General features: G+C 73.8%; 39 protein-coding genes and 2 pseudogenes. 13 read left to right on the top strand and 28 right to left on the bottom strand.

The window, feature by feature from the left end; all coding sequences use genetic code 11:
• Window positions 1-223 (top strand): IS30 family transposase (locus B124_RS31715; protein ID WP_496506460.1); only part of this gene is annotated, 223 nt, incomplete at its 5' end.
• Between the two features lie 83 nt (window positions 224-306).
• On the opposite strand, the gene B124_RS31720 is transcribed toward B124_RS31715, so the two are convergent.
• Together B124_RS31720 and yczE are read right to left on the bottom strand one after the other, a co-directional pair.
• A complete protein-coding gene (locus tag B124_RS31720; protein ID WP_026276152.1) occupies window positions 307-681 on the bottom strand; it encodes an RNA polymerase-binding protein RbpA in 375 nt (124 codons plus the stop codon).
• Window positions 682-943: 262 nt separating this feature from the next.
• On the bottom strand, window positions 944-1,603 hold the full coding sequence (gene yczE / locus B124_RS31725) for a membrane protein YczE (protein ID WP_496506461.1): 660 nt from the start codon (window positions 1,601-1,603) through the stop codon (window positions 944-946).
• 100 nt (window positions 1,604-1,703) lie between these two features.
• Here yczE and B124_RS31730 point away from each other — a divergent pair, with 100 nt between their 5' ends.
• On the top strand, window positions 1,704-3,215 hold the full coding sequence (locus tag B124_RS31730) for an SCO1417 family PLP biosynthesis transcription factor (RefSeq protein ID WP_496506462.1): 1,512 nt from the start codon (window positions 1,704-1,706) through the stop codon (window positions 3,213-3,215).
• A gap of 135 nt (window positions 3,216-3,350) precedes the next feature.
• Here B124_RS31730 and B124_RS31735 read toward each other — a convergent pair whose 3' ends face one another.
• The 12 genes and pseudogenes from B124_RS31735 to B124_RS31790 form a co-directional block, all read right to left on the bottom strand.
• Window positions 3,351-4,856: a hypothetical protein gene (locus B124_RS31735; RefSeq protein ID WP_496506463.1), complete on the bottom strand. Its 1,506-nt coding sequence runs from the start codon at window positions 4,854-4,856 to the stop codon at window positions 3,351-3,353.
• Window positions 4,857-4,904: 48 nt separating this feature from the next.
• Entirely contained in the window at window positions 4,905-5,099 is a 195-nt protein-coding gene (locus B124_RS31740) for a hypothetical protein (protein ID WP_326800026.1), read from the bottom strand.
• Between the two features lie 159 nt (window positions 5,100-5,258).
• Window positions 5,259-6,632 carry an ABC transporter ATP-binding protein gene (locus B124_RS31745; RefSeq protein WP_496506464.1) on the bottom strand — a complete coding sequence of 458 codons (1,374 nt, stop codon included), beginning with the start codon at window positions 6,630-6,632 and terminating at the stop codon, window positions 5,259-5,261.
• 136 nt (window positions 6,633-6,768) lie between these two features.
• Window positions 6,769-8,460 (bottom strand): alkaline phosphatase D family protein, encoded by a 1,692-nt coding sequence (locus B124_RS31750; RefSeq protein WP_496506465.1) that lies wholly within the window; start codon window positions 8,458-8,460, stop codon window positions 6,769-6,771.
• Between the two features lie 112 nt (window positions 8,461-8,572).
• The gene (locus B124_RS31755; RefSeq protein WP_496506466.1) at window positions 8,573-9,151 is read right to left on the bottom strand and encodes an ATP-binding protein; all 579 of its coding nucleotides are present in this window, start codon (window positions 9,149-9,151) and stop codon (window positions 8,573-8,575) included.
• 187 nt (window positions 9,152-9,338) lie between these two features.
• Complete coding sequence (locus B124_RS31760; protein ID WP_496506467.1) at window positions 9,339-10,301, bottom strand: serine hydrolase; 963 nt, start codon at window positions 10,299-10,301, stop codon at window positions 9,339-9,341.
• A 119-nt stretch (window positions 10,302-10,420) separates the two neighbouring features.
• Complete coding sequence (locus tag B124_RS31765) at window positions 10,421-11,320, bottom strand: maleylpyruvate isomerase family mycothiol-dependent enzyme (RefSeq protein WP_496506468.1); 900 nt, start codon at window positions 11,318-11,320, stop codon at window positions 10,421-10,423.
• 68 nt (window positions 11,321-11,388) lie between these two features.
• Window positions 11,389-12,414, bottom strand: a pseudogene (locus B124_RS31770) (hydroxyacid dehydrogenase).
• A complete protein-coding gene (locus B124_RS31775) occupies window positions 12,398-13,450 on the bottom strand; it encodes a dihydrodipicolinate synthase family protein (RefSeq protein WP_496506469.1) in 1,053 nt (350 codons plus the stop codon). The pseudogene B124_RS31770 and the gene B124_RS31775 overlap by 17 nt, the downstream one beginning before the upstream one ends.
• Window positions 13,451-13,458: 8 nt before the next feature.
• Window positions 13,459-14,487, bottom strand: a complete 1,029-nt coding sequence (locus tag B124_RS31780; RefSeq protein WP_496506470.1) for an NAD-dependent epimerase/dehydratase family protein — start codon at window positions 14,485-14,487, stop codon at window positions 13,459-13,461.
• Between the two features lie 9 nt (window positions 14,488-14,496).
• A complete protein-coding gene (locus tag B124_RS31785) occupies window positions 14,497-15,411 on the bottom strand; it encodes a carbohydrate ABC transporter permease (RefSeq protein WP_496506471.1) in 915 nt (304 codons plus the stop codon).
• Window positions 15,345-15,680, bottom strand: a pseudogene (locus B124_RS31790) (carbohydrate ABC transporter permease); the annotation flags it as partial. The pseudogene B124_RS31790 and the gene B124_RS31785, both read right to left, overlap by 67 nt.
• Between B124_RS31790 and B124_RS31795 the strand changes: the two are divergent.
• Genes B124_RS31795 through B124_RS31810 form a run of 4 tightly spaced genes read left to right on the top strand, consistent with a single transcriptional unit; the run spans window position 15,658 to window position 18,699 of the window.
• Window positions 15,658-15,798 (top strand): hypothetical protein, encoded by a 141-nt coding sequence (locus B124_RS31795; RefSeq protein ID WP_496506472.1) that lies wholly within the window; start codon window positions 15,658-15,660, stop codon window positions 15,796-15,798. The pseudogene B124_RS31790 and the gene B124_RS31795 sit on opposite strands and share 23 nt — an antisense overlap.
• A complete protein-coding gene (locus tag B124_RS31800; RefSeq protein ID WP_496506473.1) occupies window positions 15,798-16,994 on the top strand; it encodes a mandelate racemase/muconate lactonizing enzyme family protein in 1,197 nt (398 codons plus the stop codon). The genes B124_RS31795 and B124_RS31800 overlap by 1 nt, the downstream gene beginning before the upstream one ends.
• Entirely contained in the window at window positions 16,991-17,833 is an 843-nt protein-coding gene (locus B124_RS31805; RefSeq protein ID WP_496506474.1) for an amidohydrolase family protein, read from the top strand. Before B124_RS31800 ends, B124_RS31805 begins: the two co-directional genes overlap by 4 nt.
• Entirely contained in the window at window positions 17,830-18,699 is an 870-nt protein-coding gene (locus tag B124_RS31810; protein ID WP_496506475.1) for an SDR family NAD(P)-dependent oxidoreductase, read from the top strand. The genes B124_RS31805 and B124_RS31810 overlap by 4 nt, the downstream gene beginning before the upstream one ends.
• A 9-nt stretch (window positions 18,700-18,708) precedes the next feature.
• Here B124_RS31810 and B124_RS31815 read toward each other — a convergent pair whose 3' ends face one another.
• From B124_RS31815 to B124_RS31855, 9 genes are all read right to left on the bottom strand, one after another.
• Entirely contained in the window at window positions 18,709-19,308 is a 600-nt protein-coding gene (locus B124_RS31815) for a GNAT family N-acetyltransferase (protein ID WP_496506476.1), read from the bottom strand.
• Window positions 19,295-21,412: a penicillin acylase family protein gene (locus B124_RS31820; protein ID WP_496506494.1), complete on the bottom strand. Its 2,118-nt coding sequence runs from the start codon at window positions 21,410-21,412 to the stop codon at window positions 19,295-19,297. Before B124_RS31820 ends, B124_RS31815 begins: the two co-directional genes overlap by 14 nt.
• Before the next feature lie 138 nt (window positions 21,413-21,550).
• Window positions 21,551-23,278, bottom strand: coding sequence for a cytochrome bc1 complex cytochrome b subunit (gene qcrB / locus B124_RS31825; RefSeq protein ID WP_496506477.1), 1,728 nt, complete (start codon window positions 23,276-23,278; stop codon window positions 21,551-21,553).
• Window positions 23,279-23,412: 134 nt separating this feature from the next.
• Window positions 23,413-25,599 carry a SpoIIE family protein phosphatase gene (locus B124_RS31830; RefSeq protein ID WP_496506478.1) on the bottom strand — a complete coding sequence of 729 codons (2,187 nt, stop codon included), beginning with the start codon at window positions 25,597-25,599 and terminating at the stop codon, window positions 23,413-23,415.
• A gap of 152 nt (window positions 25,600-25,751) precedes the next feature.
• Window positions 25,752-26,741, bottom strand: coding sequence for a zinc-dependent alcohol dehydrogenase family protein (locus B124_RS31835; protein ID WP_496506479.1), 990 nt, complete (start codon window positions 26,739-26,741; stop codon window positions 25,752-25,754).
• Complete coding sequence (locus B124_RS31840; RefSeq protein WP_496506480.1) at window positions 26,738-27,637, bottom strand: carbohydrate ABC transporter permease; 900 nt, start codon at window positions 27,635-27,637, stop codon at window positions 26,738-26,740. Before B124_RS31840 ends, B124_RS31835 begins: the two co-directional genes overlap by 4 nt.
• Entirely contained in the window at window positions 27,634-28,605 is a 972-nt protein-coding gene (locus tag B124_RS31845; protein ID WP_496506481.1) for a carbohydrate ABC transporter permease, read from the bottom strand. Before B124_RS31845 ends, B124_RS31840 begins: the two co-directional genes overlap by 4 nt.
• Window positions 28,602-29,969 (bottom strand): ABC transporter substrate-binding protein, encoded by a 1,368-nt coding sequence (locus B124_RS31850; RefSeq protein ID WP_496506482.1) that lies wholly within the window; start codon window positions 29,967-29,969, stop codon window positions 28,602-28,604. The genes B124_RS31845 and B124_RS31850 overlap by 4 nt, the downstream gene beginning before the upstream one ends.
• Window positions 29,970-30,129: 160 nt before the next feature.
• Complete coding sequence (locus B124_RS31855; protein ID WP_496506483.1) at window positions 30,130-30,891, bottom strand: DeoR/GlpR family DNA-binding transcription regulator; 762 nt, start codon at window positions 30,889-30,891, stop codon at window positions 30,130-30,132.
• Between the two features lie 584 nt (window positions 30,892-31,475).
• Between B124_RS31855 and B124_RS31860 the strand changes: the two genes are divergently transcribed.
• Window positions 31,476-32,222, top strand: a complete 747-nt coding sequence (locus tag B124_RS31860; RefSeq protein WP_496506495.1) for a glycoside hydrolase family 16 protein — start codon at window positions 31,476-31,478, stop codon at window positions 32,220-32,222.
• 14 nt (window positions 32,223-32,236) lie between these two features.
• Here B124_RS31860 and B124_RS31865 read toward each other — a convergent pair whose 3' ends face one another.
• Window positions 32,237-33,616 (bottom strand): amidohydrolase, encoded by a 1,380-nt coding sequence (locus B124_RS31865; protein WP_496506484.1) that lies wholly within the window; start codon window positions 33,614-33,616, stop codon window positions 32,237-32,239.
• A gap of 172 nt (window positions 33,617-33,788) precedes the next feature.
• Here B124_RS31865 and B124_RS31870 point away from each other — a divergent pair, with 172 nt between their 5' ends.
• On the top strand, window positions 33,789-34,847 hold the full coding sequence (locus B124_RS31870; protein WP_496506485.1) for a glycoside hydrolase family 5 protein: 1,059 nt from the start codon (window positions 33,789-33,791) through the stop codon (window positions 34,845-34,847).
• 60 nt (window positions 34,848-34,907) lie between these two features.
• On the opposite strand, the gene B124_RS31875 is transcribed toward B124_RS31870, so the two are convergent.
• Together B124_RS31875 and B124_RS31880 are read right to left on the bottom strand one after the other, a co-directional pair.
• Window positions 34,908-35,780 (bottom strand): NAD(P)-dependent oxidoreductase, encoded by an 873-nt coding sequence (locus B124_RS31875; protein ID WP_496506486.1) that lies wholly within the window; start codon window positions 35,778-35,780, stop codon window positions 34,908-34,910.
• Between the two features lie 58 nt (window positions 35,781-35,838).
• Complete coding sequence (locus B124_RS31880; protein WP_496506487.1) at window positions 35,839-36,669, bottom strand: aldo/keto reductase; 831 nt, start codon at window positions 36,667-36,669, stop codon at window positions 35,839-35,841.
• Between the two features lie 60 nt (window positions 36,670-36,729).
• Here B124_RS31880 and B124_RS31885 point away from each other — a divergent pair, with 60 nt between their 5' ends.
• From B124_RS31885 to B124_RS31895, 3 genes are all read left to right on the top strand, one after another.
• Entirely contained in the window at window positions 36,730-37,365 is a 636-nt protein-coding gene (locus B124_RS31885) for a TetR/AcrR family transcriptional regulator (protein ID WP_496506488.1), read from the top strand.
• A gap of 302 nt (window positions 37,366-37,667) precedes the next feature.
• Window positions 37,668-38,225, top strand: a complete 558-nt coding sequence (locus B124_RS31890) for an RNA polymerase sigma factor (protein WP_496506489.1) — start codon at window positions 37,668-37,670, stop codon at window positions 38,223-38,225.
• Entirely contained in the window at window positions 38,225-39,283 is a 1,059-nt protein-coding gene (locus B124_RS31895) for a hypothetical protein (RefSeq protein ID WP_496506490.1), read from the top strand. Before B124_RS31890 ends, B124_RS31895 begins: the two co-directional genes overlap by 1 nt.
• A 46-nt stretch (window positions 39,284-39,329) precedes the next feature.
• On the opposite strand, the gene B124_RS31900 is transcribed toward B124_RS31895, so the two are convergent.
• Complete coding sequence (locus tag B124_RS31900) at window positions 39,330-39,620, bottom strand: hypothetical protein (RefSeq protein WP_496506491.1); 291 nt, start codon at window positions 39,618-39,620, stop codon at window positions 39,330-39,332.
• Between the two features lie 74 nt (window positions 39,621-39,694).
• On the opposite strand from B124_RS31900, the gene B124_RS31905 reads away from it, so the two are divergent.
• Entirely contained in the window at window positions 39,695-40,498 is an 804-nt protein-coding gene (locus B124_RS31905; protein ID WP_496506492.1) for a class I SAM-dependent methyltransferase, read from the top strand.
• Window positions 40,499-40,505: 7 nt separating this feature from the next.
• Here B124_RS31905 and B124_RS31910 read toward each other — a convergent pair whose 3' ends face one another.
• Window positions 40,506-41,564, bottom strand: a complete 1,059-nt coding sequence (locus tag B124_RS31910) for a PP2C family protein-serine/threonine phosphatase (protein WP_496506493.1) — start codon at window positions 41,562-41,564, stop codon at window positions 40,506-40,508.
• 444 nt (window positions 41,565-42,008) lie between these two features.
• On the opposite strand from B124_RS31910, the gene B124_RS31915 reads away from it, so the two are divergent.
• On the top strand, window positions 42,009-42,098 hold a 90-nt coding region (locus B124_RS31915), incomplete at its 3' end, for a PHP domain-containing protein (protein ID WP_388887382.1).

The following is a 42,098-nucleotide window of genomic DNA, read 5'->3' on the forward strand; positions in this document are numbered from 1 at the left end:
AGTACCGGTCTACTTCTGTGACCCGCACTCGCCCTGGCAGCGCGGATCGAATGAGAACACCAACGGCCTGCTGCGGCAGTACTTCCCCAAAGGCACCGACCTGTCCGTCCACAGCCCAGAAGACCTCGAACACGTCGCCCAGCAACTCAACGGCCGACCACGCAAAACGCTCGGCTGGAGAACACCAGCCGAGCGCCTGCGTGATCTACTGACGACCACGTAAGCCATCAGGTGTTGCGAGGACCCCGAGAATCTGCCCTGCGGGACGGGCCCTTCCCGATGCCGTACTCCGAAAGCGGTGGCGTCTCAGGCCGACTTGCGGCTGTCGCGCGGATGCACGGCGATGTTCATCGCGCCGGACCGCAGCACCGCGAGCCGCTCGGCCAGGACCTCTTCGAGCTCGTCGCGGGTGCGCCGCTCCATGAGCATGTCCCAGTGCGTCCGGGCGGGCTTGACCTTTTTCTCCTCCGGTCCCTCGCCGTCGACGAGCAGCGCCTGCGCGCCGCACGTCTTGCACTCCCACTCCGGCGGGATCTCTGCCTCGACCGAGAACGGCATCTCGAACCGATGGCCGTTCTGGCATGCGTACTCCACCGCCTGGCGCGGGGCCAGGTCGATGCCGCGGTCCGTCTCGTAGCTGGTCACCACGAGTCGCGTGCCGCGAAGAGCTCGCTCACTCATGAATCGTTGCCTCCCGGGCTTGTCGCCCACAGGACAGGTGTCGCTGTCGTCGTCATCCGGTCAACGTCCGGTCGGCGATGAAGATTCCCGTTCCGGGACATGCGTCGCCCGTCGTGCCGCCCCATTGCTTCTACCCACAGGCGTCCGCTTTGTCACGTGTGACGGAGATGTCACCGACTGATTTCATCTCACTGCATGCTGTAACGGTCCGTCTGCCGAGCCGGAGGCGTACACTACCGCTCCGCGCCAGGCGGCACATAATTCACCTCGCGGGTGTCGCGTCCCGCTCCGCCCCGCCGGCGGGCTCCGGCCGGGCCGGCTCCGGCTCGGGGATCGCGAAGACGCGCATGAAGTACTGGGCCAGCGGGCCTATCGCCAGGGCGTAGACGACCGTGCCGGCGCCGACCGCCCCGCCGAGCACCCAGCCGGAGGCCAGCACGGTGACCTCGATCAGGGTGCGGACCAGCCGGACGGACAGGCCGGTGCGCCGGTGCAGCCCTGTCATCAGCCCGTCGCGGGGGCCGGGGCCGTAGCGGGCGGAGATGTACAGGCCGGTGGCCACGCCGTTGAGTGCGACGCCGGCGAGCATCTGCGGGATCTGCAGGGCCAGGCCGTGCACGTCGGGCAGCACCGCGAGCGAGGCGTCCATGGCGACGCCGATCACCACCACGTTGGAGACGGTGCCGAGCCCCGGGCGCTGCCGGATCGGGATCCACAGCAGCAGCACCGCCGCGCCGACGACGATCGTCGCGACCCCCATCGACCACCCGGTCTGCTTGCCGAGCCCCTGGTGGAAGGTGTCCCACGGGTCCAGCCCGACTCCGGCGCGCACCATCAGTGCGCAGCTCAGTCCGTACAGGGTCAGGCCGACGTACAGGTGCGCGAGCCTGCGGGACGCGCGAGATCCCCTCCAGCGTGACAAGACTGGCTCCCCTCTGGTTCTGGTGGATGGCTGCGTGCCACTATGTGGACTGGAGTTGTGTGGGTGATATGGCCAATCGGGGAAAGGTGGCCTGAGTTCTATGGCGGAATGGACATCGGCCGTCGGCGCGGTTCAGCTCGCCCGGCTGCTGCGGTCGCAGGAGAGCGCGGGCGCCGTGGCCTCGGGCCGGACGGGCCGCCGCGTGCCCGCGTACCGCTCACTGGCCGACGGGGTGCGCCTGCTGGTGCTCGAAGGCCGCATACCGGTGGCCACCCGGCTGCCCGCCGAGCGCGAGCTGGCCGCCGCCCTCGGCGTCAGCCGCACCACCATCGCCGCGGCATACGAGCATCTGCGGGCGGCCGGCTTCCTCGAGTCCCGCCGCGGCGCCGGAAGCTGGACCTCCGTACCGGCCGGGCACCCGCTGCCCACCCGCGGCCTGGAGCCGCTGCCGCCGGACGCCACCGGCTCGATGATCGACCTCGGCTGCGCCGCGCTGCCGGCCCCCGAGCCCTGGCTCACCCGCGCCATGCACGGCGCCCTGGAGCAACTCCCGCTCTACGCCCACACCCACGGCGACTACCCCGCGGGGCTGCCCGGCCTGCGCGCGGCCATCGCCGAGCGGTACGCGGCCCGCGGGGTGCCGACCATGCCCGAGCAGATCATGATCACGACCGGGGCCATGGGCGCGATGATCGCGCTGTGCCGGCTGTTCGCCGGCCGCGGTGAGCGGATCGCCGTGGACTCGCCCAGCTACGCCAACATCCTGCAGCTCATGCGCGAGGACGGCGCCAGGCTCGTCCCCGTGGCCATGGGCGAGGGGCTGACCGGCTGGGACGTCGGGACCTGGCGGCAGACCCTGCGCGACGCCGCGCCGCGGATGGCGTACGTCATCCCCGACTACCACAACCCCACCGGCGCCCTGGCCGACGACGACCAGCGCCGCGCGCTCGTCGACGCGGCCCGGCGCGCCGGCACCGTCGTCGTCGCCGACGAGACGATGAGCGAACTGCGCCTGGACGACACCGGCGAGCGCCCGCGCCCCGTTGCCTCGTACGACCCGGCGGGCTCCACCGTGGTCACCGTCGGCTCGGCCAGCAAGGCGTTCTGGGCGGGCCTGCGCATCGGCTGGGTGCGGGCCGCCCCCGAGGTGATCCGCAGCCTCGTCTCCGCCCGCGCCTACGCCGACCTCGGCTCGCCCGTGGTCGAGCAACTGGCCACCACCTGGCTGCTGGAGGGCGGCGGCTGGGCCGCGGCCACCGGCCTGCGCCGCTCCCAGGCCCGCGCCAACCGCGACGCGATCGTGGCCGCCCTGCGGCGGCACCTGCCCGACTGGGAGTACGCCGTGCCGCGCGGCGGGCTGACGCTGTGGGTGCGTACGGGCGGGCTGTCCGGCTCGCGGATCGCCGAGGCGGGCGAGCGGGTGGGGGTACGGATCCCGTCGGGCCCCCGCTTCGGCGTCGGCGGGGCCTTCGAGGGGTACGTGCGGCTGCCGTTCACCGTCACCGGGGCCGTCGCCGAGGAGGCGGTCGGCCGGCTCGCGGCGGCGGCCCGCGCCGTGGCCGAGGGCGGCGGGACCGTGGCGGCGGAGCCCGCGGGGGCTTTCATCGCCTGACGGGCCTGACGTGCCTGACGTGCCTGACGCGCCTGACGGGCCTGACGCGCCTGACTCGGCGGTGGCCGCGGGCCGTCCGGACGGCGGTCGTGAACGGCTGAGCGGCTGAAGAGCCGGACGGCCGGGGGAGTGCCGTCAGCCGGCCTGTGCCGCGGCGGTGTCCGCCGCGGCCCCGTCCGCCGGCGGCTTCGGCAGCAGTTCAAGCACCGCCTGCCCCAGCGCCTCCGGCGTCTCGCGGTGGTGCGGGTCCGGCGTCGCGGGCACCTGCAGCCGGTGCACCGGGCCCTGGCCGAGGCGTACGTAGCCGCGCCCCGGCGGGACGTCGTACACCGGCGTGGTGTGCGGCGGGGCGCCGAGCACGGAGGCGACCTGCGCCGCCGAGGCGGGGCCCAGCACGACGCGGGCGCGGGTGTGGTCCCGTACCGCCGCCCCCAGCGAGGCGGCGCAGTCGAACTGGTCCGCCACCACCACGGTGACGTTCGCCGCCCGGCCGTGCCGCAGCGGGACCTCCAGCAGCCCCTGCGGGTCCTCCCGCCCGCCCGCGGCGGCCAGATGGCTCAGCGCCGCCGGCCGGTCCACGATGATCCACAGCGGTCGCGGGCCCGCCGCCCCGTCCCCGGCGGCGGCCGGGCGCAGCAGCCGCCGCTCCGTCTCCTGTGCCGCCCAGCGCAGCAGCGCCAGGGCGCCGGCCACCGTGGACTCCACCGCCAGCACCCCCGGCCGCCCGGCCAGGAAGCCGAACCCGCCCGCGGAGCCGCCGTCGACCACCAGCACCTCGCCGTGCGGCAGCGCCTGCACGGCCAGCGACCGCAGCAGCGTCGTCGTGCCCGTACCGGGATGGCCGAGGGCGAGCAGGTGCGGCTCCGTGGAGCGCGGGCCGGTGCGCCACAGCACCGGAGGCTCGTCCCGGCCGCCGCTGTCCGTGCGCACCGGCAGGGTCCGCCGCACGTCCTCGGCGTCGGTGAAGCCGAGCACCGACTCGCCCTGCGCCGTGACGTACCGCTGCGCCCCGATGTCTGTGGGCAGCGGGCCGAGGACGGCGAGGTCGAGGCGGTTGTCGTCCTCGTGCCAGGTGAAGAGGTACTCCCGCCCGCGCCCGCACTTGGCGTACAGCAGTTGCTCGATACGCGCCCGGGCCTCCGGCTCGCCGTCGCGGAAGTACGGCGGGTAGTGCAGCCGCAGGCCGGTCAGCCGGCCGTCGCCGTCGAACTCCGCGTCGGCGAAGACCTGCTCGGGGTCGCCCCCGTGGGCGTAGCGGGGGTGGGGGTCGTCGGGGGAGGAGAAGTACGGCACCAGCGCCTCGTACAGCGCGGTGAGCCGCTCCTGCCGCCGGGCCGCCGCGTCCGGGTCCGGTGCCGGCCGCGGCCCGGCCCGGTCGCGGCCGGCCCACACCGCCGCGGCCAGCAGCGCCCCGCCGGCGGCCAGCGGACCGTACGGCATCAGGTACACCAGCAGCAGGCAGGCGCCGGCCAGGAACGCCGTCGGCCCCCGCCGCTCCGGCGGGGTCGCGCTCCAGCGCCGCCGCGCGGCGACCGCGAGCCGGCCGGCCCCGCGGGTCAGGACCACCACCGGCCGCAGCACGTCCGCGGCACCGGCCGGCGGCCTGCCGCGGCTGTGTATCCGGGCGGACGGTCGTCGCATGCGTCGGGCTCCGAGTCCTAGAGGGGTACGGGACGCCGGCCGGGCGTCCTAGAGCTTGATGCCGCCCAGCAGGCTGGCGAGGCTCTGCCCGCCGGCCTTGATGCTGGGTGCGATCGCGGTGCCCGCCAAGTAGAACCCGAAGAGGGCGCAGATGATGGCATGGGACGGCTTCAGTCCGTCCTTGCGGAAGAACAGGAAGACGATGACTCCCAGGAGGACAACGCCTGAGATCGACAGAATCACGGAAATCTCCAGGGGGCGACGAGCCGTCAGAGGTCGTTTGCCAGCCTGGCAGTCAGATTTACCCAAGAAAAGCGGCAATTGGGTGGTCTGTCCCATGGTCACCCGAGTGGCCGGAGGGCGGTCGCCGCGCGGCCCGTGCTCCGGCTGGCCGCGGCGGCGTCACTCGTCCAGCCTGGGCTGGTGTGCGGGCGCGGGGCAGATGCGGCGGCCCTGCCGGTCGAAGACGTACAGGTGCGCCAGGTCGATCAGCAGCGGCACATGAGTGCCGGGCCGGACCTGGACGTCGGGTCCGGTCCGGATGACGAGGTCGCCGCCGGCGATCGCGGCGCGCTCGGCGCTCGGCGGCGGCGCGGCCGGCATCGGTGGCGACTCCAGGCCCCCCACCGACCCCTGGTCGTCCGGGTCGCGCCGGCCGGTGCCGTGCAGGTGGGCCACTGCCCGGTCGCGCAGCCGCCCCAGGACGGTGCCCTCCTTGTTCTTGCGGTGGCCGCCTGGCGCGGTGTCCGTACGGGGTCCCTCCAGCGCCGGTACGCGGGCCGTGCGCGAGCCGGTGTCCAGATGCAGCAGTGCCTCGTGGCCCAGGTACTCCACGTGCTCGACGATGCCGCTCATCGCGCACTCGCCGGCGCGCGCCAGCGACGGCCGGGCGATGCGCACCGCTTCCGAGCGCAGCCCGGCGATCACCGGCCGGCCCTGCTGGATGCGGAGCATCTGGTGGTCGGGGGAGAGGGGGTCGGGCATCATCAGGCTCTGCCGGCCGAGGTCGATGGTCATCCGGCCGGGCAGCGGGGCGTGCACGACGGCTTCGAGGAGGTTGATCCGCGGGGTGCCGATGAACGCGGCGACGAAGACGTTCTTCGGCAGCGCGTACGCCTCGCGCGGCGAACCCACCTGCTGCAGCACGCCGTCGCGCATCACGGCGATCCGGTCGCCGAGCGACATCGCCTCGGCCTGGTCGTGCGTGACGTAGACCGTGGTGACGGCCAGCTCGCGGTTGAGCCGGGCGACTTCGGCGCGCAGGTGGTTGCGCAGCTTGGCGTCGATGTTGGACAGCGGCTCGTCCATGAGGAACGCGGTGGGCTCCCGGGAGATCGCCCGGCCGATCGCGACGCGCTGCCGCTCGCCGCCGGAGAGCTGCGCGGGATAGCGGTCGAGCAGGTCCTCGATGCCCAGCAGCCGGGCGGTGGCGTCCACGCGCGGGCCGACGTCGCCGCGCGCCTCCAGCTTGAGCGGGAAGCCGATGTTGTCGCGGTTGGTCATCCGCGGGTAGAGGGCGAAGTTCTGGAACACCATCGCCATGCCCCGCTGCCCCGGCGCCAGTTCCGCGGCGTCCTCGCCGTCGAGCAGCAACTGCCCCTCGGTGACGGACTCCAGCCCGGCGATCATGCGCAGCACGGTGGACTTGCCGCAGCCGGAGGGGCCGAGCAGGACGACGAACTCGCCCGGCTCAATGTCGAGTGAGAAGCGGTCGACCGCCCGGATGCCGCGCTCGTAGACCTTGGTGACCCCGTCCAGCGATATCGCACGTGACATGGTGTTTTGTTCCGTATTTCGGTGACAAGGATGCGGTAGGCGTGCACAGTTGGATGACGGGCCACGAAAGATAGCGAAGTTCACCCGGGCTGGGAACGTCTTGCGCAGCCCGGTCCCGAACGCGGCGCGAACCGGCCTACTGCCGGCCCTGCGACGGCTGTTGCAGCAGCTCCCGCTCGTCCGCCCGGACGAGCCGGGCGCCGCCGCCGTCCTCCTCGCGGGCCTGCTCCAGCCGCAGCCGGGCGGTGTCACGGCCGCCCAGGGTGAGCGTCATCAACTGGTTGCCGAACCACGGCCCGCCGGTCTTGCGCCAGCCGATCGGCGGGGCGGCGAGCCGGCCGTGCCGGGCGAGGAGGCGGCCGACGAGCCGGCCGGCGCGGCTCCAGCCGAAGCGGAAGCCGGCCCTGATCGGGGCGGGGACGCTGTTGTGCATCGGCGAGCAGGTGAGCTGCGCGACCACCGGCCGCGGACCCTCCGGCCCCGGACCCGCCGGCTGTGCTGCCTGCGCCGCCTGCGGCCACTGCGGCTCGGCGATGTAGGCGTGGTGGACGTCGCCGGAGAGCACCAGCACCGACGCCGGCGCCTGCTCGCCGCGGCCGGCTTCCGCGATGAGGTCCGCCAGTCCGGCGAAGGACTGCGGGAACGCCGCCCAGTGCTCCAGGTCCGCGCTCCGGCGCAGCTTCTCGCCCAGCCGTGCCCAGCGCGCACCGCGCTCGCCGGCGCACAGCGCGGCGTTCCACCCCTCGGCGTCGTGTACCGCGGGCGGCAGCAGCCACGGCAGCGACGTCCCGATCAGCAGGTGGTCGCAGCCACCCGGATCGTCCAGCGCCTGCCGGCGCACCCAGTCCATCTCGTCCGGGTCGACCAGCGCGCGGCTCTTCTCCTCCAGCACCCGCGCGGCCCGCGAGTCGACCATCAGCAGCCGGGTGCGCCCGAGGTCGCGGCGGTAGCTCCAGCGGACGGCGGCCGGGTCGGCGTCCGCGCGCTCGGCGAACTCCCGCAGCAGCAGCGTGCCGTCGCCGGCCTCGCGGACGGCCGCGTAGAGCGGGTCGGCCGCCAGTTCGTCGGGGGAGAGGTTGCCGAGGTGCTGGTAGACCCAGTACGACATCAGCCCGCCGAGGATCCGCTCGCGCCACCAGGGCTCGGCGCGCATCGACTCCAGCCAGGAGGCGGAGGTGTTCCAGTCGTCGATGACGTCGTGGTCGTCGAAGATCATGCAGGAGGGTACGGAGGCCAGCAGCCGGCGCACCTCGGGGTCGAGCCAGGACTCGTCGTACAGGTGGGTGTACTCCTCGAAGTCCGCTATCTGGTCGCCCGGCGGCACGCCGGGGCCGCGGCGGCCGGCCAGCCATGCGCGGGTCTCGGCGGACGTCTCGTCCGCGTAGACCTGGTCGCCGAGGAGGAGCAGGACGTCGGGGCGTTCGGCGTCCGGGTCGGTCTCCAGCCGGCGGGAGAGGGTGTCGAGGGCGTCGGGTCCCACGGGGTCGTGGCCACCGCCGGGCTTGGCGGCCCAGCGGCAGGAGCCGAAGGCCACGTGCAGCGCGTCGCCGGGGCGGGGGGTGCGGATGGTGCTCGCGGGGGCGCCGGGCAGCGGCCAGACCTCGCGGCCGTCGAGGAGTACGCGGTACGGGGTGGGGGCGCCCGGCGTCAGACCGGTCACGGGGATCAGCGCGTAGTGGTGGCCGCCCACCTGCCAGGTGCGGGCGCTGCCGCCGGCGCCGTCCGCGCAGCGGACCTCGGCCTCGCACGGGCCGCCGGTCTTGACCCAGACCGTGGCGCGGGTGCCGTCGGCGTACCGCAGCAGCGGCCCGAGCCGCAGTTCCGCCATCCTCGCCTCCTGAAGTGGGCGTGCGCCACTGCGGGGGAACGCGCGGAGAGGGCGGGAGGTTCCGCGAGGGCTGGGGCCGGGGCTGAGGGCTGGGGCCGGGTGCCGGGACGGGTCAGGCGACGGCCGGGGCGGGGACGGCGCGCCCGGGCACAAGGGACTCCAGCAGAGCCAGGCAGCGGGCGAAGGACTGCCACTCGCAGTCCCGGTCGCCGTCCCCGTCGGTGTCCACGTCCGCCGGGCCGCCGGTCCCGGCGGGCGCGGTGAACCGGGACCACACGGCCTTGCCGAGGGGCCCCGGGGCACTCCAGCCCCACGCGTCGCTGAGTGTCGCCACTATCTGCAGGCCGCGTCCGGACTCGGCGGCCTCGTCGGCCTCGCACGGCGCCGGCACGCCCTCGCCCGGGTCGAAGACCGCGCAGACGACCTCGCCGCCGCGGCGTATGAGGGTGAGCGTGACCGGCTGCGGCTCGGCGGCGGGCAGCGGCGGGCGGCCGGGCACGCCGTGGCGTACGGCGTTGGTCACCAGCTCGGAGACGACGCACTCGACGCTGTCGGACAGCTCGTCGAGATCCCAGTCACGCAGTGTGGCGCGGACCGTGCGGCGGGCTTCGCCTATTGAACGCGGATGCGCATCGAGGGCACAGGAAGCGAACGCTGATGCCTCGGCCCGCTCCCCGAAGGCTGCCGCCATGCCAAGTCCCCGATCAATGATGTCAGCTTGGAACGCGCTGTTCGTTCAATGGTGAGTGATATAGACCTCTCGATGCAAGTACAGATGCACTTTCATCCGCAAGCGCAGGTGCACGTCCCCCGGTAAGTCGGGCATACGGGCCGAGCCGGGCCCCGCTCGCCAGCATGTGGACGCGTGCGGCGGCCGGTCAGTCACGCAGCGCGTTCGCCGCCGTCGTCGTCACCTTCTCCACGGCGTCGATCCCCGCCTCGTAGGAGGGGTGGCCGTCGGAGAGGACGGCGACGAGGAGCGTGTGGCCGCCGTGCTCGACGCGGCCGATGCTGTTGATGTCCCACAGCCCGGTCGCCGAGCGCGGCAGCCAGCCGTTCTTCAGCGCCGCCGCGCCGTCGTCGTCCGCCGCCGCGGACACCCCCCAGCGCTGCTCGTCGACCACCGTGGCCATCAGCTTCCCGACGTAGTGGCGCGAGTCGCGGCTGAGCGGCGAGTCGCCGTCGCCGTACACCGCTTCGAGGAGCGCTACCTGGTCGGCGGCGGTGGTCTGCGTCAGCCCCCAGGAGCCGCCGTCGCCCGGCTCGGTCCCGTCCAGGCCGAGGCGGCGGTTGGCCTCGGCGAGCCCGCTGCCGCCGCCGATGTCCGACCACAGTGCGTCGGTGGCGTCGTTGTCGCTGCTGCGTATCATCGCCGCGGCCTGTTCCTTCTGCGCGGCGCTCAGTGTCGTGCCCTCGTCCTGGGCCTGGAGCAGCAGGGCGGCGAGGATGTCGACCTTGACGATGCTCGCGGTGTCGAACGTGCCCTTGCCCGAGGCGTACGCGGCCGTGGCGCCGGAGTCGAGATCCGTCAGGGCGATCTCGTACGCCCCCGGCGCCTCCGGCAGCGCCTTCAGCGCCTTCGTCACGGATTCGTCGGCTGAGTCCGACGAGTCCGACGAGTCCGGGGAGTCCGACGGGTCCGGGGAGTGCGAGGCGTCCGGGGAGGGGGCCGGGTCCTCGGCGGTGGCCGGTGCGTAGTGGACGTAGAGCGTGCGGGAGGCGCCCGTCATCTCTGCGGCGTCCCCCGCGGCGGGGGCGGAGGACGACGCGGTGGCGGCGAGCACGGCCAGCGTGGCGGCGCTCACCGCCGCGGACCGCAGCGAGGGGAGTTTTCTCGACACGCTGCCGGAGGCTAGGGGACCGGGATGCGGAAACGGCTGGGAGTCAGATGAACATCAGATGAGAAAACGGGCGAGGGGTCCTTTTTCATGACCCGGTGTGACGCCCCCTGCGGTGTCGGTCAGCGGATGATCGACACGATGCGGCAGGCGGTCTCGGCGAGGGCCCGGTCGCCGGTGACCTCGGCGCGGGCGAGGGCCGCCGCCGGCTCCACGCCCCGTACACACAGCCGCCAGGCGGTCTCCGCGTCCAGCCGCACCAGCGCGTCCGGCTCGCCCTCCCCGGGCGGCGCGGCCAGCGACCAGCGGGTGCCGCCCTCTCCGGTGTCCCCGGTGGCCCCGGTGGCCCCGGTGGCCGTCGCCGTCCAGGCGCCGCCGGCCGGGCCGGTCACCTCCATCCGGACCCGGGTCCCGGGCGGTGCGGCGGCCTCGCGCAGGGTGTGCGGCAGGGCCCGCATGAAGGTGTCCAGCACCGCGGCCAGCGGGCCGGCCGCGGGGTCGGTGGGCTGCCCGGCGGCGTGCCGGATCTGCTGCCGGTGCGTCCAGAACTCGGTGAAGTCCCGCGCCACGTCGAGCCAGCGCGGCGCCGGCTCGGCGCCCGCCCACGACACCCCCAGCGAGGGACCGCGCAGCGCGTCGGCCGCGAAGTGGGCGGCGATCCCGGCGCCGGCAACGTCGAGCGCGCCGGTCAGCGACGCGGGGCTGACGCGGGCGTGGGCGTCGACCCACTCCTGGTTGATGCGGTGGATGAACGCCGCCAGCGGCTCGCCGGGCGCGGGCGCCGGGCCGCCGGTGTGGCCGTCGCGCTCGCGCGCGAGGCGGCCGTAGAAGTCACCGAGCAGGTGCGCGGCCACGTCGTGCACCGTCCAGCCGGGCACCGCCTCGCGCTGCCAGTCGTCCGGCCGCAGGGCGTGCAGCGTGCCCATCAGCGCGCGTTGCGCGGGGACGAACAGCGGACGGGTGTCGAGGGGCGGGCCGAGCCAGGGCAGGTCCGGCTCCGCGGGGATCACCTGCGGTTTCATGGCCGGATCCTGTCATCCCCGGCCGTGGCCCGGCCAGCCGGTTACGGGGCTCCCGCCGGTCGAGCGGATCAGAACAGACGGTTCAGCGCCGTGGCGTCCACCGGGTACAGCGGCTCCTCGCCCGCCAGCAGCCGCAGCACCTCGCCGACCGCGGACGCGCCCAGCCGCTCGCGGCACTCCACCGTGCCGGCCGCCTGGTGCGGCGTCAGCATCACGTTGGGCAACTGCCGGAACGGGTGGCCCGCGGGCAGCGGCTCGGCGTCGAAGACGTCGAGTGCCGCGTCGATGCGGCCCGTGCGCACCTCCGCCAGCAGCGCGTCCTCGTCCACCAGTCAGGAGCGCGCGGTGTTCACCAGCCCCGCCCCGTCGCCCAGCAGCGCCAACTGCCCGGCGCCGAGCATGCGGCGGGTCGCCTCCGTGGCCGGGGCGTGCACCGCCACGACCCGGCTGCTGCGCAGCAGTCCGTCCAGCGGCAGGACCCGTACGCCCAGACGCGCCGCGTCCGCCTCCGACAGGTACGGGTCGGTGACCGCCACCCGGGCGCCCAGCGCGCGCACCATCTCGATATACGCGCGGCCCGTGCGGGAGGCCCCGATGACACCCACCGTGCTCGCGCCCAGCTCGTGCCGCGGCGGCGCCTGCCCCGCGCTCTCCCAGTCGGCGCCGCGGCGCATCGCGTGGTCGAAGCGGTGGATGCGGTGCAGCAGCGCGAGGGTGAAGGCCAGCGCGACCTCGGCGACCGGCCGGGCCATCGCGTCGCCGGCCTGCGTGACCCGTACGCCGCGGGCGAAGGCGTCCTCGGTGACGTACGGGGCGACGGCGGAGCCGGTGTGCGCGAGGAGTTCGAGGCGGTCGGCCACCGCGAGGAGCCCGGCGTCCAACTGCGGCGCGCCCCACGCGGTGACCAGCGCCCGGGCCCCGGGCAGGGCGGCGGCCAGCGCCGCCCGGTCGCGGTGCTCGTCGAGCACGGTCAGCTCGGCCGCGTCCGCGAGCCGCTGCCACACCTCGGCGGTGAAGAACTGGGCGCGCAGCCCGGGCGGTACGCACACCACCACCCGGTCCCGCCCGGCGCCGCGGTCAGCGGAGCCAGTCATCCAGGTGCTCCTTCACGAAGTCGTCGTCGGTCAGCCACGGGTACGCGGCGGACACCCGGGTCAGCTCGTCGGCCTGCCCGGGGGAGAGCACCTCGTCGGCGTCGAGGCACCAGGTGCCCTCCAGCAGCCCCTGCCGCCGCAGCACCTCGTGTACCCCGGCGATGCAGCCGCGGAACCCGCCCCGTACGTCGAAGACCGCGCTGTTGGCGTCCGTCAACTGCGGCCTGCGCGCCAGGCACCGCAGCAGCGCCTCGTGGTCACCGGCGCGGGCGCGCCGCACGTCCGCCAGCAGCCCGGCCGCCGGCCGGGTCCACACCGCCCACTGCCCGAGCAGCCCGCCCGCGAACCAGCGCCGGCCCGCGGCCGTGTCGTACGGGGTGAGCAGGTCGCCGACGATGTCGTCGTCGTTGCCGGTGTAGAGGGCGACCTCGGGGCCGCGGTCGGCGGCGGCGACCGCGCGGACGACGTCCGCCGTGCGGTAGCGGTCGAACGGCGCGGTCTTGATGGCGGCCGTCGAGGGCTGGTCGGCGAGCGCCGCCCAGAACGACGGGGACAGGTACCGCCCGCCGACCGCCTCCTGCAGATAGAAGCCGATGACCGGCAGCACCTCGCCGACGGCGCGGGCCCGCTCCAGCAGCCCTTCCTCGTTGGCGCCCGGGACGGCGGGGCTGAGCAGCACGGCGTCGTAGCCGAGGGACGCGGCCAGCTCGGCCTCGGCGACGGCCTGCGCGGTGTAGCCGCAGGCGCCGGCGATCTTCACCGCCGGCCGGCCGGAGGCGGCGGTGCTCTCCGCCGCGGTCTCCGCGGCGAGTTCGAGCACCGGCCGCAGCAGGCCGACCTGCGGCTCGCGGATGGCGAACTGGGTGGTGTGCACCGCGACGGCGATGCCGCCGGCGCCGGCGTCGAGGTAGTAGCGGGTCAGGGCGCGCTGGCGGCGCTCGTCCAGGCGCCGGTCCGCGGTCAGGGCGAGGGGGTGGGCGGGGATGACGGCGCCCTCGGCGAGGACGTCCAGCGGGGTGGGGCGGTCGGTGGGCATGGGGCGGCTCAGAACCTTCCGTCGCGTACCTGGAACTTGGTGGGCTTGCCGGACAGCGGGAGCCCGCGGCGCAGCCAGTCGGCCTGCCAGCCGACGAGGGTGCGCAGCGGCACGTCCGGGTAGCCGAAGAGAGCGTGGCAGGCCGTCGCGTCGGAGAGCAGTGCCGTGGGCGCCTCGGTTCCCTCGAAGACGGGCTCGGCGGCGAACTCGGCACCGAACCAGTGCGCCAGCCGGCGCACCGCCGCGGTCTCGGGGCCGGTGACGTTGAGGGTGAGCGGCTCCCCGTCGCGGGCGTGCAGCAGCGCGCGCAGGGCGACTTCGTTGGCGTACCCCTGCCAGACGACGTTGACGTGCCCGGTGGTGACGTCCACGGGCTCGCCCGCCTGCACCCGCTGGGCGATGTCGGCGAGGACGCCGTAGCGCAGGTCGACGGCGTAGTTGAGGCGCAGCAGCGCCACCTTCGTGCCGTGGGTGAGCGCCGCGTGGGCGAAGAGCCGTTCGCGGCCCAGGCACGACATGGCGTACTCGCCGACCGGCCCCACCGGGTCAGACTCGGCCGAGCCGCCGGTGCCCACGGACACCAGCGGATAGACGTTGCCGGTGGAGAACGCCGCGACGCGCGCGCCGGCCCAGCGGCGGGCGACCCGCTCCGGCAGCCCGGCGTTCACCGCCCAGGCGTGCGAAGGCGCCCCGGCGGAGCCGAACTTGGCGCCGACCATGAACACGACGTTCCCCGCGTCCGGCAGCGCGGCCAGCGAGGCGTCCGGGTCCATCAGGTCGCAGGCCACGGTGCGTACCCCCGCGGCCTCCAGCCGCTCGGCCGCGGCCGGATCCGACCAGCGGGACACCGCGTGCACCGCCACGTCCGTACGGCCCGCGGCGTCCAGCGCGCGCCGCGCCAGCCGGCACAGGCTCGGCCCCATCTTGCCGCCGGCGCCGAGCACCAGCAGGTCGCCCTCCAGCCGGGCCATGTCCTCGGCGAGCTCCGCCGAGGGGGTGGCCAGGCGCTCTTCGAGCGCCTTCTCGTCAGCGAACACGATCGGTTCTCACCCCTTGATCCCGGACGCCGTGACGCCCTCGGTGAAGTAGCGCTGGCCCACCAGGTAGGCGGCGAAGATGGGCACGAACGCGATGACGGAGCCGGACAGCACGACGTTCAGCGGCACGTTCTGCTGCTGCAGGGACGCGATGCCGACGGTGAGCGTGCGCATGTCCGTGGACTGGCCGATGACCAGCGGCCACAGGAAGTCGTTCCAGTGCCACAGGAAGACGAAGACGCCGAGCGTGGCCAGGATGGGTTTGAGCAGCGGCAGCACGATGCGGCCGAAGATCTGCAGCTCGCTGCAGCCGTCCAGGCGCGCGGCCTCGAACAGCTCGTCCGGCAGCCCCTGGATGAACTGCCGCATGAGGAACACCGCCTGGGCGTTGGCGAGCGTCGGCACGATCAGGCCCCAGTACGTGTCCACGCCGCCGAGCTTCGCGATCATCGCGAACGTCGGGATCATCGTGACGTGGTACGGGACCATCACCATCGACAGGAACGACCAGAACATCGCCTCCCGCCCGGGGAAGCGCTTCTTGGCGAAGGCGTGGCCCGCGAGCGACGACAGCAGCAGCACGCCCACCACCGACGCCAGCGAGTACAGCAGGGTGTTGAAGAGCCAGCGCGGCACGTCCTGGGAGTCCATGACGCTCTGGTACGCCTCGCCGCCCAGCGGCCACGGCACCAGGCTGCCGGGGAACTCCACCGCCGCGGCGGGCTTCAGCGACAGCACGACCATCGCGTAGAAGGGGAAGACGGTCGCTGGAAGACCAGCGTGTAGCTGGAGTTGGCGGGGCCGCCGCCGGTCATCGTGTAGACCGCGTCGAAGACCTGGAACGAGGCCGTCGTCTCGATCACCGCGAGGAAGAGCAGCGCCGGCCGCAACTGCGGCAGCACGATGTGCCGGAACCGCTGCCACGCCCCGGCCCCGTCCGTGAGCGCGGCCTCCTCCAGCTCCCGCGGGATGTCCTGCATCCGGGCCAGCAGGATGAGCATCCCGTAGCCGAGCCGCGACCAGATGCCCACCAGCGCCAGCGCGGGCACCACCAGCGTGTCGTGGGAGAGCCACGACTCCTCAGGCAGCCCGATCCAGCCCATCGCCGTCGACCAGGGGCCGCCGGTGGAGAAGATCCACACGAACACGGTGGCGGCCAGCACCAGCGAGGTGACGACGGGCAGGAAGAACACCGACCGGAAGACCGCGCTCGCCGACGGCGGCGCCCGCGACCTGGAGCACGCCTCCACCATGGGCGGTGCCGCCACCGCCGCCGCCCCGGCGGGGGAGCCGGACGGAGCGGGCCGCTGATGCTCACCGTCGACACCTCCCGGCCCACCGGCCCGGCCGGCCGGATCAGCCGGGTCGAGACCCTGATGCTCGGCACCGCCTGGCGCGATTTCGGCTACGTCCGCGTCCACACCGACGAAGGTCTGTCGGGCGTCGGCGAGATCACCCACCCGTACCGCGGCCGCGAGGTCTGCGCGCTCGCCGAGGCGATGTCCCGCCGCCATCTGCTGGGCGCCGACCCCTTCGACGTCGAGGAGATCTGGCTGCGGCTGCACCAGGGCGACTTCCTGCGCGGCGGCGACGTCGGCGGCATCGTCCTGTCCGGCCTCGACCAGGCGCTCTACGACCTCATGGGCAAGGCGCTCGGCGTGCCCGCCTACCGGCTCACCGGCGGTGCCTGCCGCGAGAGCGTCCCCGTCTACGCCAACGGCTGGTACGACGGCGAGCGCGACCCCGACGTGTTCGCCGCCAAGGCCCGCGCGACCGCCGCCAAGGGCTACGGCGCGCTGAAGTTCGACCCCTTCGGCTCCGGGCTGCACGACCTGAGCCCCGCCGAACTGCGCCGCAGCATCCGCCTCGTCGCCGCGGTGCGCGAGGCGATCGGCCCGGACGTCGAGCTGTACGTCGAGGGCCACGCCCGCTTCGCCATGCCCACCGCGGTGCGGCTGCTGCACGAGCTGGAGCCGTTCGGCATCGGCTGGCTGGAGGAGCCGCTGCCCTGGACGCACCTCGAGCGCTACGCCGAGCTGCGCCAGCGCGCGTCGTTCCCCCTCGCCGGCGGCGAGCACTTCCACGACCGCTACGAGTACAAGCCGTTGTTCGCCACCCACGCCGTCGACATCGTCCAGCCCGACCTGTCCATGGCCGGCGGCCTCACCGAGGTGCGCAAGATCGCCGCCATCGCCGACGCGCACGGCATGCTCGTCGCCCCGCACAACTCCAACTCGCCGCTGTGCACCACCGTCTCCGTACACGCGGCGCTCGGCATCCCCAACCTCAAGGTGCTGGAGACCTTCGACGGGCTGCTGGAGCCCTACGTCTTCGACGCCCTGCGCGGCACGCTGCCCATCGCCGACGGCCGTATCGGCCTGCCCACGGCACCCGGTTTCGGCGTCGAACTCGCCGACGAGGTCTTCGCCGAACATCCGCCCACCGACCGCTTCTGGAACATGTTCAAGGACGGCTGGGAGAAGCGGGACAGGAGCACAACCGCATGATCACCGACGTCCACTCGCACCTCTTCCGGCCCGGCGCGGACTTCGACGGCGCCTTCCGCGCCGAGGCCGCCCGCGCCCACGCCGGCGAGGTGGACCTCACGGTGCGCTGGGAGGACTACGCCGCCTCCGCCCCCGCCGGCACCCGCACCATCGTCGTCGGCGGCAAGGCCCGGCGCAGCGGCCTGTGGGTCGACGACGCCGCGGTGGCCGCGTACACCGCGGCCCACCCCGACCGGCTCACCGGCTACCTCTCCCTCGACCCCACCCAGCCCGGCTGGCAGGACGAACTGCGCCACGGCCACCAGGAGCTGGGCCTGGCCGGCATCAAACTGATGCCGATGTACGCCGGCTTCGACCCCGCCGACATGGCGTACGACGACCTCTTCGGCTACGCCGAGCGCCACGGCCTGCCGCTGCTGGTGCACACCGGCACGACGTTCGTCTCGGCCGCCCCGCTGGAGTATGCGATGCCCCGGCACCTGGACGCCGTCGCCATCCGCCACCCCGGGCTGCGCATGGTCCTGGCCCACCTCGGCCACCGCTTCGAGGGCGAGTGCCTGGCTGTCATCCGCAAGCACCCGCACGTCTACGCGGACGTCAGCGCCCTGCACTACCGGCCGTTCCAGCTCTGGCACAGCCTGCGCCTGGCGCAGGACTACGGGGTCTGGCACAAGCTGCTGTTCGGCAGCGACTACCCCTTCACCACGGTCGACGCCTCGGTCGCCGGGCTCCGCAGGATCGCCCGGATCCCGGGGATCCCCGGGCTGGAGCCGCTGGACGCCGACGAGGTGGAGAAGCTGATCCACCGGCCGGCCCTCGACCTGCTGGGGCTGTCGTGACCGGCGCGGGCGACCGGCACCCGGGCGCGGGGGAGGGGGCCGCCGGCCGGTTCGGCCTCACCGGGCGTACGGCCGTCGTCACCGGCGCCGCCCGCGGCCTCGGCCGCGCCCTCGCCGCCGGGCTCGCCGAGGCGGGCGCCGACCTCGTCCTCGTCGACCTGCCGGACGCCCCCGGTCTCGACGACACGGCGGCGGCGGTACGGGCCCGCGGCCGGCGGGTCTGGACGTACGGCCAGGACCTGGCGCGCACCGGCGAGCTGGCCGGGCTCGCCGACCGGATCCGCCAGGCGGCCGGGCCGCTGCACATCCTGGTCAACAACGCGGGCACCGCCGCCCTGGAGCGCTTCAACGAGATCACCGTGGAGAGCTGGTCGCGCGTCATGCGGGTGAACGCGGACGCCGTGTTCTTCCTCTCCCAGCGGGTCGCCGAGCACATGGCCGCCGACGGGGTGCCCGGCCGGATCATCACCGTCACCTCGAAGAACGCACTCGTCGCCGAGGCAGGGCTGGCTCACTACAACGCGGCCAAGGCCGCCGCCCAACTGCTCACCGAAACCCTGGCGGTGGAGCTGGCGCATCACGGCATCACCGCCAACACGCTGGCGCCCGGCATGGTCGACACGCCCATCGACGGCGAGTTCCCGCTGGAGCGCGAGGGGTTCGAGGCCGCCTACCGCGAACGGATCCCGCTCGGCCGCTACGCCCGGCCCGAGGAGTGCGTGGGCGCGCTGCTGCTGCTCGCCTCGGACGCCGGCGCGTACCTCACCGGCGCCAGGATCGTCGTGGACGGCGGCGTGCTCGCCGACCAGATGCCGCGGATGCGCTTCATGCCCCCGTACCGCAGCAGTCTGCCGCCGCGGGAGTGACGGCTGAAGTCAGCCGGCCACCGGGCGGAAGGCCAGCCGGGCTTGCTTCGCCGGCAGATACACCTCCGGCAGGTCCACCTCCGGCAGCGTGACCTCCGGGCCCACGGCGAAGCCCTCGCGGCGCAGCCGGTCGATCGCGGGCCCGTTGTCCGCGTCCGGCTCGGCGACCAGGCGCCGGGCACCCTGTGCCGCGGCGAAGCCGCTGATCACCCGCATCAGCGCGGCCGTGAAACCGGCCTCGGCCCCGCCGGCGGCCGGGCCGATGAGCACGTGGACGCCGAGGTCGCCGGGCTCGGCCGGGTAGCACTCCGAGACCCGGTCGGCGGCCGGGTCGTACGTCTGCAGCAGCGCGACCGGCGCGCCGTCGCGCAGCAGCAGAAAGGCGTGGTGGGTGGGGAGCGTGTCCATGTGCGCGTAGACGTCGCGGACCTGCGCGCGCGTCAGCCCGGCCATGCCCCAGAAGCGGGCGCGCTCCGCGGTGACCCAGCCGTGCAGCAGAGCGGCGTCCGCATCCGGGACGACGGGCACGACACGGGCCGTGCCGAAGCCGCCGGCCTTGTGCTCGTAGCGCGGCGTCCGGTCGCGGGGGGCGGTCTCAGCGGTCGCCATGGGACTCCTTCAGGGCCTGCCAGTCGGTGTGTACGGGAATGAGCTCGCCGCGCTGCCACGGGCCGAGCTGGTCGCGGTGGTGCGGGGCGCCGGGGACGCCGCAGGCGCCGAAGGGGACCACCCAGCGGCTCTCCTTGCGGCGGGTGACGTCCCAGACGTAGCGGGCGGCGGGGCCGCGGGCGACCAAGTCGGTGACGCCGGGGACGGCGGCGGTGGCCAGCACGCAGTCGTGGTCGCCGGCCAGGCCCGGCCACGGCTCGCCGCCGGGGCCGCCGGTGTCGCCCGGCTCGCCGGGCAGCGCCTGCCAGGGGGCCAGTCGGTGCGCCTCCCCCCAGGTCGCGGGCTCGCCCGGGGCCGCCGCGGCGAGCCGCGCGGCGGTCTCCTCGGCGGCGGCCCGCACCAGCGCGGGGCGGTCGATCTCCGGCAGCCGGTCGGTGGTGAGCAGGGTGTTCAGGGCGTACGCGACCCTCGTGTGCAGGTCCAGCCAGGGCAGCAGCACAACGGGGTAGGCGGGCGGGTCGGCCAGCGGCGCCAGCGCCGGGTGGGCGGCCAGGGCGCGGACGACGGCGGAGCGCAGCCGCGCGTACGCCAGCGCGTCGGCGCTGCCGGCGTCCATCCGCAGATCCCAGCGCAGCAGCCGGTCGCGCAACTCAGCGGCGGCGGGGCCGAGTCCGCCGAGCCCGGCGAGCAGATCCAGCAGCGGGCGGGCCCCGGCGGCGAGGGTGTCGGTGTGGACGGCGGCCATGTCCCCGGCGCGCCAGGGCCCGCCGCCGGCCAGCAGGTCGCGGATGCGCTCCGCGCGGTACGGCGGGGCGAACTCGGCGCCGAACGGGGCGGCCGGACCGGGCTCGTTGGCCATCACGGCGATGCCCCCGGTCACGGGCACGGACGGCATGGGTGCGTGCCGCCCGCGCCATTCGTACGCGGACTCCCACGCCGGTACGACGCCGCGCAGGTTGGCCTCGCCGCGTACCGGTACCGTCCCGGCGACGCGGTACAGCAGCCCGCCCTCGGTGTCGGCGGCGAGCACCACGTTGACCGGCTCCGCCCAGCGGTCGAGCGCCGCGTCCACGTCGGCGACGCGGCGCGCGGCGAGCAGCGCGGGCAGCGCAGGGAAGCCGAGGTCCCCGTACACCCGCGGCGGATACCGCAGGCTCAGCGCCTCCCACTCGCCGTCCGCCGCGCTCCCCGGCACCTCGGCGAGCACCGGGCCGCGGCCGGTCTCGACCACCTCCACGACGGCCGGTTCCGCGCCCGCCACCTCGACGGTCTCGGTGTGCGCGGCGGCCGGCCGCCAGCCGTCGGGGCCCAGCGCCTCGACGCGCCCAGCGCGGCGGCGCAGCCGTTCGCGGTAGAGGTCCTGGTAGTCGGCCATGGCGTTGGTGATGGCCCAGGCGACGCCGCCGGTGTGGCCGAAGTGCGGCAGCCCGGGGACGCCCGGGACGGCGAAGCCGACGACGTCGTACTCCGGGCAGGCCAGGTGGAGCTGCTGGTAGACCCCGGGGTTCTCGATGAACCGGTGCGGGTCGCCGGCGATCAGCGCGCCGCCGCCGGCGGTCCGCTCGCCGGCGACCAGCCAGCCGTTGCTGCCCGCGGTGCCCGGTCCGTCGGTGGCGAACAGCTCCACCGCCTGCGCGCCCAGCCGCTCGGCGGTCATCTGCCGCCACAGCTTGGCCGGGAAGCCGGCGAAGAGGATGTGGGTGGACAGCCAGACGGCCAGCGGCGTCCACGGCGACCAGCGGCCGGGGGCCAGTCCTGTGGCCGCGAACTCCGGGGCGCGCGCGGCGCCTTCGCCGAGTCCGGCGTTGACCCCGTCGACGTACGACGACACCCAGCCGGCGGTCTCGGGGTCCTCCTCGGCCAGGTGCCGGAAGCAGCGGCGCGCGGTGTCGTCCAGCCGGACGCGGCGGGCGAAGACGTCCCAGCCACTGGCCGCCTCGCCCAGGAACGCGGCGGAGGCACCGGCGGCGCGGTGCCGCTCGACCTCCAGTTGCCAGGCGCGGTCGAAGGCGGCGTTGTGCCCCTGGGCGTAGGCGAGTGCGCGGGGGTCGGCGGCCCGGATGTGGGGGATGCCCCAGGGGTCGCGGTACACCTCGATGTTCAACGCCGTCGCCACCCCTCGCTCGAAAGAACTTAGGGTAGCCTAACCAAAAAAGTCGGGTGGGGCGCGGTCGGGGGTCCGCGCCCCACCCGGTCGGGGGCCTTCCTCAGTCTCGGATGAGGTCCGTCGGGGGGCCGAACCTCATCCGGACGTGGGGCCTCCCGGGCTTTCGTCCGTGGACTCCAGCTCGTGGGATCCGCCGCCGGCCGGCAGCTCCGCGTGCTCGTGGTCCTGTGCCGCCTGGTACTCCTCGATGGTCGGCTTCGGGATCTGTGTGTGCGGGCCGAACATCCTGTGCGACAGGATGGCGCGCAGCCGGTTGGCGGGGCTCACGGGGGGCCGGCGGACGCCGTTGTCGTCGGTCGCCGGGGGCAGTTGGTAGGGCTGCGGCTGCTCGTGCGAGGTGAGCTTGTGCAGCTCCGCCTGCGACAGCGGCTTGTGCACCTCGATGTACTCGCCGTGCGGCAGCCGCTTGATCATGCCGGTCTCGCGGCCGTGCAGCACCTTGTCGCGGTCGCTCCGCTGCAGCGCCAGGCAGATGCGCTTGGTCAGGATGAAGGTGAGCACCGGTACCACGAAGACGCCGACCCGCAGGGCCCAGGTGACGTGGTTGACCGCGACGTTGAAGTGCGTGGCGAAGATGTCGTTGCCGCCGCCGATCAGGAACACGCCGTACAGCGACAGCCAGGAGGTGCCGAGGGCCGTGCGCACGGGCACATTGCGCGGGCGCTGCAGCAGGTGGTGCTCGCGTTTGTCGCCCGTGATCCACGCTTCGATGAACGGATACGCGCCGATGACGACCATCATGAGCGGGAAGAGGGCGATGGGGATGAACACCCCGAGTGCGAGGGTGTGGCCCCAGGCGTTGATCTCCCAGCCGGGCATGATGCGCACCATGCCTTCGGCGAAGCCCAGATACCAGTCGGGTTGTGCGCCCGTCGACACTTGGTCTGGCCGGTACGGGCCGACGTTCCAGATCGGGTTGATGCTCGCAATCGCCGCGATGACGGTGATGACGCCGAAGACCAGGAAGAAGAAGCCGCCGGCCTTGGCCACGTACACGGGCATGAACGGCGCGCCGACGACGTTCTTCTCGGTCTTGCCGGGGCCGCCCCACTGCGTGTGCTTGTGGTAGAAGACCAGGATCAGATGCGCCGTCACCAGCGCGAGCATCAGCCCTGGCAGCACCAGGATGTGCAGGGAGTAGAAGCGCGGGATGACGTCGTGCCCGGGGAACTCGCCGCCGAAGAGGAAGAACGACAGATACGTCCCGACCAGCGGGGTGGAGAGCGTGGCGCCCTCCACGAAGCGCATGCCCGTGCCGGACAGCAGGTCGTCGGGGAGCGAGTAGCCGAGGAGGCCCTCGAAGAGGGCGGTGAAGAGCATGATCCAGCCGAACAGCCAGTTGACCTCACGCGGCTTGCGGAACGAGCCGGTGAAGAAGTGCCGCATCATGTGGGCGAACATGCCGATGATGAAGATCAGCGCGGCCCAGTGGTGTATCTGGCGCACCAGCAGACCGCCGCGCACGTCGAACGAGATGTCCAGCGTGGAGGCGTACGCCTGGGACATCCGCACGCCGTTCATCGGCGCGTACGAGCCGTCGTAGACGACCTCGCTCATCGAGGGGTCGAACCACAGCGTCAGGTAGACGCCGGTCAGCAGGACGACGATGAAGCTGTAGAGGCAGATCTCACCCAGCAGGAACGACCAGTGGTCGGGGAAGACCTTCCTGGCGTACCGGCGTCCGGCGCCGTGCAGCCCGAGCCGGCTGTCGGTCCAGTCGGCGAAACGCTCCCCGGACGACGCCCGGGGCGGACGGGTGCCCATCGCACTCTGCGATGAGTTTTCCGTCTGGGTTACGGACATGCGGTTGCTCCTGCCTCCCTGGTGCACTCACCCTAAAGACCGGAACAGGCGGCCGAATGTGACATGCAGAAGGTGTGATGTGAGCCACAACACGCAGGGTCAACGGGCCGGGAACTGCTGCTCAGTTGGCTCAGTCAGGCCGGGATCTCCTGCTCGGTCCAGACGACTTTGCCCCCGGGCGTGTAACGCACACCCCAGCGGTGCGCCAACTGCGCGACGAGGAACAGCCCCCGGCCGCCTTCGTCGTAGCTCGTGGCGTGCCGCAGACGCGGCGCCGCACGGCTGGCGTCGGAGACCTCGCAGGTCAGCACCGACTGGCGGATGAGCTTGAGCCCGATGGGGCCGGGGGCGTGCCGGATCGCGTTGGCGAGCAGTTCGCTGACGATCAGTTCGGTGGGCAGCGTCAGCTCCCGCAGCCCCCAGCCGGTGAGCCGCCGGCGCACCAGGTCGCGGGCGTCGGCGAGGGCGGAGTGGTCCACCGGCAGCCGTACGGAGACCACCGACTCCGGCGGCAGCGTCCGCAGCCGGGCCGCCAGCAGCACCGCGTCGTCGCTCGGGCGGGCCGGCAGCAGGTCGCGTGCGGCGGCGTCGCACAGGTCCTGCACCGGGCGCGCCGGGTCGGCGAGCGTGCTGCGCAGCCGGTCCAGGGCGTCACCGGGCCGCTCACGCAGCAGGCCGTTGGTGTAGAGCGCGAGCAGGCTGCCCTCGGGCAGGTCGAGTTCGGTGCTCTCGAACACGCCGGAGCCGCCGCCGAGCGCCGGCCCCCTCGCCGCCTCGACGAGCTCCGTGCCGCCGCCGCGCCGGACGACGACCGGCGGCGGATGCCCGGCCAGCGCCAGGGTCACCCGCATGGCGATGGGGTCGTGGACGGCGTAGACACAGGTCGCCGCGGGCGAGGGCCGGCTGCGCTGCGGGTCGGCGAACGGGTCGGGCGGCTCCTGCATGAGCCGGTACACCAGCGCGTCCAGATGGGTCAGCAGCTCCTCGGGCGGCAGGTCGAGACCGGCCATGGTGCCGATCGCCGCGCGCAGCCGGCCCATCGTCGCCGCGGCGTGCAGCCCGGTCCCTCTCACGTCGCCCACCACCAGCGCGACGCGGGCGCCGGAAAGACCGATGACGTCGAACCAGTCGCCCGCCGCGCCGCTGGTGCCGGGGAAGCTGCCCGGCACGTACGCCAGGCCCGTCTCGATCGCACTGTTCTCCGGCAGTTGCGCGGGCAGCAGACTGCGCTGCAGGGCGGAGGCGGTGGTGTGGGTACGGGCATGGCGGCGGGCGTTGTCGAGGCTCACCGCGGCCAGCTCGGCGACCTCGGTGGCCAGCCGCAGGTCCGTGTCGTCGAAGGGGACGGGGCGCTCCGAGCGGTAGAGGCTGACGACGCCGAGGAGCGCGCCGCGGGCCGTCAGCGGCACGAGGATGAGCGAGTGCGCGTCGTCCGCGGCGTCGGGCAGCGTCGGGTGCGCGCCGGCGCGGCCGCCTTCGGGTTCGGGCTCAAGGCCCGGTACGGGCGCGTGCCGGTCCCCGCCGGCGCGGTCGGCCGACCCGGGGTGTGCCGGGGCCTGGATGAGCCGCGGGCGCAGGTCCGTCAGCGCGCTTGACTGCGGGGAGGCGTACGGGTAGCGCACCAGCGTGCCGACGCCGTCCTCCTCCCGGTACACCAGCGGCGCCGCCGCCGCCCGCCGCAGCGCCAGCTCCTCCGCCCCCGCCGCGGGCGCCGACTGCCCGCCGCGCCACACCGCGTCGGCGATGTCGACCACCGCCGCGTCGGCCAGCGCGGGCACGACGATCGCGGCCAGCTCCTGCGCCACCCGGCCGACGTCGAGCAGCGCGCCGAGGCGCACGTCCGCGGCGTACAGCAGCTCCAGCCGGGACCTGGCGCGCCGGCGGTCGGTGACGTCGCGCACATGCGCGAGCACGGCCGCGGGGGCGCCGCCCTCGCCCTCCGCCATCGGGAACGCGGAGACCGACAGCACCCGGTTGCCGTCGCCGGCCATCCGCACGCCGTGCACCGGCTCGCCGGAGGCGAGCACGTGCCGCAGCAGCTCCTCCAGCTCGGCCCCGTCCGCGACCGCGCCCACGTCCCGCGCGGCCGGGGCCGCCCGCTCCCGCTGCTCCCCGCGCTCCCCGTCACCTTCCGCCGGTTCAGCCGGTTCAGCCGGTTCCTGCGGCACTCCCGGGAGCCGGTGCGCGGAGGCGTTGGCGCGCAGCAGCCGCAGCTCGGAGTCGAAGACCAGCAGCGCGGAGGGCGCCCGGGCGAAGAGCACGCCGAGCAGCAGCGCGTCGAGCCGGCCGTCGTGGGGCGTGCTCGCGTGGGCACGGGCCATGCCCTCAATCTCGCCGCCGCGGAGGCATCGCGCATCCGCACGGGCCCGGCGGGGACGTACGCCGCCGCGCAACTCGCCCGTTCGGGTGGCACCCGCCCCGCGCGTCCGGCCGGCCGCGCTCCCGTACGCCGCTCTCGCCCGCGCCCCCGCGGCTACGGCACCACCACGATCTTCCGTCCCTTCCCCGCGGCGAACCGCTCCAGGGCGACCGGATACTGCTCCAGCGGCAGCCGGTCGCTGATGAGCAGCTCGGGGTCGAGCACGTCCGCGGCGAACAGCTCCGCCGCCCGCTCGTAGCTGTGCAGCACCGCCATCGAGCCGGTGATGGTGATCTCCTGGTTGTAGATGCGGTACGGCTCGATGGTGGCCCTCGTCGCGTAGTCCGCCACGCCGAACTGCAGGAACGTGCCGGCCTTCGCGACCCGGCCCAGGCCGTCCTGGATCGCCGCCGCATTGCCGGTGGCGTCGATGACGACGTCCCAGCCCGCCGGCTGCCCGAACTCCTCCGGCGAGGCCGCCGCGCGGCTGCACCCCACCTTCTGCGCGGTGGCCAGCCGCTCGGGGTTGACGTCGACCACGTCCACCGCCGCGGCACCGGTCCGCTTGGCCAGCTCCAGCATCATCAGGCCCATCGTGCCCGTGCCGTAGATCAGCACATGGGCGGCGAGCTTGCTGTGGAGCACGTCGTAGCCGCGCACCGCGCACGACAGCGGCTCGATCAGCGCCGCGTCCTGGGTACGTACGTGGTCGGGCAGCCGGACGCAGTTGGCGACCGGCGCGAGCGCGTACTCCGCCGCCCCGCCGGCGACGGTGACGCCGATGGCGCCCCACCGGTCGCACAGGTTGCCGTGGCCCGTACGGCAGTGGCGGCACTCGTGGCAGTACAGCGACGGGTCGACGGCGACCCGGTCGCCGACCGCGACCTCGGTGACGTCGCGCCCGGTGCCGACGACCTCGCCCGCGAACTCGTGGCCCGGCACCACCGGCAGCGTGGGCGCGAACTCGCCCTGCAGGATGTGCAGATCGGTCCCGCACAGCCCGCACGCCGCCACGTCCACCACGACCTCGCGGGGGCCGGGGACGGGGTCGGGGACGTCGGTCACGGTGACCGTGCCGGGGGCTTCGATGACGGCGGCCCTCATTTGACGGCTCCTAGGGACAGGCCCTGGACCAGCTTGTCCTGGGCGGCGAACCCGGCGGCGAGCACCGGGAGGGAGATGACGACGGAGGCGGCGCAGACCTGGGCGAGGAAGAGCCCCTGACTGGTGATGAAGCGGGTGAGGAAGGCGGGTGCGGTCTCCGCCGTCACCCCCGTGAGCACCCGCGCGAAGAGCATCTCGTTCCAGCTGAAGATGAAGCAGATCAGCGAGGTGGCGGCGATGCCCGGGCCGGCGACCGGGGCGATCACCCGGGTCAGCACGGTGGGGAGCCGGGCGCCGTCGATCTGCGCCGCCTCGACGATCGAGACGGGGATGTCCGCGAGGAACGACTGCAGCATCCACACCGCGATCGGCAGGTTCATCGACGTGTAGAGCAGGACGAGCAGCCAGATGTTGTCGAGCATCCCGGTGTTCTTGGCGAACAGGTAGATCGGCAGCAGCCCGGCGACGACCGGCAGCATCTTGGTGGACAGGAAGAAGAACAGCACGTCGGTCCAGCGCTTGACGCGCCGGATGGACAGCGCGTACGCGGCCGGGAGTGCCAGCGCGAGCACCAGCACGGTCGAGAACACGCTCGCCATCAGCGAGTTGGCCAGCGCCGGCCACGGGCTGGGCCCGCCGCCGGAGCCGAAGAACGTGCGGTAGCCGTCGAGCGTGAGCGACGCGGCGACCGCCGGCGGGTTGGCGGCGGCGTCGGTCTCCGCGTGCAGTGACGTCAGCACCATCCACGCCACGGGCAGGAAGAACGCGAGGCCGACGAGCCAGGCCAGCAGCCCGAGCCCGGCGCTGCGGCGCCGGGCCCTGCGCAGCGCGGGCGGCAGCGCGGCCCGGCCGGTACGGGCCGGCTCCGGCGCGGTGGCCGTTGCGGTCGTGGTCATGCGCGGGACGCCTCCTCCCGGAACAGGGACGACACGACGCGCAGCGCGAAGGTCGCGATGACGATGGAGCCGATGACCACGAGCACGCCGGCGGCCGACGCCAGCCCGTACTCGTGCGCCTGGTAGAAGGTCTGGTAGATCGTGTACGGCAGGTTGGCGGTGTCCAGCCCGCCCGAGGTGATGGTGAACACCGCGTCGAAGTTCTGGACGATGTACACCGAGCCCAGCAGCACGCCGAGTTCCAGATAGCGGCGCAGGTGCGGCAGCGTGAGGTAGCGGAAGATCTGGAAGCTCGTGGCGCCGTCCAGCCTGGCGGCCTCCACCATCTCCGTCGGCCGGCTCTGCAGCCCGGCCAGCAGGATCAGCATCATGAAGGGCGTCCACTGCCAGATCAGCGCCGTCTCGACGGCTATCAGCGGCATGTCGGAGACCCAGTCGGGCTGCGGCGGCGTGTCGTCGCCGAACAGCTCCGCGACCCAGGTGACCGCGCCGTTGAACAGGCCGTACTCGGGGTTGTAGAGTGCGTGCTTCCACAGCAGCGCCGCCGCGACCGGCACCAGCAGGAACGGCGCGATGAGCAGCGTGCGCACCACCCCCCGGCCGGGGAACGCCCGGTCCAGCAGCAGCGCGATGAGCAGCCCGAGGACGACGCTGACCAGGACGACCGCGGCGGTCAGCACCGCCGTGGTCACCACCGACTCGCGCAGGCTCTCGTCGTTCGCCACCTGGCTGTAGTTGTCGAGCCCGGTGAAGCTGCGGTCGTCCGGGCGCAGGGAGTTCCAGTCGAAGAGGGAGATCACCAGCGTGGCCACGAAGGGCAGTTGGGTGACGGCGATCAGGAACACCAGGGCCGGCAGCAGCGGCGCACGGGTGGCCCAGGCCCGGGCACGGCGGCCCGGCCGGCGGGGTGCCGGCCGGCCCGTGCGCGGGGCCGATCGCTCGGTGCGTACGGCGGTCGGGGTGCTCATCGGTCCCGGTACTCCTCGCCGACCTCCTCGGCCAGTTCCTGGGAGTTCGCCAGCGCGTCCTCCACGGACTGCTTGCCCGCGATGGCCGAGCTGATCTCCTGGGAGACCTTGGTGCCCAGGTCGGAGAACTCGGGAATGCCGACGAACTGGATGCCGGGCGCGGGCCGCGGCTGGGTGCCCGGGTTGCGCGGGTCGGCGCCCTCGATCGCCTCGCGGGTGATGTCGGCGAAGGAGCCCGCGGCCTTCAGGTAGTCCGGGTTGGAGTACGTCGAGGCGCGCTTGCCGGCGGGCGCGTTGGCCCAGCCCAGCTCCTTGCCGACCAGCTCCTCGTACTCCTTGCTCGACGCCCAGGAGATGAACTTCCAGGCGCTCTCCGGCCGTTCCGACGCCTTCTGCACGCCCCACGCCCAGGTGTAGAGCCACCCGGAGGACTCGGTCTTGTCCACCGGCGCCGGCGCGTAGCCGATCTTGCCGCGGACGGGTGAGTCCTCCGCCTCCAGCGAGCCGGTGGCCGCGGTGGCGTCGTACCACATGGCGGTCTTGCCCTGGGTGAGGTTGTTCAGGCACTCGGCGTACCCCGACTGCGCCGCGCCGGCCTCGCCGTGCTCGCGCACCAGGCCGACGTAGAACTCCGTCGCCCTGGTGAACTCGGGCGACGTGAGCTGGGCTTCCCAGTTCTCGTCGAACCAGGTGCCGCCCATGGTGTTGGCGACCGTCGTCAGCGGTGCGATGACCTCGCCCCAGCCGGGCAGGCCGCGCAGGCAGATGCCCTTCATGCCGGGCTCGGCGCCGTCGGCCTTGGCGGCGAGGCCGGCGACCTGCTGCCAGGTGGGCTTGGCGGGCATCTTCAGGCCGTGCTCGGCGAAGACGTCCTTGCGGTACATCAGGAACGACGACTCGCCGTAGAACGGCTCGGCGTACAGCTTGCCGTCCTCGGCCGTCAGCGACTCGCGCATCGGCGCGAGGATGTCCTCCTGGTCGAACTCCGCGTCGTCCGCGGCGTACTCGTCGAGCGGCGCCAGCCAGTCGTTCCCGGCGTAGAAGGGGACCTCGAAGTTGCTGATGGTGGCCACGTCGTACTGCCCGGCCTGGTTGGCGAAGTCCTGGCTGATCTTGTCGCGGACCTCGTTCTCCGGCAGCACGGTGAAGTTCACCTCGATGCCGGTCTTCTTCGTGAAGTGCTTGGCCGTGAGCTTCTGCAGCTCCACCATCTGCGGGTTGTTGACCATGACGACGTTGACGGAGTCGTCGCCCCCGGAGCTGCCGCCGCCCCCCGCGCCGCTGCACGCGGCGAGCAGGGCCGCGGCGGTGACCACGGGTACGAGGACGCGGACAGTGCGCTTGCTGCGGGTCGAAGTGAGCATCGCATGCTCCCAAAGAGGGTCGGGGGCGGGAATCGGGGCGTACGGAGCCGGCCACCCGGCCTGTGCTGTGTCCGGGAAGGCGCGGCGGTACGGATGGGGGATGGGGGATGACGGACGGGGGGACGGGGTGTGCGAGCTGACGGGACGGGTGCCGGGCCGGTCAGGCCCTGATGACCTGCGGGCCCAGCAGCGAGTAGCGGTGGGCCTCCGCGGCGGGCAGCCCGGTGTCGGTGATGATCACGTCGAACTCCGAGACGTCCGCGAAGCGGCAGAAGCTCACCGCACCGAACTTGGTGTGTATCCCGGCGAAGACCTTCCGCCGGGCCACGCGCATCGCCTGCGCCTTGACCTCGCTGACCGCCGGATCCGGGGTGGTCAGCCCGTACGTGCGGGAGATGCCGTTGGCGCCGACGTACGCCAGGTCGATGACGAAGCCGGCGAGCATCTTGGCCGTCCAGTGGTCCACCGTGGCCAGCGTGCCGCCGCGTACCCGGCCGCCGAGCAGCAGCACCGTGACCCGGTCGTCCCCGGCCAGGGCGCTCGCGGTGGCGAGCGAGGCCGTGACGACGGTCAGCGGGCGGGGCCGCGGCAGCGCCTCGGCGATGAGCTGGGGGTTGAAGCCCTCGTCGATGAAGACCGTCTCGGCGTCGCCGAGCAGCTCCGCCGCCGCGGTGGCGATGCGCGCCTTCTGCGGCACGTGCATGGTCGTGCGGTACGCGAGCGTGGTCTCGAACCCCGCGCTCTCCACCGGGTACGCGCCGCCGTGCGTACGCCGTACGAGCCCGTGGTCCTCCAGGAGCGTCAGGTCGCGCCGTACGGTCTCCTTCGAGACACCGAGGTCGGCGGCCAGCTTGGCGACGTCCACCTTGCCGGCGCGCCGAGCGGTCTCCAGGATGACGCGCCTGCGTTCTTCTGCGTCCACGACGACCACCTGCCTTCGCGGTTTGGCTGTGGGGGGTGCGGTCAGATCGGCGAAGCCCTGCCCGTTCGGGCTTCCGAGGGCATTTCTACCGGCGGTCGAACCCACCGGCCAGGCTTCATGCACCGCACGTCGTGACCGACTTTGCCCGTTTTCCCCGCCGTATCACCGCTGGGGAGCGGCGGTCGGCCGCTCTCACCGTGCCCCCGGCGTGCCCGCCCCGGCCGGGACGCGTGCCCGTTCGGTGCCCGCCTGGGCAACGGGCATGCGTGCGGGCCCCGTTCGCTTCGGGAGGTGAACGCGGCGGGATCCGCCGGATCCATTGACTGCGCCCGCGCAAAGGAGTTCACTTTCGCACCGAAACAGGTCTGGACCAAGCTCGATACCCGGCTGACCAGTCGGGACGCCGCGTATCCGCGGCGTTCCCCGGTCGGCGACCCCCCACCAGAGGATCGAGGCCCACCTTCATGACATCACGGAACAAACGCCGGCGGCGTACGCCCGCCGTCCTGCTGCTCGCGGCCGTCTGTGCCGGGCTGAGCTGGACACCCGGCTCCGCCGGCGCCGAGCCGGACGGCACCCGGGCTGTGACCTTCGAAGACAACTTCGACGGACCCGCGGGTGCTGCCGTGGACGGCGGCAAGTGGCTGATCGAGACCGGCGACAACGTCAACAACCACGAGCGGCAGTACTACACCGCGGGCAACGCCAACGCCGCGCTGGACGGCCAGGGCAACCTGGTGATCACCGCCCGGCGGGAGAACCCCGGCGACTACCAGTGCTGGTACGGCCGGTGCGAGTACACCTCCGCCCGGCTCAACACCTCCGGGCGGTTCACCACCACGTACGGCCACGTCGAGGCGCGGATGAAGCTCCCGCGCGGGCAGGGGATGTGGCCGGCGTTCTGGATGCTCGGTGACGACATCGGGCAGGTCGGCTGGCCGGCAAGCGGCGAGATCGACGTGATGGAGAACGTCGGCTTCGAGCCGGGCACCGTCCACGGCACCCTGCACGGGCCGGACTATTCCGGTTCCGGCGGCATCGGGGCCGGCTGCACGCTGCCGGGCGGCGAGGCGTTCGCGGACGCGTTCCACACCTTCGCCGTGGACTGGTCGCCGGAGAAGATCACCTGGTCCGTCGACGGCACCGTCTACCAGACGCGCACGCCCGCGGACCTCGGCGGCAAGCAGTGGGTCTTCGACAAGCCGTTCTTCCTCATCCTCAACCTCGCGGTCGGCGGCTACTGGCCGGGCGACCCCGACGGCAGCACCTCCTTCCCGCAGCAGCTCGTCGTCGACTACGTACGCGTCACCACGCCCGACGCCGTGCAGTAGCCCGTCCGGCGCGCCTACGTGTCGTAGCGCTGGATGCGGCGGCCGTGGCCGCGCTCGGTCAGCGCCGCGAGGCGCGGGGCGAGCTCGGCCGCGACCTCCGCCACGTCGACGGTCAGCAACCGCCGGTCGCGCATGAGGATCCGGCCGTCGACGACGGTCGTGCGCACGTCGCCGGCGCGGGCGCTGTGCACCAGGGTGGCGGCGAGGTCGTGCACGGGCAGCGTGTGCGGCCCCGTCAGATCGACCAGGATCACGTCGGCCCGGCGGCCGGGGGCCAGCGAGCCCACCCGGTCGCCGAGGCCGACGACCCGGGCGCTCTCGACCGTCGCGTGGTGCAGCACCTGGCGGGCTGTGGCCCAGGCGGGGTCCCGCTCCGCCGACTTCTGCACCAGCGCGGTCAGCGCCATGCTCTCCCAGACGTCGAGCGTGTTGTTGGACGCGGCCCCGTCGGTCGCCAGGCCCACCGGCACGCCCGCCGCCCGCAGCGCGCGCACCGGCGTGGTCTCCCAGCCGAACTTCAGATAGCCGCGCGGCGCGGTCGCCACCCCGGCTGCCCGCGCCCGGCCCAGCAGCGCGATGTCGGCGTCCGTCAGCCCGGTGCCGTGAGCGATCAGCACCTCGGTGTCGAGCAGCCCGCAGCGCTGCAGCACCTCGATGGGCGTACGGCCGTGCCGGGCGAGGCTGGTCTCGGTCTGCTCCCGGTTCTCGGCGGCGTGCAGATGGACGAGCAGCCCGTGCTCCCGGGCGAGCCGGGCGGTGGCCTCGAGGTCGGCGTCCGTCACGGTGTACGGGGCGTGCGGCGCCAGGCACGTCGTGATCCGTCCGTCCGCGCCGCCGGCGCGGCGCAGCGCGAACTCCAGCGACCGCTCCCGGCCTTCGGCGCCCTGCGAGGAGAAGTAGGCCAGCCCCAGCACGGCGCGCAGCCCGGCCGCCGTGACCGCGTCGGCGACCCGGTCCATGGCGAAGTAGTGGTCGGCGAACGTGGTCACCCCGCCGCGGATCATCTCGGCGCAGGCCAGCAGCGCGCCCAGCTCGACGTCCCGGTCGGTGAGGTTGCTCTCCACCGGCCAGATCCAGTCGTTGAACCACTCCTCGACCGGCACGTCCTCGGCGAAGCCGCGCAGGAAGACCATCGGCGCGTGCGTATGGCAGTTGATCAGGCCCGGCATGGCGACCTGGCTGCGGCCGTCGATGCGCTCGGCCGCCGGCACCCCCGCCGCCCGGGCGGCGGACGTCACCGCCGCGATGGCGCCCGCCCGGATCACGATCCCGGCGTCCTCGGCGAAGGCGACTTCGCCGCCGGGGTCGTGGACCAGCGCGGTGCAGCCCTCGATCACGAGGTCGGCGGGCTCCGCGCCGGGCCCGGCGTCCGCGGTGTACTCCGGCTGCGCCATGGTCGGCTCCTCGATCGCCCCGGGGATCTCGTCGGGAACGCTACCGGCCGCCACCGGCAGCGCGCGGCGCCTTCGGTGCGTACCCGGCCGCGGGCCTTGACGCGCCGCTGTCGGAAGTGGGTTCATGGGAGCGCTCCCATTCCCTGCCGACCGACCTGCGAGGAGCCCCCACATGAGCGCACCGAGCACCACATCCCCCACCGCTCGCGGACGCCGCCGGCGCGGCGGGGCCAGGACCGGACGCACCCTGCTCGCCGCCCTGCTCGGCCTGGCCGCCGCCGTCGCCGGGTTCGGGCCGGGCGCGCAGGCCGAGCCCGCCGCCGCGGCCGTGGGGCTGCACACCGAGGGCGGGCGGCTGCTGGAAGGCAACGGCAACGAGTTCCTGCTGCGCGGCGTGAACCACCCGCACGCCTGGTTCACCGGCGAGCTGGACTCGCTGCGCGAGATCAAGCAACTGGGCGCGAACAGCGTGCGCGTGGTGCTGTCCACCGGCGACCGCTGGCCGCGCAGCGACGTCGCCGACGTCGCCAACGTCGTCTCCCAGTGCAAGGCGAACCGGCTCATCTGCGTGCTGGAGGTCCACGACACCACCGGCTACGGCGAGGAGGGCGCCGCCGTCTCGCTCGACCGCGCCGCCGACTACTGGGCCGACGTCCGCGACGCCCTCGTCGGCGAGGAGGACTACGTCATCGTCAACCTCGGCAACGAACCGCACGGCAACCAGGGCTACGAGCGCTGGACCGCGGACACCCAGGGCGCCATCGCCAAGCTGCGCGCCGCCGGGCTGCAGCACACCCTGATGGCGGACGCCCCCAACTGGGGCCAGGACTGGACGAACACCATGCGCACCAACGCCAGCGCCGTCGCCGACTCCGACCCGCAGGACGACACGCTCTTCTCGATCCACATGTACGGCGTCTACGACACCGCCGCGGAGATCGAGGACTACCTGACCACCTTCACCGAGGCCGGACTGCCCATCGCCGTCGGCGAGTTCGGGCACAACCACTCCGACGGCAACCCCGACGAGGACGCCATCATGCGTCTCACCCGGGAGCTGGGCATCGGCTATCTGGGCTGGTCCTACAGCGGCAACGGCGGCGGCGTCGAGTACCTCGACATGGTGAACGGCTTCGACCCGGCCGCCCTGACGGACTGGGGGCAGCGCTTCTTCAACGGCGAGGACGGCATCGTGGCCACCGCGAAGGAGGCCACCGTCTACGGCGGCTGAGAAAGCGGGCCCGCGCCGGGGCACCTGCTCGCCGGGCCCGCCCTTGGCTCGGGGCGCCGCTCAGCCGTCCGCGCCTCCCGCCGGGCCGAAGCTCGTGTACACGGCGGCCATATCCTCGCCGCCGTGACCCGCCGCCGACGCCTGGCGGTACAGCGCCTGCAGCGCCTCCAGCAGCGTGGTGTCGACCCCCGACTCGCGGGCCGCGCCGTCGATGAGGCCGATGTCCTTCAGCGCCCCGTCGAGCGCGAACTGCGGCTCGTACGAGCCGGCGAGCATCCCCTCGCCCTTCACGTGCGCGTACCGGCAGTCCGTGGGCGAGCCGTCAATGGCGGACAGGAACAGCCTCGGGTCCACGCCGAGCGCCTCGGCCAGAGCCAGCGACTGCGCCGACGCCGCCGTGATCGACGTGACCCAGGCGTTGCACGCCAGCTTCAGCGCCGTGCCCGCCCCGACCTCGGGCCCGGCCCACACCGACTTCACCGAGATGGCCGCAGTCAGCGGCTCGATCCGGGCGAAGACGGCCGGATCGCCCGCGGTCAGCAGCGTCAGCCGGCCGGTCTCGGCGGGCTGCTTCGTGCCCAGCAGCATGGCCTCCACCAGCGTGCGCCCCGCCTGCTCGGCCCACTCGGCGGCCTCGCGGGTCGCGTCGGGGCCGATGGTGGCCGACTGCACCCATACGGCCTCCCGCGGCGACGCCGGCAGCGCCTCGGCCAGGACGCCGAGCACCGCCTGCGCGTCGTACAGCGCGATCAGCACCGCGTCGGCGTCGTGCACCGCGTCCGCCGCGCTCGGCGCGAGGCGCGCGCCGTCGTCGGCGAGCGGTCGCGCACGCTCCGGCGTGCGGTTCCACACCGTCACCTCGACGCCGCCGCGCAGCAGTGAGCGCGCCATGCCCGCGCCCATCACGCCCGTTCCCAGTACTGCTGCTCTCACCTTGCGGACTCCTCTGTTGTCGCTCGGCCGGGTGCCGCCGCCCCTGACGGACGGCGGGTCACCACTCCTCGTGCACGTCCGGGTCGCCGCCCACGCGACGCTGCGGACGGCCGGTGACCGCGGCCATCTCGGCGGCGGACAGCTCGAAGCCGAAGACGTCGAGGTTCTCGCGCTGCCGCACGGGGTCCGCGGACTTCGGGATGGGCACGGCGTCGAGCTGCGTGTGCCAGCGCAGCACCGCCTGCGCGGGCGTCACGCCGTGCGCCTCGGCCACCCGGGCGATCGCCGGGTCGGCCAGCACGTCGGTGCCGCGGCCGAGCGGGCTCCAGCTCTCGGTGACGATGCCCTTGCCGGCGTGGTACGCGCGCAACTCCTCCTGCGGGAACCGCGGGTGCAGCTCGATCTGGTTGACCGCCGGCAGCACACCGGTCTCCCGCTCCAGCCGGTCCAGTTGGGCGACGGTGAAGTTGGAGACGCCGATAGAGCGGACCAGGTCCTCCTCGCGCAGCTTGATCATCGCGCGCCAGGAGTCGGTGTACAGGTCCACGCGCGGCAGCGGCCAGTGGATCAGGTACAGGTCGACGTATCCCACGCCGAGCCGCTTGCGGGACTCCTCGAAGGAGGCGAGTGTCTGCTCGTAGCCGTGGTGGCGGCCGGGGAGCTTGGTCGTGACGACGACGTCCTGGCGCGGCACGCCGCTGCGGGCGATGCCCCGGCCGGTGCCCGTCTCGTTGCCGTAGTTGAGCGCCGAGTCGACGAGCCGGTAGCCCGACTCCAGGGCGGCGGCGACCGCCCGCTCGGCCTGCGCGTCGTCCATCGGGTACGTGCCGAGGCCCAGGGCGGGGAGCTTGGTACCGTCGTTGAGCCTGCGCACCGGGACACTGGTCACACGTGCACCTTCCGTTTACCGTACGGTGCGTTCAGTATAGGGCGGTGCCGGAGGGCGGGCATGGGTGAAACGGGTGGACCTCGCGCGCCACGGGGCCGGCCGCGCAGCGAGCGGGCCAGGTCGGCCGTGCTGGCCGCCGCCGCCGAGCTGCTGGTCGCCGGCGGGGTGCGGGCGGTCACCATGGAGGCCATCGCCGCCCGCGCCCGGGTCAGCAAGTCGACGGTCTACAAGTGGTGGCCCACCCGCGGGCACGTGATGCTGGACAGCCTGGCCCGCGTCACCGGCGCCCTCGCCGCGCCCGCCGGCGGCGCTTCGCTCGCCGACGCTCTCACCGCCGAGGTCGGCTCGCTCGTGGGGGCCTTACGCGACACTGCCGCCGGCCCTCTGGTGGCCGACCTCGTCGCCGCCGCACAGGCCGATCCCGGCATCCGCACCGCGCTCGACGAGCGCTGGCTGCGCCCGCGCCGCGACGCCTGCGACCGGCTGCTCCACGACGCCGTGGCCCGCGGCGAACTGCGTCCGGACACCGACGTGGCCGCCGCCCTCGACCAGCTCTTCGCCCCCGTCTACCACCGGCTGCTCGTCGACGGCCGGCCGCTCGCCGACGACCTTGCCACCACCCTCGTACGCCAGCTCCTCGACGGTCTCCGGGACCGTCCGGGGCGGTCGGCCGGAGATCGGCGATCACCCGCGTGACGGTTCCGCAGCCGCCCCACGGGGTGCCCCAACTCCCTCACGCCCCAAGGGCCGCGGACCCGCGTGCGCGGACTGGACGCGATCCCGCGCCGGGCCGTAGCGTGCTCTTCCGCGCGGGCGGACAGCGAAGGCACGTGGTCGGCCTCCCGAACATCCGGCACCTGGGGGGTGCTTACCGAATGGATCCGTTGTGTGTGCGCCGCAGCAGAGCGCCACGGGCGGGCTGACCCGGGATGGCAGAGGCTGACGAGCCGCTCACGGAGGCGATACGCGCCGCTCAGGCCGGCGACGATTCCGCGTTTGTGACCCTGTACAGAACGGTGCACCCCTGCCTGGTGCGCTACGTCGGCACACTCGTCGGCGACGCCGAAGGCGACGGGGACGCCGAGGAGATCACCGCGGGCGCCTGGCAGGACATCGCCCCAGGCATCGGGGCGTTCGCCGGCGACGCCATGAGTTTCCGCGCCTGGTGCGCCCGGATCGCCCGCTCCCGCGCCCTGGCGCATCTGCGCCGCCGCCAGGACCCGCCGGCCCGCGGCCCGCGGCACCCCGGTACCCCGCGCCCCACGCGGCGCCGGGAGGGTCCGGAACAGCCGGCCGACGGGCGTACTCTTGCCCTGATCGCCTGGCTGCCGCGTGCGGAGGCCGATGCCGTCGCGCTGCGGGCGATCGTGGGGCTGGACGCCGAGAGAGCCGCCTACGTCCTCGGCACGAGCCCCGCCGCCGCCCGCACCGCCGCCCGCCGCGGCCTGCGCCGGCTGGCCGACCAGCTGGGTGACACCGCGGCCGGCGCCAGCCTGACCGGCGAACCGGCGGGGGACGCGACCCGCACGGCCACGTGGATGCTCAGGGGTATGTGATGGGCGACGACCGGAACATCTGGCTCGACCAGTGCGCCGCCGAGCGGCTGCTCGACGGCGAGCCGCTGGACTCCGGCGCCGCGCTGCCGCCCGCCGACCGGGAGACCGCCGAGCGCCTGGCCGCGCTGCTGGACACCGCGGCCCGCGCCGCCCGCCCGGCGCCCGGTGCCGAACTGCCGGGGGAGCAGGCGGCGTTGGCCGCCTTCCGCGCCGCACGGGCGGCGGACGCCGCCGGAGGCGCCGCTGCCGCCAAGCCCGCCCGCAACGGCCGGGCGGTGAACGGCCGCACCATGAACGGCCGCACCGCGAACGGCTCCCGGCCCGGCCGCGTACCCCGAGTGCCGGCGCGCCGGGAGCCGGCTGAGCCGGTGGTGCGGCTCGCGCCCGTCGCGGCCGGCGGCGGCGCCGTACGCCGTACGCCGCGGCGGCTGCTGCGGCTGCGTACCGTCGCCGCGGTGGCCGCGGCCGGCTGCGTGCTCGGCGGCGTCGCGCTGGCCGCCGGCACGGTGCTGCGCACGGCCCCCGCCCCGCCGGGGGTGTCCCCGGGCCCCGCCGCCTCGCCCACGGCCACCGCAGAACCGGACGCCACCCGCGGCGACGAGGCCGGCGAGGGTGCCGGATCCGCCGGAGACATCCGGACGGAGGACAGACCCGAGGGCCGGCGCGACGAGCCGGACACCTCGGTGCCGCCGGCCACGCATCCCGGCGGCGAGGACGGCGGCGCCGGGGAGCAGCAGGACGGCGCGGCGCCCGGCGACGCCGGTCACGCCGACAGGCCGGGCACGGAGGGCAGATCCGTTCAGCAACTGTGCGCGCAGTTCCCCGCGGCGCGCGGAGGCGACGATCCGGCCGGGGACAGGAGGACCTGGAACCGGCTCGTCCGGCAGGCCGGCGGCGTGGAGGCAGTCGCCGACTACTGCCGCAGGCACGGCGGGTCCGACGGTCAGGCCGAGCACGGCGACGTCGGTGACGACCGGAACGACCAGGGCGGCGAAGGTGACGGGGACGGAGAAGGCGCCCAGGGCGACGAGGGCCATGAGGGCGCGGGCGACGACTGAAGCAGCCCGGCTCCGCCTCGCCCCCGGCCGTTCGCGGGGCGCGCTCTCACTCGAACTGCGTCAGCACCATCGTCACCAGCCACACCACGATGGCGCCCGCGATCGTGAGGACCGGCCAGCTCCGCGCCGTCTCGACCAGCGGATGGCGCCGGCGGACCGACGTCCACACTACCCAGAACGCCTCCGCCTCCGCGGGCTCCACCCGCTCGCCGTCCAGCAGCCACAGCGCGGGCCCGTCGGCGCCGGGCGCCCGTAAGCCGGGGGGTGCGCTGTCGTCGCCCACCTGCTCGACCTCCCTGACCAGCCGGCCGCCGCAGTAGCTCTCGCGTCGGATCAAGGGGCCGTTCCTCTCGGTGGCGGATGCCGCGGAAAAACCATGCTCGGGCAAGGAACCGATCATAAGGTGGGGCGGTGACAGACGACGAACGTGAGCGCCTGCGCACGACCTTCACCGAGGCGCCTGAGCTCTACGACCGGGCCCGGCCCCGCTACCCCCGGGCGATGTACGACGACCTCGCCGCCGCCGCGCCCACTGGACTCGGGCCGGACTGCCGGGTGCTGGAGATCGGCTGCGGCACCGGGCAGGCGACGGTGCCGCTGGCCGAGCGCGGCTGCCGGGTGACCGCGGTGGAACTGGGCGCGGGCATGGTGCGGGTGGCGCGCCGCAACCTCGCCGCGTTCCCGGACGTGGAGGTCGTGCACGCGGCGTTCGAGCAGTGGCCGCTGCCGCCGGAGCCGTTCGACGTGGTGCTCGCCGCCACCGCGTTCGCCTGGGTCGACCCCGCGGTCCGGGTGCCGAAGTCGGCGGACGCACTGCGCGCCGGCGGGGTGCTCGCCACCATCCGTACGCACCATGTCGCCGGCGGCAGCGAGGAGTTCTTCGCCGCGGCACAGGGCTGCTACGAGCGGTTCGACCCGGCAACCCCGCCGGGCCTGCGCCTGCGCCCCGCGTCCGACGTCCCCGAGGACCGCGACGACCTCCGCGGCGAGGAGCGCTTCGCGGCGCCGGTCTTCCACCGCTACGAGTGGGAGCTGCCGTACTCCACCGCGGAGTACCTCGACGTGCTGCGCACGTACTCCGGTCACCGGGCGCTGCCCGCCCCGGCCCGGGAGGCGCTGCTGGCCTGCCTCGCCGGCCTGATCGACGGCCGCCACGGCGGCCGTATCGTCAAGCGCTATCTGACCGAGCTGCGGATCGCCCGCCGCGCCGGGTGACGCTCCGTCAGCTATCCCGGTAGCGCAGCAGGAGCATCGCCGCGTCGTCGTGCAGCGGCGCGCGGACATGCTCGATCACGTCCTGGCGCAGCGCGGTCAGCGCCCCCTCCGGATCCGGGTCCTTGAGCAGCCCGGCGCGCAGCTCCAGCGGATAGAAGGCCCCGGCACGGTCGCGGGCCTCGGTGACGCCGTCGGTGTAGAACAGCAGTTGGTCTCCGGGAGCGAACCCCGCCGTGTGCGGCTCCGGCCGGGGGACGCCGTGCTCTCCGAGGCCGAGCGGTAAAGCCCGCTGCGGCGGCGCGAGATAGCGCACGTCGCCGTCCTGGCGCACGGCCAGCGGCGCGGGGTGACCGAAGTTGAGCAGGGTCACCTCCTGGCCGGAGCCCACCTCGGCGAGGATGGCGGTGACGAACTTCTCGCCCCCGAGCTGCCGGTCCAGCGCCCGCTCCAGCCGTTCCCCGACGGCCGTCAGGTCCGGTTCGTCGTACGCGGCCTCGCGGAAGGCGCTGAGCACCACCGCCGCCGTCTCCACCGCCTCAAGTCCCTTGCCCTGCACGTCCCCGACGACCAGCCGGACGCCCGCCGGCGAGGTCACCACCTCGTACAGGTCGCCCCCGATCCGGGCCTCCGCCACGGCCGAGGTGTACGAGACCGCCGCGCGCAGCCGGCCCGCGCTGCGCGGCACCGGGCGCAGCAGCACGCGCTGCGCCACCTCGGCGATGGACCGCACGCTGGCCAGCTCCTCCTCGCGGCGGTGCCGCATCCACACCGCCAGCAGCGCGGCGATCGTGACGCCGACGACGGACAGCAGGGCGATGTAGCCGCGCCGCGAATCGAACATCACGTCCGAGATCCCCAGCAGCACGACCAGGACCAGCGCGATCACGCCCACCAGGATCGTGCGCCGCCAGCCTCCGACCAGGCCGGCGAAGGCCGGCCCCAGCGAGACCAGGGGCAGGAACCCGGCCGTCTGCCCGGCGGTGAGGTCCGCGAGGGCGACGCAGGCCATGACGGCGTACGGCAGTGCGTACAGCGTTCGATGATGCGGCAACTTCCGGTCGGTCATGCGTTACTCGCTACTCCAGCCGCAGTTCGGCTCTGCGCCTCGGACGGCGCGGAGATACGGCCCCCGTTCCGGCCGACCCCTCATGTGAGGCTAGGCAAGGATCGTGGCATCCGGGACCGATGCGGCCGAATCGTTGCCCGTCCGGCACCGGGACCGGCGCGCCGAGTGCCGTACAGTCCGGACAAATATCCGCAACCGGGCCTCCCTTAGCAGATTTCCCGCCGGCGTGGCCGGATCCGTGCGGGTCGTCGGGCGTTCCGCGCGCGAACGGTCCGCCGCCGTCCGGCAGATGCAGGACCGCTGACCCGCCCGGATCCTGCACTGAATCAGTTGCTCCGGTACAACGGAAGGTTGTTTCCAGAGGCGTGTTTGTTGTTTGAAACGGCTGCGAAGCCAGGGATTTGATGGCCCTCCTGACAACACCCCGTTGTGTGAGGAGCCGCCGTGGCCAAGCCGCCTTTTACGCATCTGCATGTGCACACGCAGTATTCGCTGCTGGACGGGGCGGCGCGGTTGAAGGACATGTTCGCGGCG

The organism is Streptomyces sp. CNP082, assembly GCF_059570535.1.

What these genes read in the sequence shown, in the direction of transcription:
- B124_RS31885 (WP_496506488.1), top strand. Translation starts at nt 36,730, where the DNA reads ATGGGTGAAACGGGTGGACCTCGCGCGCCACGGGGCCGGCCGCGCAGC.
- B124_RS31775 (WP_496506469.1), bottom strand. Translation starts at nt 13,450, where the DNA reads ATGCCCACCGACCGCCCCACCCCGCTGGACGTCCTCGCCGAGGGCGCC.
- B124_RS31845 (WP_496506481.1), bottom strand. Translation starts at nt 28,605, where the DNA reads ATGAGCACCCCGACCGCCGTACGCACCGAGCGATCGGCCCCGCGCACG.
- B124_RS31895 (WP_496506490.1), top strand. Translation starts at nt 38,225, where the DNA reads ATGGGCGACGACCGGAACATCTGGCTCGACCAGTGCGCCGCCGAGCGG.
- B124_RS31865 (WP_496506484.1), bottom strand. Translation starts at nt 33,616, where the DNA reads ATGGCGCAGCCGGAGTACACCGCGGACGCCGGGCCCGGCGCGGAGCCC.
- B124_RS31830 (WP_496506478.1), bottom strand. Translation starts at nt 25,599, where the DNA reads ATGGCCCGTGCCCACGCGAGCACGCCCCACGACGGCCGGCTCGACGCG.
- B124_RS31800 (WP_496506473.1), top strand. Translation starts at nt 15,798, where the DNA reads ATGCTCACCGTCGACACCTCCCGGCCCACCGGCCCGGCCGGCCGGATC.
- B124_RS31730 (WP_496506462.1), top strand. Translation starts at nt 1,704, where the DNA reads ATGGCGGAATGGACATCGGCCGTCGGCGCGGTTCAGCTCGCCCGGCTG.
- B124_RS31815 (WP_496506476.1), bottom strand. Translation starts at nt 19,308, where the DNA reads ATGGCGACCGCTGAGACCGCCCCCCGCGACCGGACGCCGCGCTACGAG.
- B124_RS31755 (WP_496506466.1), bottom strand. Translation starts at nt 9,151, where the DNA reads ATGGCGGCAGCCTTCGGGGAGCGGGCCGAGGCATCAGCGTTCGCTTCC.
- B124_RS31765 (WP_496506468.1), bottom strand. Translation starts at nt 11,320, where the DNA reads ATGAAACCGCAGGTGATCCCCGCGGAGCCGGACCTGCCCTGGCTCGGC.
- qcrB (WP_496506477.1), bottom strand. Translation starts at nt 23,278, where the DNA reads ATGTCCGTAACCCAGACGGAAAACTCATCGCAGAGTGCGATGGGCACC.
- B124_RS31750 (WP_496506465.1), bottom strand. Translation starts at nt 8,460, where the DNA reads ATGGCGGAACTGCGGCTCGGGCCGCTGCTGCGGTACGCCGACGGCACC.
- B124_RS31720 (WP_026276152.1), bottom strand. Translation starts at nt 681, where the DNA reads ATGAGTGAGCGAGCTCTTCGCGGCACGCGACTCGTGGTGACCAGCTAC.
- B124_RS31910 (WP_496506493.1), bottom strand. Translation starts at nt 41,564, where the DNA reads ATGACCGACCGGAAGTTGCCGCATCATCGAACGCTGTACGCACTGCCG.
- B124_RS31805 (WP_496506474.1), top strand. Translation starts at nt 16,991, where the DNA reads ATGATCACCGACGTCCACTCGCACCTCTTCCGGCCCGGCGCGGACTTC.
- B124_RS31835 (WP_496506479.1), bottom strand. Translation starts at nt 26,741, where the DNA reads ATGAGGGCCGCCGTCATCGAAGCCCCCGGCACGGTCACCGTGACCGAC.
- B124_RS31850 (WP_496506482.1), bottom strand. Translation starts at nt 29,969, where the DNA reads ATGCTCACTTCGACCCGCAGCAAGCGCACTGTCCGCGTCCTCGTACCC.
- B124_RS31840 (WP_496506480.1), bottom strand. Translation starts at nt 27,637, where the DNA reads ATGACCACGACCGCAACGGCCACCGCGCCGGAGCCGGCCCGTACCGGC.
- B124_RS31735 (WP_496506463.1), bottom strand. Translation starts at nt 4,856, where the DNA reads ATGCGACGACCGTCCGCCCGGATACACAGCCGCGGCAGGCCGCCGGCC.
- B124_RS31870 (WP_496506485.1), top strand. Translation starts at nt 33,789, where the DNA reads ATGAGCGCACCGAGCACCACATCCCCCACCGCTCGCGGACGCCGCCGG.
- B124_RS31745 (WP_496506464.1), bottom strand. Translation starts at nt 6,632, where the DNA reads ATGTCACGTGCGATATCGCTGGACGGGGTCACCAAGGTCTACGAGCGC.